We start from the raw sequence: 57,671 nt of genomic DNA, 5'->3' as shown, positions 1-57,671 counted from the left end.
AAGTTACTTTACGGCGTGCGAGGCGGTGACTATCTGTAGCTACACAAACAAGCTCCCCTTCTTTAACTTGCCAAAGTACACCCGTTAATACTGGACGACTTTCAGAAGTGGAAACTGCAAAGACTGTTTCACGAACAATTGATTTCACTAAATCGGCTGGAATAGTGAACTGACGATCATCTTGGATTTCTGGAAGCAGCGGATATTCAGAAGCTTCTTGTCCGATTAAATGAAATTTCGATTTTCCGGAACGAATATGCGTATGATAATTGGCATTTACTTCAATTTCGACATCACTTGTCGGTAGCTTTCGTACGATTTCATTAAACATACGTGCTTGAACAACAATGGAACCCTCTTCGATAACTCGAATAATCTGCTCTCCATTTTCCTCTGCTTTTATAAACGTTTGGATCGTAATATCTGAATCACTGCCAGTCAATTTTAATCCATTCTCTGTAGCTTCCAGTTTTATTCCCGTTAAAATTGGCATGGTAGTTTTAGAACTAACTGCTTTCATTACATCATTTAAACCTTCTAATAATCGATGGCGCATAATTTCTAATTTCATCATTTACCCCACTTTTATATATAATATTTTTTACCATTTATTCATCTTATTAAATATCCCGTCAGAATTAATGTAACATTACAAAAACTTATTTGCACTGCGTTTTTCGAACCATAAAAAGGCCTATCACTTCCAAATAGCGATAGGTCCTCCATATACATTTGCTATGAAACTAATTATTGTTCAAATCCCAAGTGTACAGAATCTACCAATTTTTGATAACCAATTTCTTGATAGATTTTATTAGATGTGGGATTTAACATATCTGTGTAGAGCACACAAAATTGAAATTCTTTTAGCAGTTCCTTACTTCCTGCTGCAACCATCGTACGAGCGTATCCTTTTTTCCGTTCCTCTTTTGGAGTGAATACAAGTGAAACAGTGACGCCATTTGCTGTTGGTCTTGCTTTTTTCATCATAGATACAATTTGTCCTTGGTTTTCCCATAAGAATACTTCCTTTGCATCAAGCATCACTTTTACCCGTTTTTTAATTTCCGCTGGCGCAGTATTTAAAAGTCCAGTGTCCTCCTCGAATTGGCTATACCATTTTTCAATGAGCAACGCATCGTCATGTGTAGCATAACGCCATGTGCCTGGGCTCATTTCAAGTGATTCGTCTATTTGGTCTAATCGGTATAGTCCTTGATCCATCATAAGGGAAAAGCTTTGACCTGTTTTCTCCTGCCATTTTTGTGCAAATGCATATGCCCATTCTTTTACACTAATAATGGAGTTAATAGAGATAGATTGCTGGATGAGCCCATTGATACTAAGCTCGATGCTTTTCTCCATTCGCTTTTCGCTCACAAAAATGATGTTGAGTGGATGTGGTGGTGTCATTTGGAACAGTGCTAGTAACTCGCCGTCTTCTTCAATCGTTGCCATATATGGGTTTTCATATTTTCCATCTTTTATTGCTTGCAGTACTCCGAGAAACAAACTAAACTTATCTTCGTTTTTCTCTAAAAAAGGGGTGGCAACTCTCGCAAAATCTTTTGCATTTTCATATCTCTGAAATTTCAACATATTCTCCTCCTTTTCGCCTTTGTATGTTAATATAACGTAAAATACAATTGAAGGGGAATCCATTTTATGAAAATTGTTTCTATTCGAGATATTCATATTGGAGAAGGCGTTCCGAAAATTATTGTTCCACTTATGGGAAAAAACGTAGAGCAACTTCTTGAAGAAATTAAAACAATTAAACAAGTAGCCCCCGATATTGTGGAGTGGCGTGCAGATGCACTAGAGGATATTGAAAATTTAGCAGTGGTAAAAGAGACACTTTTCACTGTTCGCGATGCCTTATTCCCTATCCCACTTTTGTTCACCTTTAGAAGTCACCGCGAAGGCGGAAATAAAAGAATAGAAGATACCTATTATAAAGAGCTTCTTAAAAGTGTTATTCAAACAAAAGCGATTGACTTAATAGATGTAGAATTATTTTCTTTACATGTAAGCGAAATCGTGGATACGGCCTATGCTCATGACGTTTATGTAGTAATGTCCAATCATGATTTTGAAAAAACACCTGTCAAAGAAGAAATTGTATGGCGCCTACGAAGAATGCAAGAACTCGGTGCGCATATCCCGAAAATTGCAGTGATGCCTAAGACTCCAACAGACGTACTGGCTTTACTTGATGCGACTTATACAATGAAAAATCTTTATGCAGATCGACCAATTATTACAATGTCGATGGCTGCTACTGGGGCAATTAGCCGGATAGCCGGACAAGTTTTTGGATCTGCTGCCACATTTGGTTCTGGAGTGGAAGCATCTGCTCCCGGGCAAATACCTGCGGAAGAGTTAAGAAAGATGTTAAAGCTTTTACGTACGAAATAACGAAACTCTTTATATTTATAATGAAGAAATAAGGAGTTGTAGAAAGTTGATACGTGAAACGGAAGACAATCAAATCATTTTACCTACCCCATCTGAATTTAGCTTTGTCCAAAATCTAGGTTATTTGCAAAGATCGACAAATGAATGTATGTTCCGAATTCATGGAAATAAAGTAAGAAAAGCAATTGCCACAGATGAATGTATAGTACTTGTGGAGATTTGGGAACGAGACGAACATTCATTAACGATCGCATTTTTAGGAAATACAAAACCAACTACTAAACAAGCGATGGAACAAGTAACAGCATACATTAGGGAATGGTTTGATTTCCAAACAGATATACAGCCCTTTTATTCTTTAGCCAAAAGTGATGCGATTCTCCAACAAGCGGTCCATACATTTAATGGGCTTCGAATTATCGGTATTCCGGATTTATTCGAAGCAATGGCCTGGGGTATCCTTGGACAGCAAATAAATTTGCCATTTGCATATACGCTAAAGAGACGTCTAGTCGAGAAATTTGGAACTTCGCTGACGTACGAAGATGAACAGTACTGGCTGTTTCCAACACCAAGTGATATTGCAAAGCTAACAGTAGAAGATTTAGTAGGATTAAAAATGACCGTCAAAAAATGTGAGTATTTAATAGATGTTGCAAATCAAATAAATACGGGGCAGCTTACGAAAGAAATGCTTCTAGAAACAAAGGATGTCAAAAAAGCCGAGAAAATACTAACGAACATTCGCGGAATTGGACCATGGACTGCAAACTACGTATTAATGCGCTGTTTGAGATTCCCTTCCGCATTCCCAATGGATGATGTAGGACTTCATAACGCGATTAAACATGTGATGGGTTCTGAACAAAAGCCTACAAAGGATGAACTTTTAAAACTTTCTGTGCCTTGGAAAGGCTGGGAAGCTTATGCGACATTCTATTTGTGGAGATTCTTATATTGAAGTAGAAATGCCCCTTTTGACTAGATAAAAAGGGGCATTTCTTTGATTTGGTTGCTTTTATTAGTGAATTGATTGCTTTCCTAGTCGAAGTAGTTGCTCTCGTGACTAGATTGGTTGCTCTCCCAGTCAGTTTGGTTGCCCTAAGCCATTTATTTGAAGTCAATTGACAATTTAAGGAACCAATACGTCTAAAATGTCTTCCGATACATAAGTTTTATCGTTTTTTAATACTGGATTTTCTGTAAATTGTCGTAAACTTCGGTTATAGCTATATGTTTTATCTCCAACCGTAATAATCAGCGAACTATTCTCTAATTTTAAGTAAGTACCTAGACGTTTTGAATAAGTTAGCGCGCTGTAACCAAGTTGCTCTGCGACTTTTTTCAGTGGAATCATTTTTGTTCCATTTTGTATGAAATGATCGTTCTCAATAATCGTTTGAACTTCTTTCATTTCCGGTGATAGACTGTCAATCGCTATAATTTTAGTTGGTGGTGTTTGCGCCGGGATACTCATCGTTGTAATTGTATAAAAGACAACTAGTTCTTTTCCCTTTAAATCTGCTTGTTCAAGCTCCACACCTTTTTCATTAACTAAAAGTGTTTCTTCGCCAATATTTAGTTTTAATTCATTATCTAAACTTAAAAATTCATCGTCAAACTTAGATACTTTAACTGAACCCATCTTTGCTTCGTCATGCACAATTACCAATTCCGGATAAATTTGAGCTGGATAAATCATAATCATTGGCTTGTTTTTGTCATAGTATGCATCTATGCGTTGCCCTTTTTGAAATGTTACTTTTTCTACTGCTTTTGTCGTTCCGCTATTGAACAAGAGTGTTTCATCGTTCAGTTTGAAGTTTGTAATTTGCGGTTCTTTTTCTTCGGATTCCACTGTCAATGTCACAATGCCATCCTTCGTTTCAATGTCTTTAATCACTCCGGTTGACTTCATAAAATTGCTTGTGTCTTTTTGTTCCACCGTCGTTTCGTCCTCACTTTGCGCATTTGCCACTGGCTGATGGAAAACAAGTCCAGCTGCAAGGATCGTTACTGCAAAAATGCTTAGTTTTTTCATATTTTCGTTCCTCCATTCATTGAATCTGACGGGTAACCTAAGAAAACGTTACATAAAAAAGTGAAACATTTTCCATTCCCATTCCGTATAAAGTAATTAGAAAAGAAAAAATAGATGGGAGCTTACTTATGACATTATCTATTAATCAAGTAACCAAAAGGTACCAAGACTTTATAGCCGTTGATAACTTGACCTTTACAATTGAAAAGGGAGAGATTTTTGGATTAATAGGACAAAATGGAGCTGGTAAAACAACGACATTCCGTATGATTTTAGACCTTCAAGAAACAACGGAAGGCACTATCATATGGAATGGAACACCTATCAATTCGATTAATCGGGATATTTTAGGATATTTACCAGAAGAGCGTGGGATTTTCCCTGCAATGACTGTGGAAGATCAGCTTTATTTCTTTGGCGAATTAAGAGGAAAGCATCGAAATGAATTAAAGAAAGAAGTAGAATATTGGATTGAACGTTTCGAATTAGAGGATAAACGAAAAGCAAAAGCAGAAACATTATCTAAAGGGAATCAACAAAAAGTGCAGTTAATAGCGAGCTTTATACACCAACCGGAGTTCCTTATTTTAGATGAACCATTTAGTGGACTAGACCCAGTAAACAAGGATTTGTTGAAAAACGCTATTTTAGAATTAAAGGAGAAAGGAACGACCATCTTGTTCTCTAGCCACCAAATGGATAATGTAGAGGAGCTTTGCGATCATTTATGCTTGTTGAAACGAGGAGTCTCTTTATTTTCCGGTAGTTTATTAGACTTGAAGAAGCAATATGGGAAAACAAAGTTGACGATTCGAACGGATGTCGGGGAGGACGTACTCGGTAAGTTGAATGGCGTGAAGAATATACAACTTGGGAAAGACCAGTATATTTTAACGTTAGAAGATGAATCGTATGCACAATCTATATTCGACTTTGTATCGAATGGGAAATATATAGAGAAATTCAGTTTAGATTATTTAACGTTAGATGAAATCTTCAAAGATAAGGTTGGTGGACCAAATGTCTAAATTTTGGTTGCTTGTAAAGCAATTATATACACAAAAAGTGAAAGCCAAATCTTTTATTTTTTCAATCGTCCTTTACGTTGCCGTCATTAGTGGAGTAATGTTTTGGTCCGATATTAAAGAAGCCTTTTTCCAGAACGAACCATTACAAGTCGCTATTTTGAATGAAACAGATGCCGATATTGAAAGCTTTTTTGAATCGACCAGTGATATAGAGTATTCGTTTCCAACAGAACAGATAGCAGTAGTCGAGCAGCAAGTGATCGATGGAGAATACCAAGCAGCTGTCTTCGTTCGTGATCAAGACCATTCTTTAGCAGCGGAAATCGCAACGTTCGAACCACTTACCTTTAATGATCAATTAAGTATTTCTTCTACCTTGCAATACGCCGGGAAAATATATGAAGTACAACAATTAAATCTAACAGCGCAACAAGCCCAAAAAATTCTTCAATCAGAAACGATTATTTCTGCGAAAAATTTAAATGTCGATTCCGCATCAGGTAAAAGCGAAGACGAAAAAGCTGCCGGTATTGGTGCTTCTTTCTTAGTAGGCTTCCTCATCTATTCGTTTGTTATGACATTTTTATCGATGATTACAACAGATGTTGCATCGGAAAAAGGTTCGCGCGTTTTAGAAGTACTACTTGCGAGTGTTAAACCATCTACTCACTTTATGGCAAAACTTACAGGGACATTTTTACTTGCATTAACCCAAATTGGAGCACTTTTAGTAGTGCAAAGTTTGTTATTTTTATTCATCGACGGTGGTTCGAAATGGGATATGGTTGCGGAGATTGCAAATGAGTTGTCCCTTAGTTATATCGGGTACGCCATAGCATTTCTACTGTTAACGATTGTTTTATACTTAATCTTAGGAGCACTACTTGGTTCCCTTGTATCCAAAGTGGAAGAGTCAAGTCAAGCAATGATGCCGGCAATGATGGTCGGGATTATTGGGTTTTACGTATTAATTTCAGGAATGGCGAGTCCCGATACAATGCTTATTAAAATATTCTCGTACATTCCATTCACATCTGGGATGGTAATGCCCCTTCGAATTGGCGCAACCGATATTGCTGCGTTTGAACCAATCCTAGCAATGCTCGTATTAATCGGAACCGTTATACTAATGTTCCTAGTGAGCCTATCATTCTATAAACGCAGCGTATTAACATACAGCTCGGGAGGCATTATCCAAAAAATTAAAACCGTCCTTAAAGTGACAACATAAGTACACTTAGCTTTGAACCTGTGCCTGGCACTAATACATTCATGTTTAATAAAACAATCGTGAAAGTTTAAACTTTCACGATTGTTTTATTTTTTGTATTTATTACAAGATTGTTACTGAGGCTCAAATTATCTGCCTGCACAATTTTGGTAGTTTCTTGCATAAAATAGGTCATGAAAGAAAGGATGCGGATATATGTGCGGAATTACAGGGTGGATTCACTTTAAGAAAGATTTACAAAATGAGAAACCAATTGTGGAAAAAATGACGGGAACGCTTAGTAAAAGAGGGCCTGATGATCATAATATTTGGGGTGCAACTCATGCCTTGTTAGGTCATCGCCGATTAACGGTAGTCGACCCTATCGGTGGAAAGCAGCCGATGGTGAAAACGTATCAAGCTAACCAATATACACTTTCTTATAACGGTGAATTGTATAATACGGAAGATCTTCGGAAGGAATTATTGAAGCGAGGACATTCTTTCTCGGGGCATTCGGATACCGAAGTGTTATTGACCTCTTATATTGAATGGAAAGAAAATTGTATCGATCATTTCAATGGCATTTTCGCTTTTGCTATTTGGGATGAGCAGGAACAAAAGCTTTTTATCGCAAGGGATCGACTTGGGGTTAAACCACTTTTTTACACAGAAAGAACTGGAGGCTTACTTTTTGCTTCAGAACTTAAAGCACTTCTTGCACATCCAGAAGTATCTCCTTCTATCAATCGAGAAGGCTTAGCGGAAATAATTGGATTAGGCCCATCTCGTACACCCGGATCTGGTGTTTATGAAGGTATCCATGAATTGCGTCCAGCCCATGCGCTTACCTTTTCCCGAAATGGTCTTCGGATTTGGAGGTACTGGAATGTAAAAAGTGCGGAACATACCGATTCGTTAGATGAAACCACTGAGAAAGTTCGCTATTTAGTGACGGACGCCGTGGAGCGACAACTAGTATCAGATGTCCCCCTTTGTACATTCCTTTCCGGAGGTCTAGATTCAAGCATCATCACAGCAATTGCCTCAAAAGCATTCACTCGTGAAGCAAAAGGAACACTTCACACATACTCTATTGATTATGAAAACAATAAAATGCACTTCCAAGGGAACACCTTTCAACCATCAGATGACCAGCCGTGGATCCGAAAAGTATCCAGTAACTTGAATACAATGCATCATCATGCTGTTATCAGTCAGAAGGAATTAGCCGAATACTTAATAGAGGCTATGCATGTGCGTGATCTTCCTGGGATGGCGGATATTGACTCTTCATTACTTTGGTTTTGCGAAAGAATAAAACAAGATTTCACAGTGGGACTATCCGGGGAATGTGCTGATGAAATTTTCGGAGGTTATCCTTGGTTCCATCAAGTTACACATGCGGAAAAAGGATTTCCTTGGATTCGCTCCACAAATGAACGATATTCATTGCTAAACGATAGCTGGAAGAAAAAGCTTGCTATTCATGAATATGTTCAACATGCTTACGATACAACAATCTCTGAAACTCCTCGTTTAGAGGGAGAAACTTCTATTGAATCAAAACGACGTGAATTATTCTACCTAAATATGACTTGGTTTATGACGACTTTATTGGATCGAAAGGATCGTATGAGCATGGGAGCTAGTTTAGAAGTTAGAGTGCCCTTTGCCGATCACCGATTAGTCGAGTACGCATGGAATATTCCGTGGGATTTCAAAATGGTTGGCAATCAAGAAAAAGGAATTTTAAGAAAAGCATTTCAAGAAGATCTCCCGTATGACGTGCTTTATAGAAAGAAAAGTCCTTATCCGAAGACGCATAATCCCGTTTATACTGGGCTTGTCGGGAATATGCTAAAAGAGCAACTTCGAGATAAAAATTCTATCCTTCACGAGCTTTTCCAAGCGAAACGCCTCTCCGACTTAATCGACTCAAATGGGGATGCATTTCAAGTACCTTGGTTTGGTCAATTAATGTCCGGACCTCAACTATTAGCCTATTTAGTGCAATTGCATATCTGGTTTAAAGATTACAACGTACAACTTGTGGATTAAAAGAAAGAACGTCGAACGCCGTTGTGAACACTCCCTCCATATTTAATTTGTCAAGTTTACAAGAATATTACTGGTGCCAGGCACCCGTAATATTCTTGTAACAATGAGTCTGTTTTGTGTTATGATTGAGTTAATAATTTTGAGAGGATGATGGGTGGACAATGGATATTTAATCTTATTTCTTAAGTAGGGGTTTAACAAAATAAACACTACAAAATCGGAAATAGGATTAGTCTGCCCATTTTTCAATCAAATACGAATGATTCTCTACAACACTTTAGTTTGTAGTGGTTTTTTGCGTATTTTTTAAAGGCAAGCAATCCTTCCGATTCATATTCGGAGGGATTTTTTTATTCCTCCAAAGAGGAGCGGATTGTATGACATTACATGGTAAACTTATCAATTTAAACATCAAATTTGGGGAAAAATCTATAGTAGAAAATGCAAATGCAGATATCATTACCGGGGGAGTTATTGGAATCGTTGGTGGTAACGGTCAAGGTAAGTCCTCCCTTCTATCCATATTAGCAAATGAGGCCCTCCCTTCAAGCGGGCAAGTTGAATGGTTCGGAAGCACCCCAGCCATTAGCTATTTTAAGCAAGAGGATGAGCAATTTAAGAATAATGATTTTGCGGATCATGAACAGGAATACTTTAGTAAATGGTCCGTTCCGCAGGATAGAGAATATGACCATCTAAGCGGCGGCGAAAAAATGAAGAAACGATTATCCCGAGTATTTGCAGAAAAGTCGCAGCTTCTTCTATTAGATGAGCCGACGAATCATCTAGACCAAGAAAGCTTATCTTTCTTAAAGCAACAGATACAGGCCTACCTCGGAACAATTATTTTAGTATCTCATGATCGTTATTTCTTAGATGAGGTTGCAAATTGGATTTGGGAAGTGGAAAATAAAAAACTTGAAGTATATACCGGGAACTATTCTACTTACCGACAAAAGAAAGAAGAATCAAGATTAACACAACAAAGGCTCTATGATGCTCAACAATCTAAAATACAACAAGTAGAGAAACAAATGTCTGCGCTACAAAACTGGTCAGCTAAAGCACATGCAGATTCAACTAAACATGAATTTAATAAAGAATATTACCGAGTGAAAGCAAAAAAAATGGATGTACAAATACGTTCTAAAAAGAAACGCTTAGAACTTGAGCTGTCCAAAAACACTATCAATCAACCAGCAGTGGAAAAAGAAGTGACCTTTTCTATTGAAGGAAATAAGAAAAAAGGAAAACGCGTTATTGAAGCAAAAAATATGAGCAAAACCTTTGGCAATCAACTACTCTTTCAAAACGCAACTTTTACCGTCCAGTCTCAAGAACGTATTGGCATCTTAGGTTCTAATGGGAGTGGAAAATCGACATTTTTCCGCATGTTATTAGGAGAAGATGCCGTACAAGGTGAACTTTGGAAGTCGGAAGCGATGAATATCGGCTATCTTCGTCAAACCGTATTTGATTTACCAGAAGAAAAAACACCATTTGAGTTTTTTGGACCCACTGATTTTGAAACACGCGGTCAAATTCAAACTCTAATGATGAATCTAGGATTTTCGAAAGATCACTGGTCCCGTCCGATTCGCACGATGAGTATGGGAGAACGAGTAAAGTTAAAGCTAATGGAATTTATATTAGACCAAAAAGACCTTTTACTTTTAGATGAACCAACAAATCATTTGGATCTTCCATCACGGGAACAGCTAGAGAAAACCCTATCGACTTATCCGGGAACCATTTTATTAGTCACGCACGACCGGTATTTTTTAGAAAAGCTAACAAATAAACTACTCATCTTTGAAAATAAAACGATTAGGAAAGTAGAAATGGGCTACAACGAATGGATCCATAAAACGAATGAATCCTTACGTGAAAAAGACCTACTAAAATTAGAAACCGAGCGACAAGCAGTATTGGGAGAACTCAGTTACTTACAGAAAAAAGATAGTAAATACAAGGAACTAGACCAACAATTTATAGCATTAACCAACCAAATCAATGCACTAAAGAAAAAATGATGACAGAAATGTTACTGGTGCCTGGCACCAGTAACATTTCTGTAACAAAACATCGACTTTTGTCAATTTCCCGGGAAATATGGAACGAGCCAAATTCCACCGTTTACTTTATGAGCTGTTCACCATATAATGATATTAAATCCAATAAGAAAAGTAGGTTTTAATATGAAAACAATTCCAAAACCTCTAGTCATGGCTAATCAMTGGACAATTGTATTGTCTGTAATCATTGCGCTTATTACACAGTCAGCATGGATTTTACTCGTTCCACTTGTCGCAAATCTTTCGAGCTTATTAACTGGGTTTCATCCGATATTAGCTATAGTAAAACGATTTTTACCCAAACCTGCAAATGCATATATTCAAGAAGATTACGCCCAACTAAGATTTAACCAGTGGCTAGCTGTTAGCTTCTTATTCGTTGCAAGTGTCAGTTTTTTATTAAATTGGTCTATATTATTTATAGTCGCCACAATCATGGTCGGTTTAGCTGCACTAGTTGCAATCCTTGGATTTTGTATTGGTTGCTTTGTACGTTTCCAATATCAGCAATGGAATTATCGTCGAAAAAATTCAGCAACTTAATAAACCAAAAACAGCCTACTGATTTTTTCAGTTAGGCTGTTTTCTATTACTTCGTTTCTCGATGAAGTGTTACTCTTTTTAAACGTGGACAGTACTTTTTTAGTTCTATACGTTCTGGATTATTACGTTTATTCTTTTTCGTGATATAATTTCTATCCCCTGTTTCTGTGCATGCTAATGTAATATTAACTCTCAAAACTAGACCTCCAATTAAATCGTAATGGTTACGTTTTATATATTAAACAATAATTTCATCCATGTCAATTAGTTTTGTTTTTCCAACACGATTTCCATACCCCAAAAGAAAAAGGTTGCCTTCAAGTAGAAAAACTACTCATAAGACAACCTTTTCCTCTATTATTCTCCTAAGTCTACGTTATGGTAAACTTGTTGAACATCTTCTAAATCTTCAATTGCATCGATCATTTTTTCGAATTGTGCTTGTGCATCTGCATCCAATGAAATATCATTTTGTGCAAGCATTGTTAGCTCTGCAACTGTAAACTCTTCAACACCAGCAGCTCTTAAGGCTTCTTGTACTGCATGAAATTGATCTGGCTCAGCGTAAACGATTACCGAGTCATCTTCTTCTAAAATATCACGAGCATCAACGTCTGCTTCCATCAGAAGTTCTAACACTTCATCCGCTGTTTTTCCTTCTAAACCAATTACTGCAGTTGCATCAAACATATATGCAACCGAACCGCTGACACCCATGTTTCCGCCATTTTTACCGAATGCAGCGCGTACATCAGATGCTGTACGGTTTACATTGTTTGTTAACGCATCGACGATTACCATAGAACCGCTTGGGCCGAAACCTTCGTAACGAAGCTCGTCATAGCTTTCTTCTGATCCGCCTTTTGCCTTCTCAATTGCTTTATCAATAATATGCTTTGGCACACTGTATGTTTTAGCACGCTCTAGTACTACTTTTAACGCTTGGTTAGAAATAGGATCTGGTTCGCCTTGTCTTGCAGCTACATATATTTCACGTCCAAACTTCGCGTAAATACGGCTAGTATTTGCATCTTTGGAAGCTTTCTTCTCTTTAATATTATTCCATTTACGACCCATAAAGTCCCACTCTCTTTCGATTCGTTTTCTACTTTAGTATTATACATTAATTACTTAGCCCATAGCAAAATAAATACATTAACTTCCATATGTTTCTTGTAAAAACGTAATAGATCTGTCGATTAATTCTTTTAATACTTCTACATCAATATCAGCGACTTTATTAATATACACACATGCTTTTCCAGAAGTATGCTTACCAAATCTCTCTAAAATGACTTCCCGTTCTGTATCGCCAGTTGCAAAATATAAACTAATTTTCGCTTTACGAGGAGAAAACCCTACAAGCGGTGCGTCTCCTTCATGCCCTGTCGCATACTTATAATGATAAGATCCAAAACCAATAATGCTTGGTCCCCACATTTTCGCCTCATAGCCAGTTGCTTCACCGAAAATTTCCAGCAACTTATAAGCTTCTTCTCTCTTATTAAGGCTGTCTACGTTTTCAATAAATTCAATAACACTTTTGTCTGTTTCCTTCATCTTTTGTTCGTATTTCGCCAAGTTAACATCCCCTTTAGAATATTATCCTCATTTTACAGGTATTTCTCATTTTTGACGAACTAAAAACGAGCCTTTCTCGATTGCTCGAAAAAAAGCTCGTCCCTTGCACTATTTAGATGGTTTGATTAAGAAACCACCGTTAAATCTAGTTGGTTCGTATGAAATGATAAAAGCTTTCGGCGATAAAGAAAGAATGTAATCTCTGAGTTTTAATTCGTTTTTTCGTTTGGCTAATACTTTCATACAAAGTCGTTTTCCATCTTTGCCGTCCGCAACCCACGATGTTACCCCGTAACCTTTTGCACGGACTTGAATCGGAATTTCAATTTCTAATGAATCGACGATCACATCGAATACAACATAGCCTAGTGCTAATCGATTTTCAATAATACTTCCACAATATACGCCAAGACCCCATCCAACACAATAAGCAACGATATTTAAAGGCTCATCAAGATTATCAAGAACCATCGTTAATCCCATTAAATAGACAAACACTTCTGCCATAGACAAGAACGATGCTACTACTCTGTAACCTTTAATAACTAATATCAAACGCAGAGTAGTTAGTGTCATGTATACAACATTAATAACAATAATAAGCAATATGATATCCATATTCACTTCCACCTTTCTTACGTAATACCGTGGCTTTCGTCGAGTATTCAAATCATTATACAGCATTTCTTTGAAAATGGTATTAAAACTCTTTTCATCTTTTGTAAAATAAAACAGGGGCTCTCTGATTTATCCAGAATGCCCCTTCTTCGTTATAAAAGTTCTTTCTCCAATATAATTTTATGCTTCCCTTTTTCACTAGTAAAAGTTTCGATCACATCAAAACCGACTTTAATATTGAGCAGGAGCATTTCTCTTCTATTATTCCGAGAAATAGTGCGTACTTTCGTATAGCCAAGTGATTTTACAAGACTATGCTGCCTGCGCATGAGTTCCGATGCAATCCCTTTTCCACGATACTTAGAATGGACGCCACCGAGCCAGCTATAAAATGTTTGATCATTAATTTCATATCCAATTTTAAAACCTACAACATGATTATTATCTATTGCTACAAATATTAGCAGATTCCTCTTCTGAGTGAGCTCTTCTCCCCCTAGCTCTGCTCCTTCAAAAACATGCTTATGTAGCTCCATAATGCCTTTTAGCACATTAGTCTCTGGTATCTCCCTATAATATATATATTCCATCTAATCGTTCCCCTTTATATCCGCTTCCGCTATTTTCTTTAATTGGAGTGCTCTAGAACTAATAAAATTCTTCATGTATCTCTCTAAGAACAGTTTATCTGCTAGCTTTCCTAGCACTCCAAGTGGGGCTCTATACGAAAATGTATCTTTCATTACCGTTCCTTTGTCATATTCACTAAATTCATGTGTATGTGTAAACGAATGAAAAGCCCCCCGAATCATCACATCTGTAAAGGTATGCGGCATATTCATGTTGATGATTTTTGCAGTTAGTCGCTGCTTCATACCAAAATGGGTCGCTTCCCATGTAACGCTATCCTCCAGTTGCAATAGCCCTGTCGTTATACCTGCTACTGCTTTTTCGTTTGTATTGGTAGTTGTTGCTGTATGTATTTCCACGTTTCGAGCAAGGTCAAAACATTTTACTAGTGGGGCTTCGATATCTATTTCGTGTATTATTACAGGCATCACTTCCATCCCCCTCTTACGTTTTTTCTTTCATATCACGCTTATCCGTTTTGACATCTATCCATTCAATAATTTCCCCTGTTTGTTTTAGTTTCACTCCAGTTAGCTTGTTGCCAAAAACAGCAGCTGTATCTATATTCCAAGAGTTACTGTCTGCCTTATATATTGGTGAATCCCCTGGTGTATGGCCGATAATTTGCAGTTTTTGTATGTTTTTCAATGGACTTCTATTCCATAAAATTCCGTGTTCGCTTGTTCCATTGAATGGATTATTGGCTAACTCGGAAATACCTGCATGACTTAAAAAAACGTAATCATTTCCCCAAAACAAGGGCATATTTCGCAACCATCTTACATCATCTTGTATGTCTTCGTCAGCTGCTAAATATTGATGCAATGTTTCGGAGCCACCTTGCTTTAACCAATTATTGTTTGGTGGGTTTGTTATATGTTCAATCATCTCCAATTCATGGTTACCTTTTAAAAAAACTGCTTGATCCATATATTCTTTCTTTAATTGCCTTGCTAACTTTACAACGTATGGCGATCCGGTACCTCGGTCTATTAAATCACCTAGCTGAATGAGTATTTCTGTTTTTTTATCCCATTGGTCAATCATCTTCACAAATGTTTCGTAACAGCCATGGACATCCCCAATGACAAATAAGTTCAAATAAATTTCTCCTCATCATCTTTTTTATACTATACGCATGATGTTGGCTAACTATTTTGTTACTTAAAAAGGGCTTTCGCTTTGTAAGTTGTTATATAATAAGCATAATATGAGCAAGAATGTTCTGTCTACTAGCCCACTCGAAAGGAAGGGGAATACGATTGAGAAACCGAGGAGCAACTGTCATTATCGAGAACGGACGAATTGCCTTAATCAAAAGAACGAAACCACATATAACTTACTATGTGTTTCCAGGTGGTGGTATTGAGGAAGGAGAAACGCCAGAGGAAGCTGCAATTCGAGAAACGCATGAAGAACTAGGGGTGCATGTACGTATTCAACGTCCCTTTAAAATCTTAGAATATAACGGAAGGCAACATTTTTTCCTCGCTGATATTATTGGTGGCAAATTCGGAACAGGTACAGGAGAAGAATACTCTCACACTTCCGTGCAACGGGGACTCTATGAACCGACATGGATTGACCTCAATGATCTTTCCTCTTTAGACGTTCGACCTAAAGTAATTGTGGAACTTCTATTAGCAAAATGAAAAACAGTCCAAAGTGAGCATACAATGACAGGATTAGATAGTAGCTCTTTATTATGATAGTTACAAGGAGTGAGAGCCATGGCTTGGGTTGAGTCGATACAAAAAGCAATTAATTATATAGAAGATCATTTACTTGATAATTTGACGATGGAACAAATTGCAAAGGTAGCAAATTCTTCTGTTTTTCATTTCCAACGGACATTTGCCATTTTAACAGATATGTCCATCGCAGATTATATTCGCCGTAGAAGATTAACTTTAGCGGCACTGGAATTAATGAATAGCGATATCAAAATAATCGACCTATCCTACAAATATGGCTACGACACTCCCGAAGCTTTTACGAAAGCCTTTCGAAAGCAGCATGGCGTGACGCCGAGTGATGCACGAAAGAAACTAGGTAATTTACAATCATACAATCGCCTGGTCATCCAGGTAAGCTTGAAGGGGGCTGAACCAATGAACTATAAAATTGTGGAGAAAGAAAGTTTTCTAGTAGTTGGGATAAAAAGAACATACAATTGTAAAACAGGTGAAAATTTGGAGAATATCCCGTTATTTTGGGATGAAGTGAATACAAATGGTACAGATGATTTGCTATTCCAATTAAACGATGGAGAAGTTGAAGGTGTATTAGGCGTTTGTGTAGTAGATGAAAGCCAGAAAGATACCGACTTAATGGACTACTGGATTGCTTCTTCACATGTGGGTGACGTTCCAGAAAATTTATCTTCCCTAGAAATCCCTGCTTCGAAGTGGGTTATTTTTGAAGTACACGGGCCAATGCCACATGCCATGCAAGATACATGGAAACAAATATATTCCGAATGGTTTCCTTCTAATCCATATGTCCCTGCTGGAACTCCGGAGTTAGAAGTATATTCTAGTGGAAATGCTTCGAATGAGGATTATTATTCAGAAATTTGGATACCGATTAAATAAAAGAAAACCCGAAGAGCTATTTAGTTGCTCCTCGGGTTTTCTTATAGATACTTAATTAGCTAGATTTAATTGCCATGAAACGCCAAACTTATCTTGTACCCAGCCAAACTTTTTGCTAAAGCCGTAATTGTTAATCGGCATTAAGGCATGTCCGCCTTCCAAGAGCTGTGCATATGCTTCATCGAGTTCCTCTTCAGAATCACATTCCACGAACATTGAAATCGATGGTGTAAAAGTGAATGCATGTTGGATTGAGCTATCATGGCACAGAAATTCTTGTCCATTAATGGAAAATACCGCTTGCGATACTTCCCCTTCTTTTCCTGGTCCTTCCGCTCCGTAACGAGCTAAACGAATGACCTCCGATTCTTTAAAAATGGAAGTGTAAAAATTAATTGCTTCTTCTGCTCGCCCTTCGAACATTAAAAATGGCGTAAGTTTAGACATACCGTTCCATACCTCCAGTTTTTATTTCCTATGATTACTATAGCTTATTTTAACAGATATATGAAAACTTCCTATATTTATGTTAGTGTTTTCTTATGAAAAAAATTATTCCTTTACTCTTTTTACTAGTCGTGGTTTTCATTTCATCTGGTCAAACAGCCGAACAGCAATCTTTGATACCGATGCTTGAGAAGTGGTTACCGGGTAGGCCTTTGGAGTCTTTTCTATCCGTATTTCAAATTCCTTACTGGGGCATTCTAGTTTCCATTGAAGAACGTGGATACTATGCATTCATTGAGTTTTTGATTCGAAAAGGGACCCATTTCTTTTATTTTGGCATAATCGCCATGGCCATCTATGCTGCTCTACCAAAATTCAAATATCGAATAATTACAGCTGTTATCCTTACGATGCTCTTTGCAGTAGCGGATGAACTACATCAATCATTCACGAGTGGACGCACAGCTTCTGCTCAAGATGTGATACTTGATACGGCGGGTGCTATAACTGCGCTTACCCTGTTGACTTGCATACGACTGTTCAAACAAAGAAAATCCGCGAAGGAATAGTCCTTGAGCGGATTTTCTTCCAATTTAAATCTTTTGCACACGCAAAGCATACTTAACAGTTCGAAAGATAATGGAAATCGGTATAAGGGAACTAAGTAATAATAACCCTAAAAGAATTTGGTTCAAGGTACTTCGTTCATTTACATAGTAATTCGAAAAATTAATCCACCATACATAAGATAGCATCACTAATTGATAACCCACGAAGCTTGCATTCATTAACATTACTTTGCGAACTTGTCTTTTCTTCTCTGCAGAATCATATGTAAAACGTGGTTGCTCCTCGCCGATTTCATACTCTTTTTGCCATATCGAATACTTGGCAAACCAAGAGGAAGAAGTGAATACTAACTGCCATCCTGCGTTTTTATGAATATCATAGTAATTCGGTGAAGCTTTCAATTGATAGTCATACACGTACGATACAAGTTTTGGACTGTCCTTCTCAAAAACAAATTCGGGTCCCATTTTACTTACTCGAACGAGATGATTCCCTTGCATTGCCATGTCTGAAAGCCAGTTTTCCAATAAATCTGGTGCGTACATCCAGCCGAATCTCCATTTAGAAAATGTCTTCCCAACAGGCCTCACCGTGTCAACAGATGCACTAAAAAACTTAACATTGAATGCTCTTAATTTTCTTGTCATATATATCGTTAAAACAATAACTGCGATAGCTTGTAAAAAGTAAAGAATTGTAATAGACCATAATGGACTCGGCACAATGTTTGACTCTTCCGGAAAAAATAACAAGGACGACATCGCTACAACAAATGACGTTAACTGAATTCCATACAATACAGCAATACATGTCAAAACGAAAGAATGGATTCTATTCCTTTTTAAAACCCCTTCACGAGATGGGTACGTATGAATTGCCTGATTACTATTTTTAATGAATTTCCATTTATTCTCGGTCAATGAGTTTTCCCAGCCAGCATCTTCAAGCCTTCCTGCCAACTTGCTTTTGGATGTATCATATATGATTTGATATTCTACTTCTTCCTTTTCCGCTTCTTCAAATAAAAACTGACGTGAAAGCAAATGGACACCGACTAGTTTTTTTCCTTCTAATGCATAGGAGGATAACCAGCTTTCGGTCCTTTCCAAATCATAGCTCCAAAAAGGCCTCCATCTTTTAATCATCGAATTCCTCCTCAAACTTTAAGGCATTTGCGTGTAGCTCTTTTAATCTACTTATTTCATTTCTCATTAACTCTTTCCCAATAGGCGAAACTTCGTAAATTATTTTTCTGCTCTCATCTGCATAAACCGTAACAATCTCATCACGTTGCATTTTCTTCAACGTCCCATAAATGGTACCGGATCCAAGGATAATCCGTCCGCCCGTTAACTCTTCCACATGCTTAATAATTCCATAGCCATGTCGGGGCGTGGTCAGCGACAATAAAATATAAAATGCCGTTTCGGTCATTGGAATATAGGATTTAATAACTTTATCGATTTTCAATTGGATCACACTCATTCTAGTTATTCACTATGTCGCATCGTTACTGTATCACATCGTGACATAAGTGGTCAATAATGTTCTTTTACTTTGGAAGATGACTTAGAATAGTAAAAGAGCAGAAGCACAAACCCTGCTATGACCGACCCGTTACAGCAGAATAAGAGGAATTACATATTAGAGAAAGTGCGTCGTAGTGAGTTGATTAGTGAGCGCTATGATTTTCACTGCAGTCGAACGCCGGTTGCAGCGAAAATCAATGGAAACTGCTTATTTATCCAGTATCGACTAACCGAAACGAAACTTTTTACAGGTTTTTCGAATGTGAGATACCAGAAAGTGGCTAAGGGCAACAAACTAGTCATTGAGAGCAACTAATTCTCTTCGGAAAGCAACTAAATCAGCGCGAGATCAACCAAATCCAATCGAAAGCAACCAAATTGCCGGTGAAAGCAATCAATGCTTGAAATAGCTCTTTACTTGGAGTGAGACGGCAATGAGTGCGTCGCATTATCCCTATGTCATCTACAAAATAAAAAAGTTATTCGCATACCTATTTTTTCAAATCCAAAAAAAATCTGCCAAGGCATAGTTCTTTAGCAGATTTTCTATCTATTATTTATTTTCGAGATCTCTTCAATAAAAATCCAAGCCCAAGCGTAACAACACTAAAAATTGTTAACATGAGATACATATTAATGACCGGTTTAAATTTAACTTTTTCAGGTGTAATTTCAAACACCCCTACTGGTTTAATAGCGAAATAGCCTCCTCCACCTTCACCTTGAGCAGCTGATGCCTTGTCACTCGCATCGGAAAAACCTCCGCCTCCACCAACATAATAATTTACTTTAGCAACAGGTAGTACACTTTTATCTTCGAGTTCAATTGGCTCTCCATAAACCAACGAAACATCCTTGCTGCGAGAGAATTTATCAAATATAGACCGAATAGGAGAATGATAAATGACTTGATTATCATCCGAGCTAGAAACTAACTTTTCTGCTTCTATAACCTTCTACCTCCTTATAAATAATTCAATAACTACTTCTACACTTTTCAAGTAAAACCTTCTATTTCAAACTAAGCACCATATGATCCTCATCGTAATATGTATCCCCTACTTTTAATGCTTTTCCTTCTATACCAAAAACTTTGAAACCCAATTGAGTGTACAGATTTATTGCTTTTTCATTAGTTGATACGACAGACAAATTTATCTTTTCAATTTCTTCTATTGATTTAGCTTTATTAATCGCTTGCATTAGTAATGCTTTTCCTCCTCCTAATCCACGCGCTTGTGGACTTACATACATGGCAAAAATATTGGCCCGATGCTTCATTTTTAGATAGCCTTCTTGGGATAACACAACCATTCCAACAAGCTTATCCTTATGAAATGCTCCGAAAGTATAATTGCCTTCCGTTTGTAGACTTTTTTCTACTTGTTCGATTGGATTCGTTCTTTGTATCGCTTCCTCATAACTAGTTCCAAAAGCTTCTGGGCTTTGTTGTAATGCTTCTAGCCTTAATTCCCAATAGGCACTTGCATCGTTTTTTGTTAATAATTTTATTTCCATTACTTACTCCTTTGCTTTCGTTTCTTTGAAAAAAATGAAATCCCTCTTACAAACATTATTCGTGAAGAATAATCGAAAATCCTTTGTAAGAGGTGATTCCTTATAAATTTATCGCTCGCTTTTTAAGTGACCACTCAATTCATTCAAGTTCATTTCACCTACGATTCCTACTTTATGCTTTCTAACAGAGACAATATTCATCTCCATTTCTTGATCTCCGACAATGAGCATATACGGGTGTTTTTGCATAGCTGCTTCTCGAATTTTTAAACCTATTTTCTCCACACGGTCATCAACTTCTACTCGATATCCTTCTTGTTCAAGTTGTAGCTTCACCTCTTCTGCATACGAGACATGTGCGTCTGCTATTGGTAAAATCTTCAGTTGAACAGGTGCTAACCAAAGTGGAAAGCTTCCTTGGAAATGCTCTAGAAGAATAGCTATGAAGCGCTCGATAGAACCATAAATCGCACGGTGAATCATAATTGGTTGGCATAGTTTATTGTCCTCATCGATATACTGGCAATTAAATTTTTCTGGCATTTGGAAATCGAGTTGGACTGTTCCACATTGCCAGCTGCGGCCAAGAGAATCTAAAATATGAAAATCAATTTTCGGACCGTAAAATGCCCCGTCTCCTTCGTTTACTTGATATGCTACTTGTTTTTTCTTTAGCACAGACTCAAGTGCTTGCTCCGCTTGATCCCAAGCTTCTACTGATCCCATAAAATCTTCCGGTCGAGTAGAAAGCTCGATTTTATAACTAAAACCAAACTCCGAATAAAATTCATCCACTAAGTCCAGTACTTTATCGATTTCGCTTTCTATTTGATCTTCCCGTACGAAAAGATGTGCATCATCTTGTGTGAATGCTCGAACTCTTAAAAGTCCATTTAACGAGCCGGATAACTCATGACGGTGCACTAAACCAAGCTCCGCATAACGAATTGGAAGCTCTCTATAACTTCTTTTTTTACTGTTGAAAATGAGCACTGCTCCTGGACAGTTCATCGGTTTAATAGCATACTTTTGTTCATCCACATTAGCAAAATACATATTTTCATGATAATGATCCCAGTGGCCTGACTGTTCCCAAAGCTCTTGCTTCATCATAATGGGAGTTTTGATCTCCTGGTAACCCGCTCTTTGATGCTTTACTCTCCAAAGGTTTTCAAGCTCGTTTCGTAACACCATACCTTTTGGCAAATAAAACGGCATTCCCGGCGCCTCTTCACTAGACATAAATAACTCCAATTGCTGACCTAACTTCTGATGGCTAATTCTTTCTTCTGCTTTATTTGACATTTTAAATTCCTCCTATTAATTGAAATGAAAAAGACCACACCCATCCCTGGTAAAGGGACGAGTGTGGTCGTGGTTCCACCCTAATTTTGTAGCACAAAAATTGTACTACTCTCATAAAAAGATAACGGTTTTCCCGAATAAGGATAATTGCAAATATTGCTTTCCCCTTAATAGCTCTAAGGTGGTAAATCATTCGTTTTTCTTTAAGGGCTCCCAGCCTATGACCCTGTTCTCTAATAAGAAAAAATTGAACTATTCATGTCCTTATCTTGGCTTGAATTATTAAATTTTAAATACAAAAAACCACACCCATCCCGGTAAAGGGACGAGTGTGGTCGTGGTTCCACCCTAATTTTGCAACACAAAAAATTGGATTGCGCTCATACAAGATAACGGTTTTCCCGAATGTGGATAATCGCAAAGTTCACTTTCCCCACAATAGCTCCAAGGTGGTAAATCATTCGTTTTTCTTAAGGGCTCCCAGCCTATGACCCTGTTCTCTAATAAGAAAATATGGATGATTCATGTCCTTTTCTTCGCTTGATTATACTTTATAAATTATTTTTTAGTATATGCAAAAAATTTCAAATAGTCAACACCCGAATAACTAGGAAAAGTTTGTTTTCCAACTAGATCCTCGATTATTCCATTTAGTACATTGATTTTCACAACTAAGAGCCTAGTTTTTACAACTAAATTCGTCTCTTTTAAAACTAACAAGGACAATTGAACATTTGACAGATTAACAATAAAAAAGTTACCTCAAATTACGTTTAAGACAACTTTTTTCCTGGATTCTTACTTTTTAATAGCGGCAATAGCTTCGATTTCAATTAATGCATCTTTTGGAAGTCGGCTTATTTCCACTGTAGATCTTGCAGGACGATGATTTCCTAGTTGCTTTCCATACACTTCATTCATGATAGAAAAATCATTCATATCTTTTAAAAAAATTGTAGTTTTAATAATATTCGCTATCGTAAGTCCTTCACTGGCCAATATTGCTTTAATATTTTCCATGACTTGATTAGTTTGTATAATAATATCGCTCTCTACTATTTCATTGGTTTGTGGATCGATGGGAGTTTGCCCAGATAAGAATAAAAAATTATCTATTTGAACTCCTTGAGAATATGGACCAATTGCATTAGGAGCTTTTTCTGTGAAAATAGTTTTGTACAATTAATTTCCGCTCCTTTCTAAGTAATCTGTTACTTTCTTTTTTATATAGACTATAGTTTCTCTTCTGAAGTCGTAGCTATTTCTATGCTATTATCTGATGTTTCGACTTCGAAGTTTAGTTTTTTGTTTAGCTTATTTTTTTTGCCTATTACCATTACATATATTAGTGCAACAATCATGTAGGCGACTGTCCCGATGATAATCTTGAATGATAAGGAGGACATAAGTAAGAATCCTTGAAAAAGTAATAAACATACCGCTATACAAACAATAGTATTCAAAGTTTTAGGAGCTAATTTAAATGGAGCTTTCTTATATTGTTCCGGATATTTCTTCGGTAATTGTGTTGCAGCAATAATAGGTATAACACCAGCAATCAAGAAAACGCCCGTTCCTAATGCTGAAATAACCGTTAGTGGTAATCCAGTAATTATTGGTATTGCTCCAATAATATAAATGATAGTCAACAACCAATGTGGTGTTCCATATTTTTCATTTACCTTCCCTAATGATTTAGGCAACCAACCATCTTCACAAGCAATCATGATCCCTTTCGTAACCCAAGATAGAGTTGCATTTAGCGTAGTAGCAAGCGCAAACATAGCTCCACCAACTATAAAGAAAACGAAGAGGGATTGCGGTAAGACTGCCTTCGCAACGTCTGTTAATGGCTTGTTAGCAACATCTGCAATGGGTAATACCCCCGCGGCAATTAAGGCCATAAAAGCATACAGAATACCAACTGATATTGTTGTTACGATAATTGTCAGCGGTATATCTCTTCCTGGATTTTTCATTTCTCCACCGAGCTCCGCAACCACAGATGCTCCGCCTGTTGCAAATGAAAGTAATCCTACTGCCATAAAAAATCCTACAAACCCACCAGGGAACATATCTTTCGCATTAAGGACACCGTAGTTAACTTCTGGCATTCCCCACATTACAAAGACAACCAAAGCTAAGAGTAAAATAACAACCATTAGTTTTTCAATAAGTGCAGCGAATTTTACTCCTACTAAATTCGCTATAAAAAATACAGTAAGAAGCGTGAATGCTACCAACTTAAGTGGTGCTGAGGGAACTAACCCTTGAACGTAATCTGCAAATGATATTGCATACATAGCTATCGTTAATTGGCCCAGTATGAACAGCGTCAGCCAAAAGAATCCTACTCTAGGAGACAAGAGCCTACTCGCATATTTGTAGTTTCCTCCTGTCGTTGGCAATGCGGAACCAAGAACTGCTGTAGGCAAAACCATAAACAATGTAAAAATGGATGAAACAATAAAAGCTAAAACAACTCCGCTTCCGGTCATTCCTATAGCAATACCAGTTAAAGCCATTACGCCAGCTCCAATAATTTGCCCCACACCGATACTCATTACATCCCCTAGACCTAATACCTTCTTTAACTTGGACTCTTCACTTGCCATTTAATACACCCCTTCTTTTTTTGAATATTCTGACTTATTATGATAAAAAAATAAGCTTTCACACTTATTTTTTATGAAGTTTTATTGCTTTGATGCAATTTACAATTTTATTTAATAGTTAATTATTCAAATTCCCTTGCAATTCTTTCAAACGCCTCTTTAATAACAGATCTCGGTGACGGCAGACAAATTCTTTGATACTGCAAGCCTTCTTCACCAAACATACTGCCATCTTCTAGCAGAACATTCGCTTTATTGTAAATTCGATCATGCACCTCCTCTGGAGAAAAACCGTAAGCACTGAAGTCCAACCACATGACATACGTTCCTTCCGGGATTCTCACTTTTACTTGAGGCATTTTTTCAGCTAAAAACTGAACCACCCAATTTATTGTGTCATCGATATATTCTTTCAACTGCTCTAACCAATCTTCACCCTCCTTATAAACCGCTATTAGTGCAGCGATTGTAAATGGTGATGCCAGTTGAAAGCCCATTTCTTCACTAAAAGTTGTTCGAAGCTCCGGATTTGATATAATCATATTTGTACAATGAAGTCCCGCAACATTAAATGTCTTATTAATAGCGGTACATGTAATAATATGGTCTACATTTTCTGTAACTTTTGCGATTGGGGTAAACGTTTGGTCACGTCTTATCAAATCTCCATGAATTTCATCCGCAATAATTACCACATTATTTTCTGCACAAATATCAGATAATCTCTTTAGTTCTTCTCTATTAAAGACTCTTCCTATTGGATTATGAGGGTTGCATAAGATGAATAGCTTCGTCTTTTCCTCTTTGGCTTTCGCTTCAAAATCTTCAAAGTCTATCGAATAATAGCCTTCGTCATCACATTTAAGCGCATTATTCACGACTTTCCTTCCGTTTTTTTCTAAGGCAGCTATAAAAGGCGGATAAACTGGGCGTTGAATGATGACTCCATCACCTGGATTCGTAAATGCTTTTACTGCAATATTCAGGGCATGAACTGTTCCAGGACTGTATACGATTTCTTCTTTTTTAATCTCCCAGTCATGTCTCCTTTTAAACCATTGTTGAATAGCTTCATAATACTCATTCGGAAATACAGAATAACCAAATATTCGATGATCCACAGTTTTATGCAATGCGTCTATTAATGGCTGAGGTACCGGCAAGTCCATATCTGCTGTAAATAAAGGTAGCGTCTCTTCATCATATCTTTCCGTAATACCAATCTCCTTGATTAATTCACCGCCATCCCATTTTAGCGAATAGGTTCCTCTCCGATTTATTATTTCATCAAAGTTATATTTCACTAGATATGCCCCTTTCAAATTTTGTTTAAGTATCTATATACGGTGGCCTCGGATGTTTTTAGATGCAATGCAACTTCAGATACAGCACCTTTAATCAAAAACACACCTTTCTCGTTTAATTGTTTTACTACCTCCATTTTTTCATTGGCTGACATTCTATACGGTGGAATATTCGTTTCTGATATAGTTTTCGAAATAACAGAAGTAGTCAAGTCTTCAATGGACGTATGAAGATCTTCAATCGGATCACACGCATTATCAAGTAAATTCCCACCTTGTTGTAAGTTGTTTGTCTGCACCTCATGAATTCCACTAATTAAACTATCTAATAGATTTCTAGTATCAACCATCTTACTTACGTCCATATTTAAGCAGAGCATTCCAACCACTTTTTTGTTGTTATCTTTAATGAAGAACGTGGATGATCGTAAAATTTTACCGTCTTGTGTTTTCCCGGAATAATTAATTAAGTAGTTTTTTTCCTTATACGATTTATCCTTTAATATTTTCAATGCTAAATCCGTTAAGGAACCACCTACTTTTCGGTTGCTAATATGTCCATTTTTTATCGCCACAATAGAGTGCTCAATATTACTTACGTCATGAAGAACTACCTCACAATTATTACCCATGGCCAATCCTATAAAATCTACCATTTGAATAAAAGGTTGTAATTGAGAGGGTATGTTAGTATGCATTTTGGATATCCCATCTCCTTTTATTTGATTTCCACGAAGCCCTTGCATTCATCTCAACATAGGATAAAAAATTTTTATCGTGATAATTTATTTTTATTATTTATGTAGCCTGATTATGACAGAGATTAAAAATATTTTTACTGGAACTAAACTAAAAAAACGTTCATCAATTAATTGATGAACGTTTCTTGTGCAACCTCTTATTTACTTAAAAAATTCTGTTTTATCCCTCATACGCATTCAAAGCATTCACACTATGCGCCAGTGCAGAACCTGCTTTTAAAGCCGTTGCCACAAAGATAGCTTCAGTGATTTCTTCTAAAGAAATGCCTAATTGTTTTGCTTTTTGCGTGTGTGCCTCAATACAGTACGCACATCCAGTTACATGCGCAACGGCAATAGCCATTAGTTCTTTATCTTTCTGACTTATTAACCCTGGTTTCATCGCTTCCATATCGAATTTATTGAATGCCTTAAAGGCGTCTGGATTTGCCCCGCCCAATTCTTTAAACCTTGCCATATTCGATCTTTTATAAAGCTCGTCATCATCTCCGCCATCAAAAGCATTCAGTCCATTTAACCCGTGAGCAAGTGCAGAACCGGCTTTTAATGCAGTTGCGACCATCACTGCTTCCAACATTTCCTCTTTTGAAGCTTCCAACTTTTTCGCTGCGGTTACATGTGCTTCAATACAATAAGGGCATCCAGTTACATGCGCAACCGCTATGGCAATTAATTCTTTCGTTCTCTTTGGAATTAAACCTTCTGCTAAAGCTAATTGGTCAAATGCAACAAATGCTTTAAACGTATCCGGAGCGAGCTTCCCTAATTCTATTAATCTTTTGGCGTTCGATTTTACATATAAACTATCATTTGTCATTTAAAAGCCTCCATTTTTTATCTATTTAGTTTTACTAATCATAGATTATGTCTATTAAATAGAATTCATTCGTAACGTCTCAAACAATTAATATTAATCCAGTAGTGTGCTAGGCTTTGCTATTGGAACGGCTTCCTCTAAAGTTGCAGCTGTTTCCAGCTTAATACTCAAATCATTATCAAAACTACTATCCGATCCATCCCCAAAACGTAGCTCCTTATTAAGTCCATATTTTGGATTATTGCCGACTACGATTACATAGGTCGCCGCTATAGCCATATAAACGACTGCCCCAATAATAATCTTATAAGATAAAGACGACATTAATAAATATCCTTGAAATAGTAGTAAAGCTACACCGATATACACGATTGTGTTTAAAATTGCGGGCGGCAATTTAAATGGTGCTCTTTTATAAAGCTCCGGATATTTCTTCGGTAATCTGGTTGCTGCAAATACAGGAATGATATTTGCAAGTAGGAAAACACCCGTTCCCAATGCAGAAATTACTCCAAGAGATAGTCCAGTCATTATAGGTATAACACCAATAATATAAAATAGCGTCAACAACCAGTGTGGTGTACCGAATCTTTTATTCACTTTCCCTAATGATTTCGGTAACCAACCATCTTCACATGCAATCATTATCCCTTTTGTAACCCAAGACAGAGTCGCATTTAAAGTCGTCGCTAGCGCAAACATCGCTCCACCCACCATAAAGAAAATGAATAATGGTCCTGGAAGAATGGTTCTTGCAACATCTGTCAATGGCATGTTAGCAACGTCTGCAATAGGTAAAACACCTGTTGCGATAGTAGCCATAAATGCGTACAACAATCCTATAGCTAATGTTGTTACTATAATAGTTAACGGTATATCTCTTCCCGGATTTTTCATTTCTCCACCCAACTCTGCCACAACTTGCGCCCCACCTGTAGCAAACGAAAGTAATCCTACCGCCATAAAGAAACCTACGAATCCACTTGGGAACATTTCTCCCGTATTGAAAACAGCATAATTAACCTCTGGCATTCCCCATGCAACGAACACGATTAGTGCAAGAAGCAAAACAATCACCATAAACTTCTCGACTAGTGCTGCAAATTTCACCCCAACCAGATTTGCTATAAAAAACACAGTTAGAAGTGTAAACGCTACTAGCTTAAGCGGTGCAGATGGAACTAATCCTTGTACATATTCTGCGAATGATATCGAATACATCGCTAGCGTAAGTTGCGCAAGTATAAATAGCGTTAGCCAAAAGAATCCTATTTTAGGAGATAAGAGTCTACTAGTATATCTATATAATCCCCCTGTTGTTGGAATAGCTGACCCCATAACAGCTATTGGTAAAACCATAAACAACGTAAAGATGGAGGAAATAACAAATGCTAAAGTTACTCCGCTACCTGTCATCCCTATTGCAATACCAGTTAAAGCCATTACCCCAGCACCAATAATTTGTCCTACGCCAATACTCATTACATCTCCTAGACCTAGTACCTTCTTTAAATTTGCCTCTTGATTCGCCATTTATTACACCCCTTTGTGAAAACTTCATTTTTATAGTCCAAACTTTGTATTTTTAAGAGATTACACTTTTTTCTCTTACATCTACATGAACATCTTCAAATTCTTTTGCAATTCTTTCAAACGCTTCTTTAATAACAGACCTTGGCGACGGAAGACAAATTCTTTGATATGGTAAACCTTCTTCTCCGAACATACTTCCATCTTCTAATAATACATTGGCCTTATTGTAGATACGATCATGTACTTCTACAGGAGAAAGTCCATAATCACTAAAGTCCAGCCACATCACGTACGTTCCTTCCGGGATTCTCACTTTTACTTGAGGCATTCTTTCTGCTAGGTAATCTACTACCCAATCTATTGTGTCATCGATATATTCTTTCAATTGGTCTAACCAATCTTCTCCTTCGTTGTATGCCGCTATCAATGCAGCAATTGTAAATGGGGATCCCAATTGAAAGCCCATTACTTCACTGAATGTTTTTCGAAGCTTCGGATTAGATATAATCACATTTGTACAATGCAGACCCGCCACATTGAATGTTTTATTAATAGCGGTGCACGTAATAATATGATCTACACTTTCAGAAACTTTTGCGATTGGGGTGAATGTTTGGTCACGTCTTATCAAATCTCCATGAATTTCATCTGCAATGATTAGCACATTATTTTCTGCACATATATCAGATAATCTCTTAAGTTCTTCATTATCAAAGACTCTTCCTACCGGATTATGAGGATTACATAAAATAAATAGTTTCGTCTTTTCCTCTTTTGCCTTCGCTTCAAAGTCCTCAAAATCGATTGAATAATAGCCCTTATCATCACATTTGAGCGCATTATTTACTACTAGTCTTTTATTCCCTTCGATAGCCGATGTAAATGGTGGATACACTGGACGTTGGATGATCACACCGTCTCCCGGATTTGTAAATGCTCTTACTGCAATATTTAGAGCGTGAACCGTTCCGGGACTGTATACGATTTCTTCTTTTTTAATCTCCCAATCATGTCTCTTTTTAAACCAATGTTGAATAGCTTCATAGTACTCTTCCGGAAATACGGAATAACCAAATATTCGATGATCCACTGTTTTGTGCAAAGCATCCAATACGGGCTGAGACACCGGTAAATCCATATCAGCCGTAAATAGAGGTAACGTTTCTTCGTCATATCTTTCCGTAATACCCATCTCTTTAATTACTTCACCCCCATCCCATTTTAGTGAATAGGTTCCTCTTCGGTTTACAATCTCATCAAAATTATATTTCATAAGAAATGCCCCTTTCATATTTGATAACGCTTACAGATTTAAAGATAAAAGTAGTTTAGCACCTAAACAATATGACGTCAATATAATTTTTAGACTAGTCCGAAAACTTAAACTTACAACTAATCAATTTAAAGTATTCTAGAACAGAACTACTTACAAAATAGGCAATCTGTTACAATAATCATAAGAAATATTAGGAGGAGAATAAAATGACTAGAGAAGAAGTCTTTAGTGAATTGATGGAGTCGTTATATGAAATTTCTAGAAAAATCGCTTCATATGAAAGCGTTCCTAGAAAATATGGGACAGAAGATGAACTTTATATGGTAGAAGCACATACAATTAATTTAATCGGAAACAAGATACAAACAACTTCGACAGAACTTACCGAACTCACTAATAAAACAAAAGGCGCTATCTCTCAAATGGTAGATAAACTTTCTAAAAAAGAAATGATTATGAAAAGTAAAAATCCTAAAGATAATCGAGAAGTCATTCTCGAACTATCAGAAAAAGGAAAAATAGTTTATGAATATCACAAAAAATTGGACACAGAAGAATATAAGAAACTTTTGACTAAGTTAAATGGTTTTTCGGATGAGGACTTTTTAACATATATAAAATTGACTTCTTTATTAATACCTGAAGTCGGATAAGGAATCTGATAGAACTTCATCATATAGCTAACATTCTTCCGAAAGAGGTGTTGTTTTGAATTTTATTGCTTGGACAATCATTGCTTGTGAAGTTGGATTTTGGGTTGTGATTTTACTAGGACTCGTAACTCGATATATATTTAAAAAAGAAAGTCTTGGTTTATTTTTTCTTGCGTTAACGCCAGTTATTGATCTGATTTTACTTGCCATTACATCGATAGATTTATATAAGGGGGCAACCGCAACTTTAGCACATGCTATTGCAGCTGTTTATCTCGGTTCTTCGATTGCCTTTGGAAAGAGCATGATTCGCTGGGCAGATGTAAGGTTTCGATATTATGTTCAAAAAGAAGGAGCTAAACCTGTACGTAAAACAGGAATGGAATTTGCACGAGAGTCGATAAAAGGTTCCATTCAACATTTACTTGCTTACATCATTGGTGGGGGCATATTGCTCATTTTGATTTACCTCATGGATGACACCTCAAAATCTGAGGTTTTATGGGGTACATTGAAACTTTGGGGACTGATTCTTGGCATTGACTTTGTCATCTCCATTTCATACTTTATATGGCCAAGACTTTCGAAGACTAAATAAAAGGCATGTCCCTACGTCTAGGGGCATGCCTTTTAAATTATTCTATACAGCTCGATTCCAAAAGCGATGATTGGCAATTGCATCAATGAAACTTTCTACAAAACTATTTCCGATCTCTTCTGTTATGACACCTGCTTGTCCTTTTAACCCCAGTTCATCCAGCAATTGTTCCCCATAAAATGAGGCAGCAATGGGCTTGAAATGATTATACGCTTCCTTTACAAAGTATGCAGCTTCTTTTTGGTACATTGGTGTTGTACCTTGTGGACTTGCAACATACACTGCATCAAATAATACGGAATCTGCAGTGGAGAAAGTATGGTTTACCTCGAGTGAAGATCCATCCGTTCCTTGAATCGTCCCTTGATGATCACTCACTGTTTCTAGTATAGTCCCATTTGCTTTTAAGTCATCTAAAATAGCAGGTAATTGCTCATCAAACCCTTCTGAAACTAATACAGCAATTTTGCGGGTATTTGGTTTCTTAACTGAATTTAATTGACTTAATGCCGGAGAACTCTTGCTATAGCTAGGAAGACTAGTCGCTTGTACAGTTAGTCCCAAATTTTTTGCAACCTGGGATGCCAAGTCCACATTCACATTTACCAGCATTTCTACAACTTGCTCGCGAACAGTCTTTTGTTTACATTTCCCAAGCTCGAAACTGAATGCATTAATAATATGCAGTTTTTCAGGTTCACTCATACTATTCCAAAACATCGTTGCTTGGGAGAAATGGTCCTTAAAGCTTTCGCTTCGAGCGCGAACTTTGTGACCATCTACCTTTTCCTGATAATGTGCGTAACCACCTTCTGCTTCGCTAACCGGAGCTGGTGTATTACCTGCAAGTGAGTTTTTATGGTAGCTGACTTGTCCCACATTTATCGTTTGTCTGCCATATCCATCTCTTTGATTATTATGAAATGGGCAAACTGGTCGGTTAATCGGAAGCTCATGGAAGTTCGGACCTCCAAGTCTTATCAATTGTGTGTCAGTATAAGAAAACAATCTCCCCTGAAGAAGTGGATCATTGGTAAAATCAATACCCGGTACTACATTCCCGGGGTGAAATGCCACTTGTTCTGTTTCAGCAAAAACATTGTCCACATTTCTATTCAATGTCATTTTTCCAATAATCTTTACCGGTACTTCTTCCTCTGGCCATAGTTTCGTAGCATCTAATATATCAAAATCAAATTGAAATTCATCTTTTTCTTCGATTATTTGCACACCTAATTCAAACTCCGGATAATTCCCACTGTCTATTGCATCATACAAATCCTGTCTATGGAAATCAGGATTTTTACCATTTAACTTTTGCGCTTCATCCCACACGACGGAATGGACACCCAAAACAGGCTTCCAATGAAACTTTACAAAATGAGAGATACCCTGGGCATTGACGAAACGGAAAGTATGGACCCCAAATCCTTCCATCATTCGAAAACTTCTTGGGATTGCCCGATCAGACATTGTCCACATCACCATATGAGCAGATTCTTGATTGTTAGCTACAAAGTCCCAAAACGTATCGTGCGCAGTTGCTGCTTGGGGAATTTCATTATGCGGTTCTGGTTTAAACGAGTGGACTAAATCTGGAAACTTAATACCATCTTGTATGAAAAACACGGGAATATTATTTCCTACTAAATCGTAGTTACCCTCTTCCGTGTAAAACTTCGTCGCGAATCCACGGGCATCACGTGCTAGTTCACCTGACCCACGAGAGCCAGCAACTGTTGAAAACCTTACAAAAACAGGTGTTTTCGTGCCGGGAGTTTGCAAAAATTTCGCTTTTGTATAGGCGTGCATCGATTCATATAATTCAAATTCTCCATGAGCACCATATCCTCTTGCGTGTACAACTCGCTCAGGGATTCGCTCATGGTCAAAATGCGTCATTTTTTCACGGAAATGAAAATCTTCTAAAAGAGTAGGACCTCGTTCACCGTTTTTTAAAGAGAATTCATCCTCTGAAACTTTTAGTCCCTGATTCGTAGTCATTGCTTTGTCTTTATCATCCACACGAAACTGTTCTAATTGTTCATCTTTGCTATTTGCATTCACTTTATTATCCAAACTAGTTCCTCCTTCATCTTTTTTGCTTTCCATTACGTTCAATACCCTATTTTTCTATGAAAAAACTTTTTGTAATTAAATCATATTATTTTAGTAGGACTTATCATTGACTTCACTACGTTAAAGTAGTAAGATAATTTCAATAATAGACTTGATTTTTTTATTTATCATTAAAACCTACTATTCCAATACATTTTATTTAATCAATTTGAAGGAGACGAATATTTGTGAGTAATATATTTATTCAAAACGGAAAACAACAAGAATGGCTTAATAATTTGGAAGGGTTGGAAGAAAAATTTAAAAGTAAATCAGCGAAAATTGATGAACTTTCTATCTTCCCTAAAGAAAATGTAGAAGATTTAGTGAAGCTTGGTTATGCGAATATTACATTGCCAAAAGAATACGGCGGTGAAGGTCTTTCTGTTTATGACATGGTGCTACTACAAGAAACATTAGCAAGCTATGATGCAAATACAGCACTTTCTGTTGGATGGAGTTTAGGCGTAGTTGGGGATCTATTTGAGAAAAAACAATGGACTCAAGAAAAATTAGATTTCTTTGCAAAAGAAATTTTAAATGGAGCACTTGTAAATCGTTCTGTCAGTGAAGCACAAACTGGAAGTCCAACACGTGGTGGGCGTCCAGGAACGACAGCTGTTAAAAATGGGGACGCTTGGGTACTGAATGGTCGGAAAATTTTCACTACTGCTTCACCGGTACTCACTTACTTTCTAACTTCTGCATGGATCGAAGAAAAAGAAACAGTTGGCTTCTTCTTAATACATCGAGATTCAGAAGGACTATCCATAGAAGAAACTTGGGATGTTGTATCGATGCGTGGAACTAGTAGTAACGATTTAGTATTAAAAAATGTAGTTGTGCAGGAATCCGATTTAGTCGAGATCCCACAGTTTGTTAGCGGCGGAGCGGTTAATGGCTGGCTACTCCACATTCCAGCTACTTATCTTGGGGTTGCACAAGCTGCTCGTGATTATGCTGTTCATTTCGCAAATACGTATTCTCCAAATAGTTTAAATGGACCAATTGCACAGCTCCCTAATGTTCAACAGCTAATTGGGGAAATTGATTTAGAGCTTACGAAAGCACGTTTTGTCATATACGGTGCTGCCGCTGCTTATGACAATGAAGCAACAAGAGATTCACTATCAAATGAAATTAGCATTGCGAAACATGTCGTAACAAATTCAGCTATAACAATCGTCGATAAAGCAATGCGCTTAGTGGGTGCGAAAAGTCTACAACGAACAAATCCATTACAACGATACTACCGGGACGTTCGAGCGGGACTACACAATCCACCGATGGATGATATGACCATAAAAAAATTAGCGCAATCCGCACTTGAAGAGGATAAAAATAAAAACTTAGTGAAACAACAGGGGGAATATACACGATGAAAATGAAAAAGTATTTACAATTAGCTGCAGTAGGTTTAGCTTCTATGACGATCTTAGCAGCATGTGGTTCAGGTGAGGCTTCGACTTCCTCCAAAGACGGAGATGTTCGAAAAGTAAAAGTTGCCTACGACCAAGCTTCTAAGCCAATTTCTTGGTTGGACGACAAAGGAAATGCAACTGGTTATGATGTAGAAGTGATGAAATTAGTTGATGAGTTATTACCTAAGTATGAGTTTGAATACGTAGGAACGACAAGCGATGATCTATTAATAGGAGTCGAACAAGGAAAATATCAAGCTGGGGTGAAAAATGCGTTTTGGACAGAAGAACGTACAGCCAAATTTATCTTTCCACAAGAATTCCTAGGATTAAGCAGCACAGGTCTTGTCTTGAAAAAAGAAAATGAAAACATCCAGACATTGGAGGATTTTGCTTCTGCAGAATTATCCCTTGCACCTATCGCGGCGAACAATGCACAATACACAATTATTGATGAATACAATAAAGCAAATCCAGAAAATCCAGTAAAACTACAAGCTGGGGATGCGTTCACTGTTGACGTAATACAATGGGTAAACGAAGGTCGTGTGGACGGTGGTATTACACTGGAAGGCGTATTCGAAAAACAAGTACTCGCAGATGATGGACCATATTACAACTTAAAAGATGAAGTTGTCTACAATGAATTCGCAGTAATTAAAACATGGCCATTATTTAATAAAAAAGAACAAGAATTTGCAGATGCCTATGACAAAGCTATTAAACAATTACAAGAAGAAAAGAAAACAAACGAGCTAAGCACAGAATTCTATGGCCGTGACCTATTTGAAGTTTTAGATAGCGTAAATCGATAATCATTGAATTCCTACTAGAAGGCTGCCTGCGCGTTGGATACGCCGGCAGCCTTTTACTATTTCAGAAAGGAGAATAATGAGCAATATGGAAAAGTATTTTGATGCGTCCTATATATGGAGTTCGCTTCCAGCGCTACTTCCATTTTTGAAAATAACCTTCTTAGTAGCAGGCCTTTCCATTATTTTTGGTACATTTTTTGGTCTAATACTAGCGTCGATGAAGCTTGGAAAAAATAAAATAGCAAGAAAGCTCGCAAACTTCTATACAACCATTTTAAGATGTACACCATCTATCGTCTTGTTATTTTTAGTTTACTATGGAGTTCCTGCATTAGCTGATAACTTCGGTCTTTACTTACATGATATTGATACAGCAGTATTTGTTGTTATTACATTTACATTGCAATTCGCCGCTATCATGTCGGAAGTTATTCGCTCCGCTTATGAGTCCATTGAAAAAGGGCAATTTGAAGCTGCAGTTAGCGTTGGATTAAGTCCTTTTCAAGCGTACCGACGCATTATTTTCCCACAAGCACTTGTTGTCGCACTTCCTAACTTTGGAAATGGCATGATTGCACTATTACAGGAAGGCTCTTTAGCATACACAATTGGTTTAATCGATGTCGTCGGGAAAGCAAATTTAATTATTGCGGCAAATTATAATACACACGCACTTGAAATATTTATTGCATTAGCAATCATTTATTGGATTTTATCTATTTTGATTGAAAAAGCTTTTAAAATGCTAGAAAAAATGTTTAGTAAAGGTAAGCAAACGATTAAAACAATGTAAGGAGTGTAAAAAATGTCGGAAGGTTTAAATTTTCAATTTCTAGTAGATACATTTTTTGTTGCATTATCCGGTGTACCAATCACTCTTTTCGTCACTGCTGTAGCTTTGCTTGTCGCACTGCCGTTAGGGTTTTTATTGGCGCTAACACGGATCAACCAAATTCCTATATTAAATAGATTTTCACAAGTGTACGTTTCTTTTGTGAGAGGTACACCGATTATTATTCAAATTTTCATCGTTTATGCAAGTGTTCCGCTAATTTTAAGTGCTATGACGGAAAAATATAATTGGAATTTCAGAGTATATGAGATCAATCCAATTTGGTATGCCTTTATCGTCTTTTCCTTTAGCACAACCGCTATTTTAATCGAAGTGTTTCGCTCTGCGCTAAGTACAGTGAATAAAGGTCAGCTGGAGGCAGCACAGGCTGTTGGATTGACTAATTTTCAAGCATATCGCCGGATTGTAATTCCACAAGCATTAGTAGTAGCATTACCTAATATTTGTATAGCAACAGTTAATTTGATAAAAGCAACATCTTTAGGCTACGCCATGTCATTACAAGAAATTACATTAAAAGCGAAAGTTGCTGCAAATGTTGGCTATAACTATGTAGAAGCATATCTTGATATTTTCCTTGTTTATATTATCCTGTGCAGCTTAGTAGAATATGGATTTAAATTATATGAAAAACGACTACGAAAATACCAATATGTAAGTAGCTAATAAGGAGGTTTGAATATGTTAGAAATCAAAGACATTCATAAGTCATTCGGAAAAAATGAAATATTAAAAGGCGTTGACTTAACGATTGATAAAGGCGATGTAGTAGTCATTCTCGGACCAAGTGGCTCCGGTAAAACAACTTTACTACGCTGCATTAACTTTTTAGAAAAAGCGGACAGCGGAAAAGCATCTTTTGGCGAACTACAGGTGGATTTACATAGCGCTTCCAAAAAAGATATTCATGCTATACGTCAAAAAACAGCCTTTGTATTTCAAAGTTATAATTTGTTCAACAATAAAACAGCTCTAGAAAATGTGACGGAAGGCTTGATCATCGGACGCAAAGTGCCAAAAACAGAAGCAATTGAAATCGGAAAAAAAGCCTTAGATAAAGTAGGATTATCCGATAAATACGACTCTTACCCTAGTCAGCTATCAGGTGGACAACAACAGCGTGTTGGGATTGCACGTGCAGTAGCACTTAACCCAGATATTATTTTGTTCGATGAGCCTACCTCAGCACTCGATCCTGAGTTAGTAGGTGAGGTATTAACGGTTATGAAAAACATTGCAAACGAAGGTACAACGATGCTTGTAGTCACGCACGAAATGTCCTTTGCAAAAGACGTCGCAAAACGTGTTATCTTCATGGACGGCGGGGTTGTTGTAGAAGAAGGAACACCTCATGAAATATTCGTTAGCCCAAAACAAGAGCGTACAAAGAAATTCTTGAAGCGTGTATTACCGGAGGATTATACGTTTTATATCTAGGAGGAATCGTATGGGTAAGTGGACTAAAAAAGATCGGTTTAATGCAATTCTTTCAGGAGAACAAGCCGATCGACCAATCGTTATTGGTTGGCGGCATTTCATCGAGGTGGAAAACCAACCTTTATTATCCGCTAACACACAAGTCGCTTTTACGAATAAATTCGATTGGGATATGGTCAAATTCACCCCTCGAGCAACGTACTATAGTGAAGTATGGGGAAACGAATATGATTACAACGATTATGAAGCAATTCTTCCAAGGCTGATAAAACCAGCCATACAGTCTGTAGAAGATTTGTGGAAAATCGATGTACGGAAATGTTCTGCCCTTCCATTAGCTGAACAAGTAGAGGCAATACGCAGTATAAAAGAACTTGAGCCGGAGCGCCCTATCATGCAAACCGTTTTCTCTCCCTTCTCCGTGCTATTCTTTTTGGCTGGACATCTACCTTTTGCAAATGGTTCTTTATATGGAAGTTCAAACCCGATTCCGATAAAGGAATTATTAAAAGGTGAGGGTATACATCATGCATTACATGCAATTTCCTTGACCCTTGCAGATTATGTTACGGAACTCGGTCGAGCCGGTGCTGATGGAATTTTCTATTCTACAATGGGGACAGCTCATTCAACTATTTTAGACGATAATGCCTTTATCGAATTTTCCCAGCAATACGACACAATAGTTTTGGAAGCAAATGAAACAAAGAAAACAATTCTTCATACTTGCGGAGCACATTCGCAACCAAATAGATTTCTCCATTATCCAATTCAAGGTTTAAGCTGGGATACCGAAGCCCCAGGAAATCCTGACTTATCCACCACATTTAACAAAGTAAAGGTTTGTGGAGTGAATCAGCAACTATTTGCTGAAAATAATATACAAGAAATAGAAAAGCAAGCGAAAAGTGCATTAGCCCTAATGAAAAACACTCCCTTTATTTTAGCACCTAATTGCTCTATTCCAAATAACGCAACAGACGAAGCACTGAACGCATTTCGAAATAGTGTACGTGACTAAAAATAAAACCGGATGAAGATTTCCCTCTCTTCATCCGGTTTTATTTACGTTTATACAGCAAATGACAACCCCTTTTTTAGCAAGGGCTATTTGGAGCTGCGTCATCTCGTTCTCCCCTCTTCATTCGAAGTTAACCCATAATATAGAAAACTCTTTTCAGATCTACGGCATGTGCTAAAGCCACGATATGCTTATCTTTTCGTACTAGATACGATCTACTCTAATAAATCAATTTATCATTTCATTCGTAATATCGCAAAAAAATATTGACAAATGTGACTGTTTACAATATTCTGAATAACAATTAAGAAAACGTTTTCGTAAAACGTTTTCTTAAAAGTAGGAACAGGTGATTATATATGGAAAAGTTAACGATTAAGGATATTGCTAGGGAGGCAGGTGTTTCAATTACCACAGTTTCACGGGTATTAAACAATAAAGAAGATGGAATGACTCAAAAAACTCGAGAGAAAGTCCTTAAAGTAATGAAAGAGCTAAATTACCAACCAAATAAGTTAGCTCGCGGTTTAGTAACGAAGCGCTCCAGTATGCTCGGATTAATCGTCCCTAATATCACCAATCCTTATTTTCCAGAACTTTGTAGAGGCGCAGAAGATGAAGCAAATAAAAGGCAATATAGTCTCATCATTTGTAATTCAGACGATCAATCCGGGAAAGAAGAAAATTATATACGTTTGTTAAAAGAGCAACAAGTAGATGGAATACTACTTTCTAGTAAGGATCGTTTATCAAAGACTAATAAAAATCAGTTACAAAGTGGCAAAATCCCTTATGTACTATTTGACCGTGGAGAAGAAGGAACTGATTACTCAGGCGTCTTTTTAGACAATGAGAAAGGTGGATATCTAGCAGGGAAACACCTAACAGATTTGGGTCATATTCAAATTGCCTGCATGACGGGACCAACTGAGATTCAAAATTCAAAACAAAGACTTCTCGGATTTCAACGCGCTCTCACGGAAGCTGCTGTAGAGCTTCCAGCATCCTCCGTTTTGGTTGGTGACTTTCAAATGGATACCGCTTATCGAGTAGCAAAAAAGTTTCTACAGAATAACATGGTGACCGCTATATTTGCTAGTAATGACTTAATGGCCTGTGGTATTTACCAAGCTGCTCATGAAATAGGAATTCAAATACCTGATCAACTATCCATCGTTGGTTTTGATGATATTCCATTAGTAACCGCATTAATCCCCAAATTAACTACCGTTAGGCAAGATACGTACGAAATGGGAAGAAAAGCGATAGAACTACTTATTAATAAAATAGAAAATAAGACTACCGAAAGTGTAATATTTGAACCTACTTTAATAATAAGAGAAAGTACAAAAAAATTAAATAGAGGTGTATACACATGACAATACCAGTAATTATCGATTGTGATCCAGGAATAGATGACGTAATGGCGCTAACACTTGCCTTTGCACATCCAGTACTAGATATCAAACTTATCACAACAGAACCAGGGAACCAAACACAAGCAAAAACAATACACAATGCACTTGCCTTTACTAGTTATATGAAAAAAGATATCGAGATTGCTAGAGGGTTAGACAATCCTTTTTTCCGCCAGCTTGAAATCGCGGATGAAGTACACGGTGACAACGGACTTGGGGATGTCCTTTTTCCAGAACCGACTATCCAATTAAGCAATAGAACAGCAATAGAAGCGATGAAAGAAACACTTTTATCTAGTGACGAACAAATCGTACTCATTGCGACAGGACCCTTGACAAATGTCGGTGCCTTACTACTAGCACACCCAGAAGTAAAATCAAAAATTAAATATATCTCTTATATGGGTGGAGCTGCAGTAGGTGGAAATATGACTCCTACTTCAGAATTTAATGTATATGTCGATCCTCATGCTGCAGACATTGTCTTCCGTTCCGGGATTCCAATTATTATGAGCGGATTAGACGTAACCCATAAAGCATACGTTACAAAAGAAGAATTAAATCGAATCGAAGCAATTGGTACTGATTTTGCACAAAAAGTTGTTCAGATGCTACGTTTTTATGTACACACAGCTAAACAGACAGCATTTCATGAGGATGATTTTGAAAATCATATACGTTTACATGATCTGTGCGCAGTATCTTATGTATTGACACCTGAATTATTTGAAGGCGATGACTGTTATGTGGCAGTCGAACTAGATGGCAAGCTGACAGCCGGAACAACTGTCGTAGATTATGAACAACGAACTGGGCTTCCGCATAATGTGAAAGTATTACATACGGTTCACAGAGAGAAGTTTGTTGAACAATTTCTGAGTGCCGTTCAAACAATGAGCCAACAAATCGGCTAAAAATTACAAAGGGGGAGAAATGTATGAAACGTAGCTTTAAAGATGATTTTAATATGATGGCAATGCTGTTAATTCCGATTGCAGTAGCAGTGAACTTAGTAGGTTTCCAGTTAACTAATGTACTTCGCTTACCTATTTTCTTAGATACCATTGGAACTATTCTTGTCGGTGTGATTGCGGGTCCATGGGTCGCACTTTTAGCTGGTCTTATCACAAATTTAATCAATGCAATTTTCAATCCAACCTTTTTACCGTACGCATTAACATCTATGGCCATTGGTGTTGGAGCAGGTTATCTTTCGAAACATGGATTTTTCAAGAGTATACCTAAAACAATTATTTCTGGAATCATTATCACACTTATTGCAGTAGTTGTATCTGCTCCAATTACTGTTCTTTTATTTGGAGGAGTAACAGGAAGTAGTACCTCTCTTATTACAGCAGCTTTCCTAGCATCAGGTCAGACAATGTGGACAGCTGTTTTCTCTTCAAGCGGTATTACTGAAGTGTCAGATAAAGTCGTATCCGTGTTAATCGTCTACTTTATCGTAAAAGCCATGTCCGATCGTTATTTATCCAAGATGAATTATGGGGACTTGTACATGAAACGAAATAACAAAAAATAATTTTTATTCTTCCCGTTTAACTATTTAAGTACATTCTTGAACGGGAAGAAATTATTTTTATAAGGGGCGTATGTAACTTGAAACAGAATATATTACTTCAACTTCATCCTATGACAAAGTTCTATTTCACTCTCTTTATCTTTGCGGTAGTACTCATATCGCCTGGATATATATTTTCTTTTGCTATATTCCCTATTTTAACACTAATAGCAATGATTGTGGGTGTTGCAAAAGAGTTCTTAAGTATTGTTTTCAAAGCGTTGGTTACTGTTTTAATCTTCATCTTCATTATGCAAATGTTTTTCTATCCAGGGGAAAATGTGCTTTGGAGTTGGGGAATCTTCGAGATAAAACAAGAGGGAATTATATATAGTCTAATGCTTACTTCCCGCATACTTGCAATTGGATCTGTTTTTATCCTATTTTTCCGCATGACAGAAGTACGTGATTTCGTGAAATCTTTAGAAGATATCGGATTGCCACCAATGGGAGCATATGTCGTTTTATCAACCCTTCAAATCATCCCGGAAATGCGTCGTCAAGCAAATACGATTATGGAAGCACAAAAAACGCGAGGAGTCGAAACAGAGGGCTCCGTATTTGTACGTGCTAAAGCGTTCATACCAACATTAACACCTCTTATTCTATCCTCTATTGCAGGAACAGAAGAGAGAGCAATCACATTGGAATCTAGGGCCTTCTCTGCTCCAGTCAAAAAAACAAGTTTGCACCAACTAACGAAAAGTAATATCGACCGAGTTCTTCCAATTATATTTGCGTTGGTTGTTATTGGTCTATTAGTATGGAGGTTTTTCTTATGACAGCTATGATTGATTTAAAAAATGTATCTTATCGATATCCGGTCAGTGATGACTCCGTCTTAAAAAATATTTCATTTTCAATTGAAAAAGGAAAATTCACTGCAATTATCGGCAATAACGGCTCTGGAAAAACAACATTATGCAATACAATACGAGGCTTTGTTCCCCATTTTTATAAAGGAGATTTAGATGGAGAAGTAATAATTGATCATACAAAAATAACAGATTACCAATTAGGGCAACTTGGAGAAAAAGTCGGATATGTATTCCAAAATCCATTTATTCAGGTATCGGGAGTAAAAGACAACGTATTTGAAGAAGTAGCATATGGCTTAGAAAATCTGGGTGTTCCGGTCGAAGAAATTAAAGTTCGGGTAGAAGAGGTACTAAAACTGGTCAAAATCGAATATTTACGTGACAAAAATCCTTTTGAACTATCAGGTGGACAAAGGCAAAGAGTAGCACTTGCGTCCATTATTGTAATGGATCCAGAAATTTTAGTAATCGATGAACCAACTTCTCAACTCGACCCTGTTGGTACAGAGCAAATATTTGAAATTATACGGCTGATGAAAGAGCGAGGAAAGACAATCGTTTTAGTAGAACATAAGATGGATCTGATCGCAGAATACGCGGATGATCTACTTGTCATGCACAAAGGAGAACTTGTTATGCAAGGTCCTGTTCGTGAAGTATTAGCGGACCCCGAGTTTGAAAAATATCAAATTCAATATCCACATGTTACGGAAATTGCCCTTCAATTACAGAAATCTGGTATCCCCCTTTCTTTCCTACCGATTCGTGATGAAGAATTAGCCAAAGCATTAAATAGAACGGAGGTAGCTGTTCATGACTGAACTTCATTTAACTAATGTAAGCTTTTCATATCCCGATGGAACAAAGGCGCTAGAAAACCTTACACTTTCTGTTGCCTCTGGAGAACGTGTGGCCATTGTAGGACAAAATGGTGCTGGTAAAACGACAGCAGTCAAGCTAATGAATGGATTATTAAAACCTACAGAAGGCACTATTTTAGTAGGAGACTGGGACACAAAAGATCACACAACAGCACAAGTTTCAAGAAAAGTAGGATATGTTTTCCAAAATCCCGATGATCAAATATTCCATAATGATGTAGAATCTGAAGTTCGTTTTGGTCCTAAAAATATGGGATTCGAACCTGAACGAGTAGATGCACTTACTGATTGGGCGATGAAATTATGTGGAATCTCTGAGCTTGCAGAAGAAAATCCTTACAACCTACCATACTCTGTTAGAAAGTTTGTCACAATAGCATCCGTACTAGCTATGGATTCGGATATTATCATTTTAGATGAACCTACCGCTGGACAAGATAAAATTGGTTTACAAGTATTAGGAAACCTGCTTCAAGTATTAGAAGAAAAGCAGAAATCTGTTATTACCATTACTCATGATATGGAGTTTGTAACAGATTATTTTACTCGCATTATAGTAATGGCAAACCGCCAATTAGTAGCCGATGATAATGCACAAAAAGTCTTTTATAATACAGAGGTTTTAGAAAAAAGTATGTTAAAACCACCCGCTGTTGCCCAAATGGCAAAATTACTTGATTTCTCCCCTGGTATTTTATCAAAAAATCAATTAATTGAAGCTATTCTTACACAACGTAGTCAATGAAAGGGGCCAAACAATACGTGAACATCACAGTTGTAGGAAGCACTAATATGGACCTTGTATATAGGGTTCCGCATATCGTGAAAGCCGGTGAAACTTTACACAGCACCACACATGAACTGTTTTTCGGAGGAAAAGGTGCTAATCAGGCGGTAACTGCTAGTCAATTAGGTGCTAATGTCGAATTTATAGGAAATGTTGGAGCAGATGATTTCGGAGAACAAGTAAAGCAAAACTTACAAGATAAAGGAGTAAAGACCGCCGCTGTACAAAAAATGGGATTGACTGGTCAAGCAATTATTCAAGTTGCGGATTCTGGAGAAAACTCTATCGTATTATTTCCCGGAGCAAATTTTCTTGTTACAAGAGAACAAATCTATGCTGCTAAAGACAAAATAGAAGAAAGTGAGGTTCTTCTCTTACAATTGGAAATTCCTATACCCGTAGTCGAGGCTGCTGCAGACATCGCTTCAAAAAAAGGGGTACATATTATTTTAAATCCAGCACCTGCACAACAAATCAGCGATTCATTACTAGGTAAAGTTTCCATACTAACACCAAATGAAACCGAGTTAGCAATACTAACTGGTTTAAAAACAAACACCGAAGAAGAGCTGTTCCAAGCGTGTTCTTTACTGATTCAAAAAGGCGTAGGAGCAGTAGTTGTGACATTAGGAGAAAAAGGTTCCTATTATATGAATAGCAATGAACATGGCTATGTACAAGCAAATCAAGTAGAAGTAAAAGATACGACTGGTGCGGGTGATGCATTTAACGGTGCTTTAGCGGTAGGTTTGCGTCAAGGAAACTCATTGCAAGAAAGCATTCTGTATGCATCAAAAATTGCAGAATACGTTGTCACACAGATGGGAGCACAACCTACTATACCCTATTCTTTTCGTGTAAATAAATGATGAAATCTATCATCTACTTACTCGTTCTTAGTTTTTTATGGGGATCTTCATTCATGTGGACAAAAGAACTTTTAGATGTTTTTAAGCCCCCTACTATTGTATTTTTTCGTTGCTTATTTGGCTTAGTTGCACTTTTACCGTTTGTATTGCTAAAAAAAAATCGAATGCATCTAAAAATTCGGCCATTTTTTGTATTCGTTCTAGCTTTAGGAGCGGCCATCCCTTGGAATATTATGGCCTTCTCTCTTCAAGGAATTGATTCGAGTTTAAGTGGAATATTAAATGCTACTACTCCTTTGTTTGCTTTAATATTTTCAACAATTATCCTGAAAGCAAAACCTTCTTGGAACCAAACTTCTAGTCTATTAATAGGATTTGTGGCAGTCATTGTTTTAATGATTTTTTCAGGCCAAACGTCTAGCAGTCAGTTTTCCATTTTCCATGCTTTTCTTATGTTCGCTGTTACAATGGCATACGCATTGAATTCCATATGGATAAAAAAATATTATACAAACATCCCTACCGTTCTTTTAGGTTTCTGGACACTTCTTATCTCGGCAATAATAAATGGTATTATTAGTGTATTTATGGAACCTTATGCATTTAAGTACCTAGGAACATGGGAAATAATCTTACCGCTCCTAGTATTAGGTTGTCTTTGTGCTGGTCTCGGCTATGTTATTTTTTATCAAATCGTTTCAACAGGGGGTCCTATTCTTGCATCAATGGTTACATTTATCAGTCCCTTTGTCGCAATTGTTCTAGGTATTTTCTTTTTACAAGAACCATTTCATTTAGGTATTATGATTGGATTGCCTTTGATGATTTTTAGCTTACTTTTCATGAGTTTACATACATTTAAAAGAAATGCTCCATTGATTAAATCAGAATATATCCCGCCCAATATAATAAACGAGGACAATGCACGTAATAGGGATAATGCGTCTTAAGAAGTTACCACAAGGATTTTCGCTGCAGGGCGGACGCTTTCCACGGGGTGAGCGATGAGCCTTCACCGCCGCTTGCGCGTACGTTGTGAAGTCTCATCATGCCCACTTAATCCCGTTGGAGTCGCCGCCCTTCCGCTCCAATCCATGGGTATTACCATCTAATTTAGTGTCGATACATATCAGAGATTAAATTAATCCAGTCTACTACGTAATGTTTATTCAATCTAATTAGAAAATTCGGTCTCTAAATAAAGAGCGCATTTTTTAGAATAAAATTCTTTTCTATCAACCACTTATTGGAATAATTCTTCGTATTCCTTGTTATCTCACTCCAAGTCGGCTTGCTATTTTAAGAATTGGTTGCTTTCATTGATAGTTTAGTTGCTCTCGCACTGATCTGATTGCTTTCCAAGTAGAATTGGTTGCTTTCAATTGTAAATTAGTTGCCCTAAGCCATTTACTGGATGAAAACACTCCATAAACTGGATTTTATTTTTAGCAAGTTGATATGGAGTAAACAAACAATTTCCTTTGATTTCCGCTGCAGGGCGGACGCTTTCCCGGCGGAAATCGCACGACTGCAGCGAAAATCCTAGCGGTCACCTAATAAGTCTTTTAAGACGCATTATCACTATAATCTGTCGAAATTATAGTATTTTCACTCCAAGTAAACTTGCTATTTTAAGAATTGGTTGTTTCCGACCAATTACTTCCAGAAAAAAAGCTATCTTCGAAAATATTCCCGAAGATAGCTTTCATTTGTATTGGGTTATCCCATAATATTATAGCCAGAATCTACGTAAACAACTTCTCCAGTTACTCCACGAGATAAGTTCCCTAGAAGCCCAACTGTCATATCGCCAACTTCATCAGCAGTTACATTTCGTTTTAGTGGAGAAGTTTCTTCAATCTTATGCAAAATAGTGTTAAAAGAAGAAACCCCTTTTGCAGCTAGCGTACGTACTGCTCCCGCTGAAACAGCATTCACGCGAATGTTCTGTTTCCCTAAATCTAGCGCCAAATATCTAACGGATGCTTCAAGTGATGCTTTCGCAATTCCCATCACGTTATAACCTTCTAATACGCGCTCTGCTCCTAAGTACGTCATCGTTACAATAGAGCCGCCCTCTGTCATAAATGGCGCTGCTTCACGAGCTGCTGCAATTAGTGAATAGGCACTTGTATCTTGTGCAAATGCATAACCGTCTCTAGTTGTTTGAAGGAAATCGTTTTTCAAATCTTCGGCATGTGCAAATGCTACAGAATGTACAACACCGTGAATGACCCCTACTTCGCTTCCGATTTTTTCGAATGCAGCTTTAATGCTTTCATCGCTATTAACATCACATTCCACTACTAACTTTGCTTCTAAATTATTATCTGCTAATGCTTTTTCAATTTTTCCTAAAGAACGCTCTTTACGATACGTGAAAATAACATTTGCGCCGACATCAAATAATGATTTTGCTACTCCCCATGCAAGACTGCGCTCGTTTGCAACACCCATTACTACGATATTCTTATCTTTTAATTGGATTAAATCTTTCATATGAACCTCCATTTTATTATGCTAATATACTATACCTATTATTAGTACCTGTTACTAAGTTTATCATACCATAATTACTTTTCATGTACTATCCACTGATTTGTTTAGCTTAGAAATTCATTTGACAAATAATATTGTATGCAATAACGTGTAGTAGAAAATATATGCATTTAAATAAATAAAATAGCATGAGGTGTAGATAAATGACAATACCAGTAATAATCGATTGTGACCCAGGGATAGATGATGTAATGGCGTTAACACTTGCTTTTGCACATCCGGAACTGGATATCAAACTAATCACAACTGAACCAGGTAACCAAACGCAAGAAATTACAATCCACAATGCACGCACATTTACGAGTTATATGAAAAAAAATATAGAAATCGCTAGAGGCTTAGATCAGCCGTTTTTCCGCGAACTTGAAATTGCTGATAAAGTGCATGGCGAGAATGGATTGGGCAATGTTCAGTTTCCAGAACCAACTATTGAAGTAAGTAATCGATCAGCAATCGAAGCGATGAAAGAAACACTGTTATCTAGCGATGAACAAATAGTACTTATCGCAACTGGTCCCCTTACTAACGTTGGTGCTCTACTACTTGCGCATCCCGAAGTAAAACCAAAAATTAAATATATCTCCTACATGGGCGGTGCCGCAGTTGGAGGAAATATGTCCCCGACGGCGGAATTTAATGTATACGTAGATCCACACGCAGCGGACATAGTTTTTCGTTCAGGCCTTCCTATAATCATGAGCGGGCTGGATGTTACGCATAAAGCATATGTTACATTAGAAGAGATAAAAGAAATTGAAGCAATAGGCTCTGACTTTGCTTCAAAAGTTGCTCAAATGCTTCGCTTCTACATATATTCAGCTAAGCAAACCGCTTTTCATGCTCCTGGCTTTGAGGACCAAATACATTTACATGATTTATGTGCAGTGTCTTATGTATTAACCCCGGAGCTCTTTGAAGGAGACGACTGCTACGTTGCTGTAGAAATAGAAGGTAAACTCACTGCCGGAACTACGGTAGTAGATTATGCGCAACAAACAGGTCTTCCGCATAACGCGAAAGTGTTGCACACAATCAATAGAGAAAAGTTCGTGGAACAATTTATAGATGCAGTAAGAAAAATGAGTGTTTGAATTAATTGATAAATAGTCAAAGGGAGCAGAACAATACATGAACATCACAGTCGCAGGAAGTACCAATATGGACCTTGTATATTTAGTTCCGCATATCGTAACAGCTGGAGAAACATTACATAGCACAAAACATGAGTTGTTCTTCGGCGGAAAAGGTGCAAATCAAGCAGTTACTGCTGGACAATTAGGTGCGAATGTTCATTTCATAGGGAATGTCGGAGCAGATAATTTTGGAGAACAGATAATACAAAATTTGCAGGATAAAGGAGTAAATACTACAGCAGTACAAAGCGTTGGCATGACAGGACAAGCCATTATCCAATTGGCGGACTCAGGTGAAAACTCTATCGTCCTTTTTCCAGGAGCAAACTTTCTTGTCACACCCGAACAAATAGAAGAAAATACAGTAAGAATTATATCGAGCGATATCCTACTCTTACAATTGGAGATTCCAATGCCGGCAGTCGAGACTGCTGCTAATATTGCGTCACAAAAAGATGTAAAAGTTATTTTAAATCCAGCTCCTGCGCAACAAATTAGCGATTCATTATTGAGTAAAGTAGCTATACTAACACCAAACGAAACGGAATTAGCAATACTAACTGGTTTGAAAACAGAAACGGAAGAGGATCTGTTTCAAGCATGCTCCCTCTTACTCCAAAAAGGGGTTGGAGCAATAGTAGTAACATTAGGTGCAAAAGGCACTTATTACATGAATCATTATGAGCATGGGCATATTCAAGCTAACGAAGTAGTTGTTAAAGATACAACTGGTGCTGGAGATGCTTTTAACGGTGCTTTTGCCGTAGCACTATGTCAAGGAAACACGCTAAAAGACAGCATTCTCTACGCTACGAAAGTAGCCGCATACGTTGTCACTCAAATGGGAGCACAGCCATCAATCCCCACTACTTTCCGTGTAAATAATATAAAAAGTTAAATAAGCTCCAACCGACCGATTTCACTTTTTATACATACAAAAAAGCCAACTATTTCTATTTAATAGTTGGCTTTTCGTTTTATATTTTCTTTTTAGCTTCTGTTTCTTTATCGTCTAATTTAAACTCTTCGGCTACATCGTCCACGATATCTTTTGTTGAGTTTTTGAATTCTTTTAATGTTTGTCCAACTGCTCTACCTAACTGAGGTAATTTTTTCGGACCAAAAACGATTAAAGCAATGATTAAAATAATGATTAAACCTGGTACTCCAATATTTGGCATGATATTTCCTCCTTGCAACTTTATATATAATTCATGTGGCTTAAGCGTAATAGTATTTTTATGACAAAAATTTTGGTTGTTTTGTATCAATACACATTATACTCTTCCGTTTCAATTTGTAAATACATACAAGTGCTAAATGACTATAAGATCTAAATAAAACCCTAAAAACAGAATTGGTTTATACTTGGAAATTCTGCTACATTCAAAGGTTCATTTTTGCCTACAGATCCAATTTAAAATATTCTGAATTTAAACATTTTTATAATTCGACAAAAATGTGACCAAAGTTTGAAAATTTGTAGTAGAATAAGTATGGTTGTTTTGAATCACTGTTTTTAAATAATAACTTCTAATTAATAATTTATATTAACTAGAAAATAGGAGGGGAGATTCCATTTGTCTCAATACAGTTTAGAAGAACTTAAAATATTGAACCAAGTTCTTTTTGCGTTATTTATCGTCGCAGATTTTGCCCTGTTTCTTTTTTTTCAACATAATGTATACGCATTCCCATGGTTTGCATTATTAGGAGCAGGTATTGGGCTAGCTATTATCGTTCTTTGCTGGACAGGCAAAAAGCATACATATTTTATCGCTACTTTGTTAGTTTGTACTGCTGTATTTTCAGTAATCTATAACTGGCAAGCTATTTTCTATTAAAATGCCGAATATTTACCTAGTGAAATTCTTGAAAATGAAATTTTATTTATTTTAAATTGGAGGTTTTATTATGACAGAGCAGGAAAAAAATAATCCACTTTTAGATAAACGTTCTTCTAGACGTACGTTTATTAAAAACTCAGGATTAACAGTTGGTGGGGTTGTTCTAGGTGGTGCACTTGGTAGCCTTTTATCGAAAGAAGAAAATACGACAACTACTGAAACGCATGTCCACTCAGAGGCCACTTCTTCTAATTTAAACGTTGCTTTAATGTACTTTACACCAGAACAATATCGTATTACAGAGGCTGCAGCTGAAAGAATCTTCCCAGCAGATGATAACGGTCCTGGAGCAAAGGAATTACTAGTTGCTTACTATATTGACCATCAACTAGCAGGCGCTTGGGGCATGGGATCAAAAGAATACACATCCGGTCCTTTCTTCCCTGGTGAAGCTACGCAAGGCTATCAAGGTCGTCAAAATCGACAACAAATTTTTGAAATCGGTTTAAAAGGGATAGAAGAACAAAGTTTAAATACATATGATAAATCTTTCACGGATTTATCAGAGGAAGAACAAGATGCAATATTAACAGAATTTGCTGATGGAAATGTAGAACTTAAAGGAATATCTTCMGCGCACTTCTTTGGTGTTCTAAGAACAGCAACAATTGAAGGCGCTTACGCTGACCCACTATACGGCGGTAATGCAAATATGGCTGGTTGGAAGATGAAAAACTTCCCAGGTCATCAAATGAGCTTTTTAGATATCGTTGAAAAAGAATTTACTGTAGTGGAACCAGCGGCTTTAAATTCACAACATAAACACTAATAATATCCTAATTAATAGAGTGAACGATTGAGGGGGAAAAAATAATGGTAACAAAATTACCTAAAGTAGATGTAGTCACAATTGGCGTTGGCTGGTCTGGAGGTATTATCGCATCTGAACTAACAAAGCAAGGTAAAAAAGTTGTCGGATTAGAGCGAGGAAAAGATAGAAAAACAGAAGATTATTTTATGGCGCATGACGAACTTAGATATGCGGTTCGCCATGAAATGATGCAAGATCTTTCAAAAGAAACGATTACTTTCCGTAACAACGACAAAATGCGTTCGCTTCCAATGCGATCATATGGATCATTCCTAATTGGTGTTGGTGTTGGTGGTTCTGGTGCACACTGGAATGGTCAAAACTTCCGCTTCCTACCATACGATTTTGAATTACGCTCCAAAACGATTGAAAAGTATGGTGTGGATAAAATACCTGCGGATATGACTATTCAAGACTGGGGTATTACCTATGATGAAATAGAGCCGTATTATGATAAATATGAAAAAATGGCAGGGATTTCCGGTGAAGACAATCCACTAGGTGGAAAGCGTTCCAATCCATTCCCTACACCAGCGATGAAAAAAACAGAAGCAATGCGTTTGTTTGACGATGCTACAAAACGCATGGGTTATCATCCTTATGTACAACCATCTGCCAATCTATCTGAAGCCTATACAAACCCAGATGGAATTTCACGTGCAGCTTGTCAATACTGTGGGTTCTGTGAGCGTTTCGGCTGTGAATACGGTGCAAAAGCAGAACCTGGTGTAACTGTACTACCAGTTGCAAAAGCTACGGGTAACTTTGAAATTCGTCCACATTCTGAAGTACGTCGTATTTTATACTCAAACGGAAAAGCTACTGGAGTTCTTTACACAGATTTAACTACTGGAGAAGAATTCGAGCAACCTGCGGATGTTGTCGTATTATCAGGTTATGTATTCACAAACGTTCGTCTTCTTCTATTATCTGGAATTGGAAGACCATACGATCCAACTACTGGTACTGGAGTTATCGGGAAAAACTATGCTTACCAAATTCGTAAAGGTGCTGCAACAGGATACTTCGATGACCATAAATTCAACAACTTTCTTGGTTCCGGCGGTTTAGGGATGATAATCGATGATTTTAATGGAGATAATTTCGACCACTCCGATTTAGATTTCATCCACGGAGGCATGATTATCCTTGGGCAAACCGGACAAAGACCTATTGCAAATAACCAAGTCCCATCAGGCACTAAGTCATGGGGGAAAGAGTTTAAAGATGCTTCTTTAAAATATACAAATGCTTCCTTAAGTGTCAAAGGTGAAGGTGCTTCAATGGCTTATAAACAACATTTCCTTGACCTAGATCCTGTTTATAAAGACGCATTTGGGGATCCATTAGTTCGAATCACTTTTGACTTTGAAGAACAAGATCGTCAATTGACCAAGTTTATGGCCGATAAGTGTGAAGCAATCCTAAAAGAAATGGGTGCGGATCATATCGATACTAGTAGAGATCTTGGACCATATAATGTAGCCGAGTATCAATCTACTCATAATACTGGTKGTGTAATTATGGGTGCTGATCCTGAGACATCAGCAGTCAACAATTACTCTCAAATGTGGGATGTCGAGAACCTATTCGTTGTAGGGGCATCATCTTTCCCACAAAACGCTGGATACAACCCAACTGGTACAGTAGGTGCATTATCTTACCGTGCTGCTGAAGGTATTCTTCAGTATATGGAAAAAGGTGGATCACTTATTTAATTAATCAATTTCGCCTTGGCCTAATTGCGTCCAAATTTTGAATTGAACTCGCTCAATTAACTCCTTTCAAAATTTGTGACATCCGCCGGAGGCTTTAACTTTATTCAGCTAGGAATTTGCCCCCACTGAATAGCCGTTATTATTAATATACTTCTCACTTTTAATAAAGTGGAAGACTTTTGCTGAAAAAAGTTTTACTTTTCATAGAATTAGCCAACAACTAAAAGCTGCTAGTACTCTCACATTAGAGTGCTAGTAGCTTTTTTATTTATTCACAAAATAGTCGCAATATCTGATATATTGCATTCAGTTTTTTCACATTTCAAATGTAAGTTGTGATACAATGAATGATAAAATTATTTACATATGCGAGGAGTGCTTTTAATTGAATATCGAACCATCTAGAAAAATGTCCATATTTGAACCTGCAATTTTCGGTGATTTAAAAGCAGCAGCCGCAGCAAAACAAGCAGCTGGTTATGAAGTGTACGATTTAAGCTTAGGTAGTCCGGACTTACCTCCTGATGAAAAAATAAGAAAAGTTCTATCTGAACAAAGTTTTTCTGAACATTCATACGGCTACATGCTTAGTGGAACACAACGTTTTAACGAAGCTGTGGCGGATTATTATAAACGACGTGTAAACGTTGATTTAAACCCACAAACAGAGGTTTTACAAACGATGGGTTCACAAGAAGGACTTGTTCATCTTCCAATAGCATTTTGCAATGAAGGGGATATTGTGTTAACAACCAACCCTGGATACGTTGCATATGATGCTGGGATTAAACTTGCAGGTGCGGTTCCTTACTATATGAGCATGTCTGAAGCGAACGGTTATTTACCTGATTTAGATACAATCCCAGCGGAAATCGCATATAAAGCGAAACTAATGATATTGAATCTTCCAGGAAACCCTGTTCCAGCAATGCCCGATGAAGCTTTCTTCGAAAAAGTTGTAGCTTTTGCAAATAAATACAACGTGATTATTTTGCATGATGCCGCTTATTCTGAATTTTACTTTTCCGGGGATGCACCAAGTAGTTTCCTAACAACACCTGGTTCAATGGAAGTCGGCATGGAGATTAATTCATTATCCAAAAGTTTTAGCTTAGCTGGTACACGTATTGCCTATATCGTTGGAAATGCAGAAATGATTAGCATTATGAAGCAACTTAAATCGAATTTAGACTTTGGTATTTTCGAACCAATTCAAGAAGCAGGGATTGCAGCACTAAATAATGCGGAAGAAATTACGGAACGTTTACGCAAAACCTTTGCAGAGCGTCATAAAGTATTAATGCAAGGAATAGCAGATTTAGGTTGGACCGTAGCGCCTTCTAGTGGCGGTATGTTCGTATGGGCTAAATACCCTTATGATATGGACGATAAAGAGTTTGCTTTTGAAATAATAAACCAAACCGGTGTCGTTTTGGTACCAGGTACGGTGTTTGGAACAGAAGGTGCGGGCTTCGTACGAATTGCACTTGTACAAGATGTTGAAACACTGAAAAAAGCAGTTGAGCAGTTGAAAACATTAAATCTTGAAACTTGCGCAACCTTAGTGAATAATTAACAAAAAAGACCAAGGAAAGCATATACTTAGCTTTCACTTGGTCTTTCTTTTTCTTCTATAGGTTTAACGAGGGCAAACTTTTCCCATCTTCTACCCTTCCATCTAAAATACATAATAATAGCTCTTGTCCATTCATCAGCTGTTATTGCCAGCCAAATTCCCGGCAGACCTAAATCCAATACGAAAACTAAAAAGTATCCTAATGGCAAACTCATCATCACCATAGACAATGCACCCATAGCCACTGGAAATTTTGCGTCTCCAGCCGCTCTTAATGAGTTAATAATAACAATATTCATTGTACGACCAGTCTCTAGTAAAATGCTTAAGATTAATACAGATGCACCGATTTGAATAACTTGTTCGTTACTCGTAAACAAACTCATCAGTGGAATCCGGAATATCATGACAATCCCTACCATAACGAGCGTGAACAATAACGCCCATCTCACACTTTTCCATACAGATTTATACGCCACGTCTTTTTCATTGGCACCAACCAGTCTTCCGACAATGATCGCCGAACCCATTCCAATTGCTATTGCAAATAGATAAGTGAACATCGATATATTCACTGCATATTGTCTTGCCGCTAATGACTCTGCTCCTAAATACGTTACATAATAAAGGAATACAATTTGACATCCTTGATATAAAATCTGTTCAAAAGCAGATGGTAATCCAATTTGTAATATTTTACGAATATACTCTTTAGACATGGTGAAGTAGTAAGCTACTTTCACCCGGTATTCCATCACTTGATACAACAACCAGAAGAACACAAGCATGGCAACAAGTCGGCTTGCTACCGAAGAAATTGCTGCACCTTGCACACCCAATTCTGGGAATCCAAACTTACCAAAGATTAATACATAGTTACCAACGACGTGAATAATATTCATCCCTAGAGACACGAGCATCGTCTGCTTCGTATATCCATGCACTCGAATAATGGCTGCTAAAGCATTAATGACAGCTTGTAGGAATATTGCTCCTCCGACAATCGACAAGTATTGATTTGCATAAACAAGCACATCCCCTTGCAAATTCATCGAGATCATAATTTTCTTTGAGAAAATTATAAAGCCAATACTTAATAAAATCCCAACACCTAAATTCAATGTAACTGCAAGCCCCGAAATCTTTGAAGCTTCGATAAATCGCTTGGAGCCTAAATATTGCGAAACAACGATCGCCGCTCCATTTCCTACTACTTCTAAAACTAAAATAGCAATTTGTATATATTGGTTGGCGGCACCAACTCCAGACACTGCATTGTCCGAAAGTGCACTTAGCATAAATGTATCGGCAATTCCCATTAACATAAACAAAAATACTTCTAAAAAAATGGGCCAAGTTAAATGAAATAGATTTAACTTTTCCCCTAGATCTTTCTTCTTCCTCACTGCCATTTTTTAATTCCTTCTTTACCTTTTCATTTTTTCATAAGATGAATCTTATCATATACTAATAGTCCTGCGCCAGTTAAGATTTTGGAAGCGTTTCATTCTACACAATAAAACAGATACACTTCGTTTTAGTATACATATTTGTTGCATTGTTTTATTTAGTACTTACAATTCCATTAAGTATGGGAGTAGGATACCTTGAAAAACGCCTTGCTAAGAGCTATTAAAGAGGTGCCATGATGGATTTTTTGGCAAAGGAATTCTATCATACAGGATAGTTGCGCAGTATAAAGATACTGCGACGTAGTGCGTTGACTAGTGACCGCTAGGATTTTCGCTGCAGGACGGACGCTTTCCGTGGGGCGAGTGATGAGCCTTCACCGCCGCTTGCGCGTACGTTGTGAAGTCTCATCTTACTCAGGCAGAGGAACAAAGGCTAAAAACGCCACATCGTGTGGCAACGCCTTCGTGACCAACATCGTGTTGGCCTCCACTGGAGTCGCCGCCCTGCAGCGAAAATCAATGGAAATTGCCAAATTATTGAGATCCCATATTAACAATAAATGGTTGAACGAAACAATATCCACTGCGAACGCGACAATCTACTCGAGTAGATGCCGGCCAGGCGTGTTCGACGGGATTTAAGACATAGAATTCCTATAATATGTCGGAATTATAGTTTTCTCACATCAGGTAAAGAGCCTTTTTGAAAATTGGTTGCTTTCACGAGTAATTTGGTTGCTCTCATGCAGATTTAGTTGCTTTCGTAGTAGAACTGGTTGCTCCCAGTCATCGGTTGGTTGCCCTAAGCCATTT

The 57,671-nt window shown here is 37.3% G+C and carries 59 protein-coding genes, 1 pseudogene and 2 other annotated features (1 of these 62 running past the window's edge); of the genes and pseudogenes, 33 read left to right on the top strand and 27 right to left on the bottom strand.

Features of this window, described 5'->3' with window-relative positions:
- Positions 1 to 571, bottom strand: partial view of a DNA polymerase III subunit beta gene (gene dnaN / locus AC1DFT_RS10325; RefSeq protein WP_477919199.1) — the 5' portion only. Its footprint begins 566 nt before the window's first position; the window shows 571 of its 1,137 coding nt (coding positions 1–571); the start codon lies at positions 569 to 571; the stop codon falls past the left edge of the window.
- 176 nt (positions 572 to 747) lie between these two features.
- On the bottom strand, positions 748 to 1,599 hold the full coding sequence (locus AC1DFT_RS10320; RefSeq protein WP_477919112.1) for a GNAT family N-acetyltransferase: 852 nt from the start codon (positions 1,597 to 1,599) through the stop codon (positions 748 to 750).
- A 66-nt stretch (positions 1,600 to 1,665) separates the two neighbouring features.
- Between AC1DFT_RS10320 and aroD the strand changes: the two genes are divergently transcribed.
- Together aroD and AC1DFT_RS10310 are read left to right on the top strand one after the other, a co-directional pair.
- On the top strand, positions 1,666 to 2,418 hold the full coding sequence (aroD, locus tag AC1DFT_RS10315) for a type I 3-dehydroquinate dehydratase (protein ID WP_477919111.1): 753 nt from the start codon (positions 1,666 to 1,668) through the stop codon (positions 2,416 to 2,418).
- A 46-nt stretch (positions 2,419 to 2,464) separates the two neighbouring features.
- Complete coding sequence (locus AC1DFT_RS10310; protein ID WP_477919110.1) at positions 2,465 to 3,379, top strand: DNA-3-methyladenine glycosylase family protein; 915 nt, start codon at positions 2,465 to 2,467, stop codon at positions 3,377 to 3,379.
- A 171-nt stretch (positions 3,380 to 3,550) separates the two neighbouring features.
- Here the strand turns inward: AC1DFT_RS10310 and AC1DFT_RS10305 are convergent, their stop codons facing one another.
- Complete coding sequence (locus tag AC1DFT_RS10305; RefSeq protein WP_477919109.1) at positions 3,551 to 4,459, bottom strand: stalk domain-containing protein; 909 nt, start codon at positions 4,457 to 4,459, stop codon at positions 3,551 to 3,553.
- 128 nt (positions 4,460 to 4,587) lie between these two features.
- On the opposite strand from AC1DFT_RS10305, the gene AC1DFT_RS10300 reads away from it, so the two are divergent.
- The 5 genes from AC1DFT_RS10300 to AC1DFT_RS10280 all read left to right on the top strand — a co-directional run bounded on the left by AC1DFT_RS10300 (position 4,588) and on the right by AC1DFT_RS10280 (position 11,376).
- The gene (locus tag AC1DFT_RS10300; RefSeq protein WP_477919108.1) at positions 4,588 to 5,487 is read left to right on the top strand and encodes an ABC transporter ATP-binding protein; all 900 of its coding nucleotides are present in this window, start codon (positions 4,588 to 4,590) and stop codon (positions 5,485 to 5,487) included.
- Complete coding sequence (locus AC1DFT_RS10295; RefSeq protein WP_477919107.1) at positions 5,480 to 6,718, top strand: ABC transporter permease; 1,239 nt, start codon at positions 5,480 to 5,482, stop codon at positions 6,716 to 6,718. Before AC1DFT_RS10300 ends, AC1DFT_RS10295 begins: the two co-directional genes overlap by 8 nt.
- Positions 6,719 to 6,913: 195 nt before the next feature.
- Positions 6,914 to 8,758, top strand: coding sequence for an asparagine synthase (glutamine-hydrolyzing) (gene asnB / locus AC1DFT_RS10290; RefSeq protein WP_477919106.1), 1,845 nt, complete (start codon positions 6,914 to 6,916; stop codon positions 8,756 to 8,758).
- Between the two features lie 377 nt (positions 8,759 to 9,135).
- Complete coding sequence (gene abc-f, locus AC1DFT_RS10285) at positions 9,136 to 10,791, top strand: ribosomal protection-like ABC-F family protein (protein ID WP_477919105.1); 1,656 nt, start codon at positions 9,136 to 9,138, stop codon at positions 10,789 to 10,791.
- Positions 10,792 to 10,956: 165 nt separating this feature from the next.
- Positions 10,957 to 11,376, top strand: coding sequence for a DUF4395 domain-containing protein (locus AC1DFT_RS10280; RefSeq protein WP_477919104.1), 420 nt, complete (start codon positions 10,957 to 10,959; stop codon positions 11,374 to 11,376).
- A 46-nt stretch (positions 11,377 to 11,422) separates the two neighbouring features.
- On the opposite strand, the gene rpmG is transcribed toward AC1DFT_RS10280, so the two are convergent.
- From rpmG to AC1DFT_RS10245, 7 genes are all read right to left on the bottom strand, one after another.
- Entirely contained in the window at positions 11,423 to 11,572 is a 150-nt protein-coding gene (rpmG, locus tag AC1DFT_RS10275) for a 50S ribosomal protein L33 (RefSeq protein WP_342527110.1), read from the bottom strand.
- A gap of 161 nt (positions 11,573 to 11,733) precedes the next feature.
- Entirely contained in the window at positions 11,734 to 12,453 is a 720-nt protein-coding gene (locus AC1DFT_RS10270) for a YebC/PmpR family DNA-binding transcriptional regulator (protein ID WP_477919103.1), read from the bottom strand.
- Between the two features lie 78 nt (positions 12,454 to 12,531).
- On the bottom strand, positions 12,532 to 12,936 hold the full coding sequence (locus AC1DFT_RS10265) for a DUF1801 domain-containing protein (RefSeq protein WP_477919198.1): 405 nt from the start codon (positions 12,934 to 12,936) through the stop codon (positions 12,532 to 12,534).
- A 129-nt stretch (positions 12,937 to 13,065) separates the two neighbouring features.
- A complete protein-coding gene (locus AC1DFT_RS10260) occupies positions 13,066 to 13,575 on the bottom strand; it encodes a DUF2179 domain-containing protein (RefSeq protein ID WP_477919102.1) in 510 nt (169 codons plus the stop codon).
- Between the two features lie 152 nt (positions 13,576 to 13,727).
- On the bottom strand, positions 13,728 to 14,165 hold the full coding sequence (locus AC1DFT_RS10255) for a GNAT family N-acetyltransferase (protein WP_477919101.1): 438 nt from the start codon (positions 14,163 to 14,165) through the stop codon (positions 13,728 to 13,730).
- Complete coding sequence (locus AC1DFT_RS10250) at positions 14,166 to 14,633, bottom strand: SRPBCC family protein (RefSeq protein WP_477919100.1); 468 nt, start codon at positions 14,631 to 14,633, stop codon at positions 14,166 to 14,168.
- A 16-nt stretch (positions 14,634 to 14,649) separates the two neighbouring features.
- On the bottom strand, positions 14,650 to 15,306 hold the full coding sequence (locus AC1DFT_RS10245; RefSeq protein WP_477919099.1) for a metallophosphoesterase family protein: 657 nt from the start codon (positions 15,304 to 15,306) through the stop codon (positions 14,650 to 14,652).
- Between the two features lie 161 nt (positions 15,307 to 15,467).
- On the opposite strand from AC1DFT_RS10245, the gene AC1DFT_RS10240 reads away from it, so the two are divergent.
- Both AC1DFT_RS10240 and AC1DFT_RS10235 read left to right on the top strand, forming a co-directional pair.
- Complete coding sequence (locus AC1DFT_RS10240; RefSeq protein WP_477919098.1) at positions 15,468 to 15,857, top strand: NUDIX hydrolase; 390 nt, start codon at positions 15,468 to 15,470, stop codon at positions 15,855 to 15,857.
- Between the two features lie 78 nt (positions 15,858 to 15,935).
- Entirely contained in the window at positions 15,936 to 16,799 is an 864-nt protein-coding gene (locus tag AC1DFT_RS10235; RefSeq protein ID WP_477919097.1) for an AraC family transcriptional regulator, read from the top strand.
- Positions 16,800 to 16,850: 51 nt separating this feature from the next.
- On the opposite strand, the gene AC1DFT_RS10230 is transcribed toward AC1DFT_RS10235, so the two are convergent.
- On the bottom strand, positions 16,851 to 17,246 hold the full coding sequence (locus AC1DFT_RS10230) for a VOC family protein (RefSeq protein ID WP_477919096.1): 396 nt from the start codon (positions 17,244 to 17,246) through the stop codon (positions 16,851 to 16,853).
- A 95-nt stretch (positions 17,247 to 17,341) separates the two neighbouring features.
- On the opposite strand from AC1DFT_RS10230, the gene AC1DFT_RS10225 reads away from it, so the two are divergent.
- Positions 17,342 to 17,815, top strand: coding sequence for a VanZ family protein (locus AC1DFT_RS10225; RefSeq protein ID WP_477919095.1), 474 nt, complete (start codon positions 17,342 to 17,344; stop codon positions 17,813 to 17,815).
- Positions 17,816 to 17,839: 24 nt separating this feature from the next.
- Here the strand turns inward: AC1DFT_RS10225 and AC1DFT_RS10220 are convergent, their stop codons facing one another.
- The 12 genes from AC1DFT_RS10220 to AC1DFT_RS10165 form a co-directional block, all read right to left on the bottom strand.
- Positions 17,840 to 18,961 (bottom strand): DUF2812 domain-containing protein, encoded by a 1,122-nt coding sequence (locus AC1DFT_RS10220; RefSeq protein WP_477919094.1) that lies wholly within the window; start codon positions 18,959 to 18,961, stop codon positions 17,840 to 17,842.
- Complete coding sequence (locus AC1DFT_RS10215) at positions 18,954 to 19,286, bottom strand: PadR family transcriptional regulator (protein WP_477919093.1); 333 nt, start codon at positions 19,284 to 19,286, stop codon at positions 18,954 to 18,956. Before AC1DFT_RS10215 ends, AC1DFT_RS10220 begins: the two co-directional genes overlap by 8 nt.
- A 616-nt stretch (positions 19,287 to 19,902) precedes the next feature.
- On the bottom strand, positions 19,903 to 20,190 hold the full coding sequence (locus AC1DFT_RS10210; RefSeq protein ID WP_477919092.1) for a GerW family sporulation protein: 288 nt from the start codon (positions 20,188 to 20,190) through the stop codon (positions 19,903 to 19,905).
- Between the two features lie 166 nt (positions 20,191 to 20,356).
- Entirely contained in the window at positions 20,357 to 20,863 is a 507-nt protein-coding gene (locus tag AC1DFT_RS10205) for a GNAT family N-acetyltransferase (protein ID WP_477919091.1), read from the bottom strand.
- 108 nt (positions 20,864 to 20,971) lie between these two features.
- The gene (gene thrS, locus AC1DFT_RS10200; RefSeq protein ID WP_477919090.1) at positions 20,972 to 22,168 is read right to left on the bottom strand and encodes a threonine--tRNA ligase; all 1,197 of its coding nucleotides are present in this window, start codon (positions 22,166 to 22,168) and stop codon (positions 20,972 to 20,974) included.
- A gap of 50 nt (positions 22,169 to 22,218) precedes the next feature.
- Positions 22,219 to 22,448: a binding site (T-box leader), on the bottom strand.
- 38 nt (positions 22,449 to 22,486) lie between these two features.
- Positions 22,487 to 22,714: a binding site (T-box leader), on the bottom strand.
- Positions 22,715 to 22,966: 252 nt separating this feature from the next.
- Positions 22,967 to 23,350, bottom strand: coding sequence for a RidA family protein (locus tag AC1DFT_RS10195; RefSeq protein WP_477919089.1), 384 nt, complete (start codon positions 23,348 to 23,350; stop codon positions 22,967 to 22,969).
- A gap of 50 nt (positions 23,351 to 23,400) precedes the next feature.
- The gene (locus AC1DFT_RS10190) at positions 23,401 to 24,783 is read right to left on the bottom strand and encodes an APC family permease (RefSeq protein ID WP_477919088.1); all 1,383 of its coding nucleotides are present in this window, start codon (positions 24,781 to 24,783) and stop codon (positions 23,401 to 23,403) included.
- 122 nt (positions 24,784 to 24,905) lie between these two features.
- The gene (locus tag AC1DFT_RS10185) at positions 24,906 to 26,087 is read right to left on the bottom strand and encodes a MalY/PatB family protein (RefSeq protein ID WP_477919087.1); all 1,182 of its coding nucleotides are present in this window, start codon (positions 26,085 to 26,087) and stop codon (positions 24,906 to 24,908) included.
- Between the two features lie 14 nt (positions 26,088 to 26,101).
- Complete coding sequence (locus tag AC1DFT_RS10180) at positions 26,102 to 26,785, bottom strand: helix-turn-helix transcriptional regulator (protein ID WP_477919086.1); 684 nt, start codon at positions 26,783 to 26,785, stop codon at positions 26,102 to 26,104.
- 223 nt (positions 26,786 to 27,008) lie between these two features.
- Positions 27,009 to 27,665 carry a carboxymuconolactone decarboxylase family protein gene (locus tag AC1DFT_RS10175; RefSeq protein WP_477919085.1) on the bottom strand — a complete coding sequence of 219 codons (657 nt, stop codon included), beginning with the start codon at positions 27,663 to 27,665 and terminating at the stop codon, positions 27,009 to 27,011.
- A gap of 93 nt (positions 27,666 to 27,758) precedes the next feature.
- The gene (locus AC1DFT_RS10170; protein ID WP_477919084.1) at positions 27,759 to 29,198 is read right to left on the bottom strand and encodes an APC family permease; all 1,440 of its coding nucleotides are present in this window, start codon (positions 29,196 to 29,198) and stop codon (positions 27,759 to 27,761) included.
- A 52-nt stretch (positions 29,199 to 29,250) separates the two neighbouring features.
- Positions 29,251 to 30,471 carry a MalY/PatB family protein gene (locus tag AC1DFT_RS10165; protein ID WP_477919083.1) on the bottom strand — a complete coding sequence of 407 codons (1,221 nt, stop codon included), beginning with the start codon at positions 30,469 to 30,471 and terminating at the stop codon, positions 29,251 to 29,253.
- Between the two features lie 209 nt (positions 30,472 to 30,680).
- On the opposite strand from AC1DFT_RS10165, the gene AC1DFT_RS10160 reads away from it, so the two are divergent.
- Positions 30,681 to 31,127 carry a MarR family transcriptional regulator gene (locus AC1DFT_RS10160; protein WP_477919082.1) on the top strand — a complete coding sequence of 149 codons (447 nt, stop codon included), beginning with the start codon at positions 30,681 to 30,683 and terminating at the stop codon, positions 31,125 to 31,127.
- A 55-nt stretch (positions 31,128 to 31,182) separates the two neighbouring features.
- The gene (locus AC1DFT_RS10155; RefSeq protein WP_477919081.1) at positions 31,183 to 31,725 is read left to right on the top strand and encodes a hypothetical protein; all 543 of its coding nucleotides are present in this window, start codon (positions 31,183 to 31,185) and stop codon (positions 31,723 to 31,725) included.
- 42 nt (positions 31,726 to 31,767) lie between these two features.
- On the opposite strand, the gene AC1DFT_RS10150 is transcribed toward AC1DFT_RS10155, so the two are convergent.
- Positions 31,768 to 33,837, bottom strand: a complete 2,070-nt coding sequence (locus tag AC1DFT_RS10150; protein WP_477919080.1) for a catalase — start codon at positions 33,835 to 33,837, stop codon at positions 31,768 to 31,770.
- 194 nt (positions 33,838 to 34,031) lie between these two features.
- On the opposite strand from AC1DFT_RS10150, the gene AC1DFT_RS10145 reads away from it, so the two are divergent.
- From AC1DFT_RS10145 to AC1DFT_RS10080, 14 genes are all read left to right on the top strand, one after another.
- Positions 34,032 to 35,225, top strand: a complete 1,194-nt coding sequence (locus AC1DFT_RS10145; RefSeq protein WP_477919079.1) for an acyl-CoA dehydrogenase family protein — start codon at positions 34,032 to 34,034, stop codon at positions 35,223 to 35,225.
- Entirely contained in the window at positions 35,222 to 36,079 is an 858-nt protein-coding gene (locus AC1DFT_RS10140) for a transporter substrate-binding domain-containing protein (RefSeq protein ID WP_477919078.1), read from the top strand. The genes AC1DFT_RS10145 and AC1DFT_RS10140 overlap by 4 nt, the downstream gene beginning before the upstream one ends.
- Positions 36,080 to 36,164: 85 nt before the next feature.
- On the top strand, positions 36,165 to 36,872 hold the full coding sequence (locus AC1DFT_RS10135; protein WP_477919077.1) for an amino acid ABC transporter permease: 708 nt from the start codon (positions 36,165 to 36,167) through the stop codon (positions 36,870 to 36,872).
- A gap of 12 nt (positions 36,873 to 36,884) precedes the next feature.
- A complete protein-coding gene (locus AC1DFT_RS10130; protein WP_477919076.1) occupies positions 36,885 to 37,598 on the top strand; it encodes an amino acid ABC transporter permease in 714 nt (237 codons plus the stop codon).
- 15 nt (positions 37,599 to 37,613) lie between these two features.
- Positions 37,614 to 38,369: an amino acid ABC transporter ATP-binding protein gene (locus AC1DFT_RS10125; RefSeq protein WP_477919075.1), complete on the top strand. Its 756-nt coding sequence runs from the start codon at positions 37,614 to 37,616 to the stop codon at positions 38,367 to 38,369.
- A gap of 10 nt (positions 38,370 to 38,379) precedes the next feature.
- The gene (locus tag AC1DFT_RS10120) at positions 38,380 to 39,390 is read left to right on the top strand and encodes a uroporphyrinogen decarboxylase family protein (RefSeq protein WP_477919074.1); all 1,011 of its coding nucleotides are present in this window, start codon (positions 38,380 to 38,382) and stop codon (positions 39,388 to 39,390) included.
- Between the two features lie 359 nt (positions 39,391 to 39,749).
- Complete coding sequence (locus AC1DFT_RS10115; protein ID WP_477919073.1) at positions 39,750 to 40,769, top strand: LacI family DNA-binding transcriptional regulator; 1,020 nt, start codon at positions 39,750 to 39,752, stop codon at positions 40,767 to 40,769.
- On the top strand, positions 40,766 to 41,722 hold the full coding sequence (locus tag AC1DFT_RS10110) for a nucleoside hydrolase (RefSeq protein ID WP_477919072.1): 957 nt from the start codon (positions 40,766 to 40,768) through the stop codon (positions 41,720 to 41,722). Before AC1DFT_RS10115 ends, AC1DFT_RS10110 begins: the two co-directional genes overlap by 4 nt.
- A 23-nt stretch (positions 41,723 to 41,745) precedes the next feature.
- Entirely contained in the window at positions 41,746 to 42,348 is a 603-nt protein-coding gene (locus tag AC1DFT_RS10105) for an ECF transporter S component (protein WP_477919071.1), read from the top strand.
- 77 nt (positions 42,349 to 42,425) lie between these two features.
- Positions 42,426 to 43,169, top strand: a complete 744-nt coding sequence (locus tag AC1DFT_RS10100) for an energy-coupling factor transporter transmembrane component T family protein (protein WP_477919070.1) — start codon at positions 42,426 to 42,428, stop codon at positions 43,167 to 43,169.
- Positions 43,166 to 44,026, top strand: a complete 861-nt coding sequence (locus AC1DFT_RS10095) for an energy-coupling factor ABC transporter ATP-binding protein (protein WP_477919069.1) — start codon at positions 43,166 to 43,168, stop codon at positions 44,024 to 44,026. Before AC1DFT_RS10100 ends, AC1DFT_RS10095 begins: the two co-directional genes overlap by 4 nt.
- On the top strand, positions 44,019 to 44,831 hold the full coding sequence (locus tag AC1DFT_RS10090; protein ID WP_477919068.1) for an energy-coupling factor ABC transporter ATP-binding protein: 813 nt from the start codon (positions 44,019 to 44,021) through the stop codon (positions 44,829 to 44,831). The genes AC1DFT_RS10095 and AC1DFT_RS10090 overlap by 8 nt, the downstream gene beginning before the upstream one ends.
- Entirely contained in the window at positions 44,828 to 45,742 is a 915-nt protein-coding gene (gene rbsK / locus AC1DFT_RS10085; protein ID WP_477919067.1) for a ribokinase, read from the top strand. Before AC1DFT_RS10090 ends, rbsK (AC1DFT_RS10085) begins: the two co-directional genes overlap by 4 nt.
- Complete coding sequence (locus tag AC1DFT_RS10080; protein ID WP_477919066.1) at positions 45,739 to 46,692, top strand: DMT family transporter; 954 nt, start codon at positions 45,739 to 45,741, stop codon at positions 46,690 to 46,692. The genes rbsK (AC1DFT_RS10085) and AC1DFT_RS10080 overlap by 4 nt, the downstream gene beginning before the upstream one ends.
- 769 nt (positions 46,693 to 47,461) lie before the next feature.
- Here the strand turns inward: AC1DFT_RS10080 and AC1DFT_RS10075 are convergent.
- Positions 47,462 to 48,241, bottom strand: a complete 780-nt coding sequence (locus tag AC1DFT_RS10075; RefSeq protein ID WP_477919065.1) for an enoyl-ACP reductase FabI — start codon at positions 48,239 to 48,241, stop codon at positions 47,462 to 47,464.
- A 203-nt stretch (positions 48,242 to 48,444) separates the two neighbouring features.
- On the opposite strand from AC1DFT_RS10075, the gene AC1DFT_RS10070 reads away from it, so the two are divergent.
- Together AC1DFT_RS10070 and rbsK (AC1DFT_RS10065) are read left to right on the top strand one after the other, a co-directional pair.
- Positions 48,445 to 49,392, top strand: a complete 948-nt coding sequence (locus AC1DFT_RS10070) for a nucleoside hydrolase (RefSeq protein ID WP_477919064.1) — start codon at positions 48,445 to 48,447, stop codon at positions 49,390 to 49,392.
- A 37-nt stretch (positions 49,393 to 49,429) separates the two neighbouring features.
- The gene (gene rbsK / locus AC1DFT_RS10065; protein ID WP_477919063.1) at positions 49,430 to 50,332 is read left to right on the top strand and encodes a ribokinase; all 903 of its coding nucleotides are present in this window, start codon (positions 49,430 to 49,432) and stop codon (positions 50,330 to 50,332) included.
- A 79-nt stretch (positions 50,333 to 50,411) separates the two neighbouring features.
- Here the strand turns inward: rbsK (AC1DFT_RS10065) and tatA are convergent, their stop codons facing one another.
- A complete protein-coding gene (gene tatA, locus AC1DFT_RS10060) occupies positions 50,412 to 50,618 on the bottom strand; it encodes a twin-arginine translocase TatA/TatE family subunit (RefSeq protein ID WP_477919197.1) in 207 nt (68 codons plus the stop codon).
- Between the two features lie 396 nt (positions 50,619 to 51,014).
- On the opposite strand from tatA, the gene AC1DFT_RS10055 reads away from it, so the two are divergent.
- The 4 genes from AC1DFT_RS10055 to AC1DFT_RS10040 all read left to right on the top strand — a co-directional run bounded on the left by AC1DFT_RS10055 (position 51,015) and on the right by AC1DFT_RS10040 (position 55,446).
- On the top strand, positions 51,015 to 51,278 hold the full coding sequence (locus tag AC1DFT_RS10055) for a hypothetical protein (protein WP_477919062.1): 264 nt from the start codon (positions 51,015 to 51,017) through the stop codon (positions 51,276 to 51,278).
- Positions 51,279 to 51,348: 70 nt separating this feature from the next.
- Positions 51,349 to 52,110, top strand: coding sequence for a gluconate 2-dehydrogenase subunit 3 family protein (locus AC1DFT_RS10050; protein WP_477919061.1), 762 nt, complete (start codon positions 51,349 to 51,351; stop codon positions 52,108 to 52,110).
- A gap of 44 nt (positions 52,111 to 52,154) precedes the next feature.
- Entirely contained in the window at positions 52,155 to 53,870 is a 1,716-nt protein-coding gene (locus AC1DFT_RS10045) for a GMC family oxidoreductase (protein WP_477919060.1), read from the top strand.
- A gap of 385 nt (positions 53,871 to 54,255) precedes the next feature.
- Complete coding sequence (locus AC1DFT_RS10040; RefSeq protein ID WP_477919059.1) at positions 54,256 to 55,446, top strand: aminotransferase class I/II-fold pyridoxal phosphate-dependent enzyme; 1,191 nt, start codon at positions 54,256 to 54,258, stop codon at positions 55,444 to 55,446.
- Positions 55,447 to 55,472: 26 nt separating this feature from the next.
- Here AC1DFT_RS10040 and AC1DFT_RS10035 read toward each other — a convergent pair whose 3' ends face one another.
- Complete coding sequence (locus tag AC1DFT_RS10035; RefSeq protein ID WP_477919058.1) at positions 55,473 to 56,858, bottom strand: MATE family efflux transporter; 1,386 nt, start codon at positions 56,856 to 56,858, stop codon at positions 55,473 to 55,475.
- A gap of 128 nt (positions 56,859 to 56,986) precedes the next feature.
- On the opposite strand from AC1DFT_RS10035, the pseudogene AC1DFT_RS10030 reads away from it, so the two are divergent.
- Positions 56,987 to 57,082, top strand: a pseudogene (locus AC1DFT_RS10030) (amino acid ABC transporter permease); the annotation flags it as partial.
- Between the last annotated feature and the right edge of the window lie 589 nt (positions 57,083 to 57,671).

The organism is Psychrobacillus sp. 05T411 (assembly GCF_056396485.1).
This window is presented reverse-complemented; position numbering and strand designations above follow the sequence as displayed.

Coding starts and splice junctions, on each gene's coding strand:
- AC1DFT_RS10320 (WP_477919112.1), bottom strand. CDS start 1,599: ATGTTGAAATTTCAGAGATATGAAAATGCAAAAGATTTTGCGAGAGTT.
- aroD (WP_477919111.1), top strand. CDS start 1,666: ATGAAAATTGTTTCTATTCGAGATATTCATATTGGAGAAGGCGTTCCG.
- AC1DFT_RS10305 (WP_477919109.1), bottom strand. CDS start 4,459: ATGAAAAAACTAAGCATTTTTGCAGTAACGATCCTTGCAGCTGGACTT.
- AC1DFT_RS10300 (WP_477919108.1), top strand. CDS start 4,588: ATGACATTATCTATTAATCAAGTAACCAAAAGGTACCAAGACTTTATA.
- AC1DFT_RS10295 (WP_477919107.1), top strand. CDS start 5,480: ATGTCTAAATTTTGGTTGCTTGTAAAGCAATTATATACACAAAAAGTG.
- asnB (WP_477919106.1), top strand. CDS start 6,914: ATGTGCGGAATTACAGGGTGGATTCACTTTAAGAAAGATTTACAAAAT.
- abc-f (WP_477919105.1), top strand. CDS start 9,136: ATGACATTACATGGTAAACTTATCAATTTAAACATCAAATTTGGGGAA.
- AC1DFT_RS10270 (WP_477919103.1), bottom strand. CDS start 12,453: ATGGGTCGTAAATGGAATAATATTAAAGAGAAGAAAGCTTCCAAAGAT.
- AC1DFT_RS10265 (WP_477919198.1), bottom strand. CDS start 12,936: ATGAAGGAAACAGACAAAAGTGTTATTGAATTTATTGAAAACGTAGAC.
- AC1DFT_RS10260 (WP_477919102.1), bottom strand. CDS start 13,575: ATGGATATCATATTGCTTATTATTGTTATTAATGTTGTATACATGACA.
- AC1DFT_RS10255 (WP_477919101.1), bottom strand. CDS start 14,165: ATGGAATATATATATTATAGGGAGATACCAGAGACTAATGTGCTAAAA.
- AC1DFT_RS10250 (WP_477919100.1), bottom strand. CDS start 14,633: ATGCCTGTAATAATACACGAAATAGATATCGAAGCCCCACTAGTAAAA.
- AC1DFT_RS10235 (WP_477919097.1), top strand. CDS start 15,936: ATGGCTTGGGTTGAGTCGATACAAAAAGCAATTAATTATATAGAAGAT.
- AC1DFT_RS10230 (WP_477919096.1), bottom strand. CDS start 17,246: ATGTCTAAACTTACGCCATTTTTAATGTTCGAAGGGCGAGCAGAAGAA.
- AC1DFT_RS10225 (WP_477919095.1), top strand. CDS start 17,342: ATGAAAAAAATTATTCCTTTACTCTTTTTACTAGTCGTGGTTTTCATT.
- AC1DFT_RS10220 (WP_477919094.1), bottom strand. CDS start 18,961: ATGATTAAAAGATGGAGGCCTTTTTGGAGCTATGATTTGGAAAGGACC.
- AC1DFT_RS10205 (WP_477919091.1), bottom strand. CDS start 20,863: ATGGAAATAAAATTATTAACAAAAAACGATGCAAGTGCCTATTGGGAA.
- thrS (WP_477919090.1), bottom strand. CDS start 22,168: ATGTCAAATAAAGCAGAAGAAAGAATTAGCCATCAGAAGTTAGGTCAG.
- AC1DFT_RS10190 (WP_477919088.1), bottom strand. CDS start 24,783: ATGGCAAGTGAAGAGTCCAAGTTAAAGAAGGTATTAGGTCTAGGGGAT.
- AC1DFT_RS10180 (WP_477919086.1), bottom strand. CDS start 26,785: ATGCATACTAACATACCCTCTCAATTACAACCTTTTATTCAAATGGTA.
- AC1DFT_RS10175 (WP_477919085.1), bottom strand. CDS start 27,665: ATGACAAATGATAGTTTATATGTAAAATCGAACGCCAAAAGATTAATA.
- AC1DFT_RS10170 (WP_477919084.1), bottom strand. CDS start 29,198: ATGGCGAATCAAGAGGCAAATTTAAAGAAGGTACTAGGTCTAGGAGAT.
- AC1DFT_RS10165 (WP_477919083.1), bottom strand. CDS start 30,471: ATGAAATATAATTTTGATGAGATTGTAAACCGAAGAGGAACCTATTCA.
- AC1DFT_RS10160 (WP_477919082.1), top strand. CDS start 30,681: ATGACTAGAGAAGAAGTCTTTAGTGAATTGATGGAGTCGTTATATGAA.
- AC1DFT_RS10150 (WP_477919080.1), bottom strand. CDS start 33,837: ATGGAAAGCAAAAAAGATGAAGGAGGAACTAGTTTGGATAATAAAGTG.
- AC1DFT_RS10140 (WP_477919078.1), top strand. CDS start 35,222: ATGAAAATGAAAAAGTATTTACAATTAGCTGCAGTAGGTTTAGCTTCT.
- AC1DFT_RS10135 (WP_477919077.1), top strand. CDS start 36,165: ATGGAAAAGTATTTTGATGCGTCCTATATATGGAGTTCGCTTCCAGCG.
- AC1DFT_RS10130 (WP_477919076.1), top strand. CDS start 36,885: ATGTCGGAAGGTTTAAATTTTCAATTTCTAGTAGATACATTTTTTGTT.
- AC1DFT_RS10125 (WP_477919075.1), top strand. CDS start 37,614: ATGTTAGAAATCAAAGACATTCATAAGTCATTCGGAAAAAATGAAATA.
- AC1DFT_RS10120 (WP_477919074.1), top strand. CDS start 38,380: ATGGGTAAGTGGACTAAAAAAGATCGGTTTAATGCAATTCTTTCAGGA.
- AC1DFT_RS10115 (WP_477919073.1), top strand. CDS start 39,750: ATGGAAAAGTTAACGATTAAGGATATTGCTAGGGAGGCAGGTGTTTCA.
- AC1DFT_RS10110 (WP_477919072.1), top strand. CDS start 40,766: ATGACAATACCAGTAATTATCGATTGTGATCCAGGAATAGATGACGTA.
- AC1DFT_RS10105 (WP_477919071.1), top strand. CDS start 41,746: ATGAAACGTAGCTTTAAAGATGATTTTAATATGATGGCAATGCTGTTA.
- AC1DFT_RS10095 (WP_477919069.1), top strand. CDS start 43,166: ATGACAGCTATGATTGATTTAAAAAATGTATCTTATCGATATCCGGTC.
- AC1DFT_RS10090 (WP_477919068.1), top strand. CDS start 44,019: ATGACTGAACTTCATTTAACTAATGTAAGCTTTTCATATCCCGATGGA.
- rbsK (WP_477919067.1), top strand. CDS start 44,828: ATGAAAGGGGCCAAACAATACGTGAACATCACAGTTGTAGGAAGCACT.
- AC1DFT_RS10080 (WP_477919066.1), top strand. CDS start 45,739: ATGATGAAATCTATCATCTACTTACTCGTTCTTAGTTTTTTATGGGGA.
- AC1DFT_RS10075 (WP_477919065.1), bottom strand. CDS start 48,241: ATGAAAGATTTAATCCAATTAAAAGATAAGAATATCGTAGTAATGGGT.
- AC1DFT_RS10070 (WP_477919064.1), top strand. CDS start 48,445: ATGACAATACCAGTAATAATCGATTGTGACCCAGGGATAGATGATGTA.
- rbsK (WP_477919063.1), top strand. CDS start 49,430: ATGAACATCACAGTCGCAGGAAGTACCAATATGGACCTTGTATATTTA.
- AC1DFT_RS10035 (WP_477919058.1), bottom strand. CDS start 56,858: ATGGCAGTGAGGAAGAAGAAAGATCTAGGGGAAAAGTTAAATCTATTT.